The sequence below is a fragment of the Streptomyces sp. NPDC048590 genome (assembly GCF_043199535.1).
Lineage (GTDB): Bacteria > Actinomycetota > Actinomycetes > Streptomycetales > Streptomycetaceae > Streptomyces.
Genome location: NZ_JBICWC010000001.1, coordinates 910,765 through 968,435 on the forward strand (window position 1 = coordinate 910,765; position 57,671 = coordinate 968,435).

Consider the following 57,671-nt stretch of genomic DNA (forward strand, 5'->3'; position numbering starts at 1 on the left):
GCCGCGCGGGGCAGCCGTCCCCCGGCCCGGGTCGCGCGTGCGTCAGGTCGACTCGCGCCACTGGTTGGTGATCGGCAGCCTGCGGTCCTTGCCGAAGCCCTTCGGTGAGATCTTGGTGCCCGGCGGGTACTGGCGCCGCTTGTACTCGGCCGTGTCCACCATCCGCAGCGTCCTGGTGACCAGGGCGTCGTCGAACCCGGCCGCCACGATCGCGTCCCTGCCCTGGTCCCGGTCGACGTACAGCTCCAGGATGCGGTCCAGGACGTCGTAGTCCGGCAGCGAGTCCGTGTCCACCTGGCCCGGGCGCAGCTCGGCGCTCGGGGGCTTGGTGATCGACGCCTCCGGGATCGGAGGCGTCTGCCCGCGCTCCTCGGCGGCGCGGTTGCGCCACTTCGCCAGGCGGAAGACGGACGTCTTGTAGACGTCCTTGATCGGACCGTACGCGCCGACGGAGTCGCCGTAGAGCGTGGAGTACCCCACCGCCAGCTCCGACTTGTTGCCCGGCGCCAGCACGATGTGCCCCTCCTGGTTGGACAGTGCCATCAGCATCGTGCCGCGCAGCCGTGACTGGAGGTTCTCCTCCGCGAGCCCGGTGAGCGCCAGCGACCCCATGTACGCGTCGAACATCGGCTCGATCGGTACGGTGCGGAAGTTCAGCCCCGTACGCCGGGCCAGCTCGGCGGCGTCCCCCTTGGAGTGCTCCGAGGAGTACTTCGAGGGCATCGAGACGCCGTGGACGTTCGCCGCCCCCACCGCGTCGCAGGCGATCGCGGCGACCAGGGCGGAGTCGATGCCGCCCGAGAGCCCGATCAGCACGCTGCGGAAACCGTTCTTCGCGGCATAGGCGCGCAGGCCCACGACCAGGGCCGAGTACAGCTCCTCGTCATCGTCCAGCCGCTCGGCGTAGCCGCCCGCCAGTTCGGGCTCGTAGGGCGGCAGCGGGTCCGCGCTCAGGACGACGTGGTCGATCCGCAGTCCGTCGTTGACGACCCCGGACGGTGCCTCGGCCGGGGCGGCCGGCAGTTCCAGGTCGAGGATCACGCTGCCCTCGGTGAACTGAGGCGCACGGGCGATGACTTCGCCGTGCCGGTCGACGACGATCGAGTCCCCGTCGAAGACCAGCTCGTCCTGGCCGCCGGTCATCGCCAGGTAGGCCGTCGTGCAGCCGGCCTCCTGGGCCCGCTTGCGGACCAGCTCCAGCCGGGTGTCGTCCTTGTCGCGTTCGTAGGGGGACGCGTTCACCGAGAGCAGCAGCCCCGCACCCGCGGCGCGGGCGGCCGGGACGCGCCCGCCGTCCTGCCAGAGGTCCTCGCAGATCGCCAGCGCCACGTCGACTCCGTGCACCCGCACGACGGGCATCGAGTCGCCGGGGACGAAGTACCGGAACTCGTCGAAGACGCCGTAGTTGGGCAGATGGTGCTTGGCGAAGTTCAGCGCCACCCGGCCGCGGTGGAGCACCGCGGCGGCGTTGCGCGGGGAGCCCGCGGGCTGCCCGTACCGTGCCGCCGCGTGCTCCGAGCGGTCGAGATAGCCGACGACGACCGGCAGTTCGCCGAACCCCTCGTCGGCGAGACGCACGGCGAGCTCGCGCAGTGTCTTCCGGGAGGCCTCGACGAAGGACGACCGCAGGGCGAGGTCCTCGACGGGGTATCCGGTCAGCACCATCTCGGGGAACGCCACCAGGTGGGCGCCCTGCCCGGCGGCGTGCCGGGTCCAGTGGAGGACCGACTCGGAGTTGCCCGCGAGGTCCCCGACGGTCGAGTCGATCTGATTCAGTGCGAGACGTAGTTGAGGCACGGAACCAGTGTAATCGTCTGACTGACGCGATGTCCTGGAGTGGCGCCCTTCCGGGCGGAGTTCACCGTAGGCCCTGTCCGGCGGACCCTGTCGCGGGCGGGGTCCGCGGCACAGAAGCGCGCGGGCCACCCCACTGCGACCTGATCCACCGGACAGGCCCTCACCCAGGAGGGCTCAGCGGAGGTAGCCGAGCACCGTCATCATGCCCGCCTCCGCGTGGTAGACGTTGTGGCAGTGCAGCATCCACAGCCCGGGGTTGTCCGCGTCCAGGTCGACCGTGAGCGTGCGCCCGGGGAGCACCGCCGCGGTGTCCTTGCGTGCCCCGAGTGCCGTGCCGGCCAGCGCGAACGTGTGGCCGTGCAGATGGATCGGGTGCCACATCGACGTGCGGTTGGTGAACGCCAGCCGCACCCGCTCTCCGGCCCGTACGGGCTGCCGTACCGCGGGGTCGTAGGGCTTGCCGTCGAAGGTCCAGTCGTAGGCGTCCATCGACCCGCTGAGCGTCATCCGTACGGTCCGGTCCGGCTCCCGCACGGTCAGGGCCACACTCTCCTCCGGAGCGAGGCGGTCGGCGGTGACCAGCTCACCGTCCAGCTCGGCCGGCCTCGCGGTGGCGGGCGGCAGCTCCCCGGACGCCGTCCGCAGGACGGCCATGGCCGACGCGTCCTTGCCCTCGGCGAGCGCGGTCAGGGGGAACACCCCGTCCCCGGCGGTCACCAGTACGTCGTACCGCTCGCCCATCGCCAGCAGCAGGGTGTCGGTCTCGGTGTGCCGCACCGGGAAGCCGTCCGTGTGCGTCACCGTCATCCGGTGCCCGCCGAGCGCCAGCCGGAAGGCGGTGTCCCCGCCCGCGTTGATCACGCGCAGCCTGATGCGGTCGCCGGGCTTCGCCTCGAAGACCGAAGGGTCGCTCGCCCTGCGGCCGTTGACCAGGTAGTGAGGGTAGGCGACATCGCCCGCGTGCCCGCCCAGCAGATCGCTGCTCGCGCCCACCAGGAGGCGCGAGGGCGCGTCGCCGTCCGCGCGGGCCGATCCGCGGCGGGCCTTCTTGTGCGCCGTGGCGTCATGGCTGCTGCCCCGGCCCTTGGTCAGCTCGTCGAGTACCGCGTCGGGGGTGGACCCCGCCACCCCGTCGAGCCAGTCGTCGAGGACGACCACCCACTCCTTGTCGTAGGAGAGCGGCTCCTTCGGGTCGTCGACGATCAGCGGCGCGTACATCCCGCGGTCCAGCTGGACGCCCGAGTGCGGGTGGATCCAGTACGTGCCCGGGTGCGAGACCGCGAAGCGGTAGGTGAAGGACTCGCCGGGCTCGATCGCCTTCTGGGTCAGCCCCGGCACTCCGTCCATGTCGTTGCGGAGCGCCAGGCCGTGCCAGTGCAGCGAGGTCGACTGCGTGAGGCTGTTGGTGAGGGCGAGTTCCAGGGTGTCGCCGGCGGTGACCCTGAGAGCCTCGCCGGGAAGCCGGCCGCCGTACGCCCAGGTTCCGACGGTGAGTCCGTCGCCCAGCTCCATGTTCGACGCGCCGGCGGAGAGCGCGACCTTGCGCAGAGGGCCGGCGCCCCGCCTGGCCTCGGCCTCCACGACCTCCGGGCCGTCGGGGGCGACATAGGTGTCGGCCGCCCGCGCGGGGGCGGTGGTCCGCCGGGGGGAGGCGGTGCGGGACGGGGCGGCGTCGGCGCGGGAGGCCAGAGCGGCGGTCCCCGCCAGGGCGAGTCCGGTGGAGAGTACGGCGCGGCGAGTGGGCATTTCAGACATATTGCGCACCGTACCCCTGTCGGGTATACGTGCCGAGGCCCGACACCCGCCCCGGGCCGGACACGAGGAGCGCGCCTGCCGGAGCGGGCGGTCGTGGCCGCGATCATCCACGGCGCCGAAGTCCGCTACAGCGGCACCGGCCACCCCCTCGCTCCTCGGGCTGGGGCCAGTACCCCCGTCACCTCGCATCCCGGAGTACCGGGTCCGCCGGGACCGAGATGACGCCGAGTGCCAGCATCGCGGTGGCGGCGATCGCCGCCGGCAGGTGGTCCGGGGGCATGAGGACGATGGTCCATGGCTGGGTCCGGCCGTTACCGCCCGCATTACCGACGAGCAGCATCGTGATCACCCATGCGACGGGGGCGATCACGGCCGGCTGGTAACCCGCCAGCCGGCGGGCGCACAACATCAGACCGATCAGGAACGCGGTGTTGCGACCGGCGGTATTCGCGACCTGGGCGTTGAGCAGCACGCTGACGATCTGCGCGACGACGATCGCCGTCACAACGGTGACCAGGACCAGAGCCTGGTCGAGACGCGGAACGGGACGGCTCCCGGAGGACTCGGCGGCCGGGAGCCGGCTGCTGAGGGCATGGCCGAGTCCCATACAGATCAGGAGCGGGGCGAACAGCACCAGCGGCCTGGCGGTCTCGCTGCCCAGTGACGGGAGGGAGACGAGTGTGTCACCGGCTGCCGCGGCCAGCGCGGCATAGGCGGTGAGGGCGGCGACAAGAATCGGGACCTGTCGCGTTCTCAGCCACCAGACCATCGGATCACCCTTCCGTCGTGGTGGCGGCGGGCAGGGTTTCCGGAGCAGGCTTGCACTGCTGGAGTAACCGGGTGTTGCGCGTGAACCAGGACAGCTGCTCGTCGGACGACAGCTTCGTCACCTTGCGCACCACGGGCATGATGCGTGGATCGGCGGCCCTCTTCTCGCCGTACTGGCTCAGGATCTCGCTCTCGTCCATACCGGCCTTGAGCATGAGCCAGGCGACGAGTGTGCCCACGTTGCCGACCTGGACGTCCGACGCGGTTTGGCAGGGCGGGATGGCGGGCAGGGCCGAAGCCGCGATACCGGCCTCCAGATCTACCTCACTCATCTCCCGGGAGAGGAACAGCCGCCACGTCCGCTCGTCGACTTCGGCAGCCTCGGACACGAACGCGATCTCCTTCGGCTGCTTCAGCCCCGCGTCGACAAGACGGGGAACGACCGTCTTCGAGGCCTCGGTCAGCGCCCCCAGCCTGTCCGCCACCTCCACGGGAACGCAGATCCGCGGGTCGCCGTCCGCACACACGGGCGGATCGGTGCGGGCGTAAACCGGCGGGTTTCCGTCCCAGTCACGCACGGGCGCGATGGCCGCAGCGCTGAACACACCCAGGCAGACCGCGGACGCGGCAGCCGCCGCGCCGACGCGCAGGAAGCGACCCCGACGCCACCGGGCGATCTCCGCGCTGACCAGGACAGCTGTCAGGAAACCTGTGGCGATCACCGTCGGAACCACCAGGGCGACCGGGTTCATGGTGATCGTGACGTCCCCGTAGGGAGCGTCGAGCCAGCCGGTGAGTTCCCTCACCCACATCGGTGTGATCGTGACGGGCATGACCAGACACAGGTAGTCGACCACCAGAATCACCGGTGTGGCGAGAACACGCGGCAGCAACATCCCGAGCCCGTAGCCGACGGCCGTGTGGACGACGACGAGGTACCCGGCCATGGCCAACACGCCCAGGTGCGGCCAGTCATGGGCCGCGCCCGTCTCCACGCGCACGGTCAGCAGGCACACGACGACCGCCGCCACTCCGACGAGCGCCACCGGCCACAAGCCGCTGAACGCGATGGCGTACCTGCCTCGCACGGGCCCGAGCCGGTGGACCCCCGCCCGTCGCAACCGCCCTGCCTCCCATGCCGCGAAGGCGGCGCAGGCAGGGGCGTAGAAGGGAAGTGTGTGCCCGACCAGAGCGGTGTTCCCGGCCCAGTAGGCCGGTTCGTTCCCTGCCTCGTGGCTGGTGACCAACCACACCCACCCGAGGGCCAGAGGAGCGATCCAGGCGACGCCCGTGGTGCGCAGTGCCGTGGCTATACGCATGCCGGACCCCGTTCCTGGATCGTCACGTAGTACGCGGCTTCCGCGACGCGGCCCGGAGCCGTGCCGTGCGGGGCCAGGGCGAGGAACTCGTGCACCGAACCGGCGAATCGGATGGTTCCGCCGTCGAGTACGACGACATGGTCGTAGGTCTCCTCCAGATCGGCGACATCATGGGTGGAGAGCACCACATGCTGGTCCAGCCCGCTCAGGATCTCGTGGAAGACCCGGCGCTGGCGCGGGTCCATACCGGCTGTCGGCTCGTCGAGCAGGAGGACCTCGGCCTGATGCACCAGTGACTGCGCGACGCCGACCCGGCGTTGCTGTCCACCCGAAAGCCGGCGGACCTTCCGGTCGGCCAGGTCGGCGAGCTCCACCCGTTCGAGAGCGTGAAGGGCACGGTCCCAGGCATCGCGGCGGCTCATGCCCTTCAGCCACCCGACGTAAGCCACCTGCTCCCGGGCGGTCAGACGTGGCACCGACTCGATCTGCTGGGGAAGCCAGGCGACGCATCGCCGGAACGCAGCGAGGTCGCCGCGCCGTGCGGTCGTCCGCCCGTCGTACGCGACGGTGCCCGCATCCGGTCGCAACACGGAAGCCGCCAGCGACAGGACTGTTGACTTCCCGGCACCGTTGGGGCCGAGGAACACCGTCCGTCCGGGTGGGAAGTCGATGGTGAAACTCTGGACGACAGGCACTCTGCGGCGATAGCCGAAGTCGACCGAGCGGAAGCCGATGGGCATGGTGCGCACTCTCTCGGGGTGGGGAAGCCCGCACCTGACCGGTGCGGGCCGTGGCATGCCTGCAATCACCACATGTGAACGCGTGAGACAGACATCGTCGGCCCCACGATGCTGCTCCCGTTCACCTGCTTGATCTGGAAGTACAGGTCGTCGCCCTTGCGCCCGGTCCACTCCCCGTGGGACTGGCCGCCGCCGAAGCAGGCGGTGAAGGTCTTCTTCTCCCAGTTCTCGTTCGGAGAGGTGTAGTTGTAGTTGATGAGCTGAACCTGGGTCGACTCCGTCACATACCCGTGGTCCGAGGTTGTGCAGTTGTAGAAGTCGATGATCGTCGGGGCTGTGCCGATGTCGGTCTTGTTGGACTTGAACCCGGCCACCACGCCTTTCATGTAACTGTCGATGGCCTGCAGCGATATGCCCCCTTGCTTCCCCCCGACCGCATCTTCGGCGGATGCGGCGGGTGCGGCGGCGAGAGGGAGCAGAGCCGCGCAGGCCACGACCGCGGCAGTCCTGCAGAAGTTTCGAGAAGTACGCATGAATCACTCCTGGCACGGTGACGTTCACGAAGCACGGACGGCCTCGTGGCCCTCCCCCAAGGGCTTGGCTCCGGAAAGAGCCCCCAGATCTTTGCCGAGCAGACGGGAAACCGTCGGCGAATGATCACGAATGTGAAGATGGCGTGCTCAACTTCGGCTCAATAGAGCACAGTTGGCCAGAAGTTAACTCCGTGTTCAGGCAGTTCGACCGCGACCCCATGCCCCCGACGGACGCCGACGAGTCATACCCGCAAAGCATGGGGACCGGCGGTCGGCGATCCGCGTGTATCCGTGCGGCACGCTGCTGTCGGGCCGTTCCCACTCCCGCGCGCCCGGGTAGGCGCCGGTGTACGGCTCCGAGCCCTTCCCCCGCGGGGCTCTGTCCGGCGTAACCGAGGGCTGTCACCCGTACGGCCGTACACCGGGCAGGTTCCCGGTCCCGCTCAGCGCCGTCCCGCTCAGCTTCGGGGCGCGGAACCCCGTGCGGTGAGCATGTCCGCCATCAGGTCCAGCTCGGACCGCTGGGCCGCGACCATGCCCTCGGCCAGGCGCTTCTCCGCGGGTACGGCGCACCGCTCGGCGCAGCCGCGGGCCATCGCGACGCCGCCCTTGTGGTGGTCGGTCATCAGCTGCAGGAAGAGGATCTCCGCCTTTTCACCGCGGGCCTCGCGGAGAGCATCCAGCTCGGTCCGCGTAGCCATGCCGGGCATGAGGGCGCCGTCGTGATCCATCCCCTCCGTGCCGGACATCCCGTCCATACCTGCCATGTCATGGCCGGCGTGGGCGTCCGGCATCCAGGACATCGGACCCTGCCCGTCGGGAGCCGTCTTCGGCAGCTCCCACAGGTCGAGCCAGCCGAGCAGCATGCCGCGCTGGTTGGCCTGGGTGTTGGCGATGTCGTACGCGAGGCGCCGAACCTCCTCGTCCCGCGTCACGTCCCGCACGATGAAGGACATCTCCACCGCCTGCTGGTGGTGGACGGCCATGTCGCGCGCGAAGCCCGCGTCCGCCGACCCGGAGGTGGGGGTGCGGGGCTGTGCGGGAGCGGCGTCACCCCGGGCGGAGGCGACCGTCGCCGCCCCCGCGAACAGCAGGGCGAGGGTCACGGCCGAGCCGGCCACCCACCGGGTACGCCGGGTGCGTACGGAGGCGCTCACCCGTCGACCCCGCCGGTGCACGGGGCCCCCGGCTCCGGTGTCTGGGCGCCCTGCACGTACTTGGCGAAGAACCTGGCCACCCGCGGATCGTCCGCGCCGTCCACGGTGACCTGCTTGCCCCAGGCGCTCAGCATGACCGCACCCGCCTGTCCCTCGTACGGGGACATCAGCGAGTAGGGGGTGTCCTTGACGCGGGAGGCGAGTGCCTTGACGTCGGCGTCCTGTGCCTCGGGGCTGTACGTCACCCAGACCGCGCCGTGCTCCAGGGCGTGGACCGCGTTGACGTTCGGCACTGCCTTTTCGTATACAACGCCGTCGCAGTTCAGCCAGGCCGGGTTGTGGTCCCCGCCCACGGGCGGCTCCATCGGGTACGCCACCTCGGTCGTGACGTGGTTGCGGGTCAGCTTCTCCGCGTCCCAGGACTTCTCGCCGCTGATGGGTTGGGCGGCGAGCTTCGCCCTGTCGTCCTCGGTCTGCTTGGCGTCCTGGGCGGCGTTCTCCTCGCTCCGTACCTTCGCCTCGGACTTCTCCAGCAGCATGTAGGAGCCGAATCCCAGCAGGCCGGCGACCACGGCGGCGCTCACGCCTATCGCGAGCGCCCGGTTGCGGCGGTCGCGCGCGCGGTCGGCGTCGCGCATCTGCTCTATACGGGTCCTGCGGTCGAAGCTCATGTCGTCGGGTCCTTCTGCCAAGGGGTAGGGAGGGACGGGAGCGGAGCGGGTGGAACGGGTGCGCGGGAGGCCGTACCGGCACCCCGGTGGGCCCCGCACACCACGGCCGCCGATCGTAGTGGGTGGCCGCGTGCTCTCTCTCACACCGTGTGCGTAATCTGGGTGAAATCCGGGGTCGTGATACTGAGGTGTCCCCCTACCCCGGGCGGTGGTGCACGGACCGTCTGAACTGCAAGGATGTGGCTATGGACAAGCAGCAGGAATTCGTCCTCAGGACGCTTGAGGAGCGTGACATCCGCTTCGTACGGCTGTGGTTCACCGATGTTCTCGGTTACCTCAAGTCCGTCGCCGTGGCCCCGGCCGAGCTCGAACAGGCCTTTGACGAGGGCATCGGCTTCGACGGGTCGGCCATCGAGGGCTTCGCCCGTGTATACGAATCGGACATGATCGCCAAGCCGGACCCCGGCACGTTCCAGATCCTCCCCTGGCGTGCGGAGGCTCCCGGCACGGCCCGGATGTTCTGCGACATCCTGATGCCGGACGGCTCGCCCTCCTTCGCGGACCCGCGCTTCGTCCTCAAGCGCATCCTCGCGAAGACCTCCGACCTGGGCTTCACCTTCTACACCCACCCGGAGATCGAGTTCTTCCTGCTGAAGAACAAGCCGGTCGACGGCAGCCGACCCACCCCGGCCGACAGCTCCGGCTACTTCGACCACACCCCGCAGAACGTCGGCATGGACTTCCGCCGCCAGGCGATCACCATGCTCGAATCGATGGGCATCTCGGTCGAGTTCAGCCACCACGAGGGTGCTCCCGGGCAGCAGGAGATCGACCTCCGGTACGCCGACGCTCTCTCGACCGCCGACAACATCATGACCTTCCGCCTGGTCATGAAGCAGGTCGCGCTGGAGCAGGGCGTGCAGGCCACCTTCATGCCGAAGCCGTTCTCGGAGTACCCGGGCTCCGGCATGCACACCCACCTGTCCCTCTTCGAGGGCGACCGCAACGCCTTCTACGAGTCGGGGGCCGAGTACCAGCTCTCGAAGGTCGGCCGGTCCTTCATCGCGGGCCTGCTCAAGCACGCCGCCGAGATCTCCGCCGTGACGAACCAGTGGGTCAACTCCTACAAGCGCATCTGGGGCGGCTCCACCCGCTCCGCCGGCGCCGGCGGCGAGGCGCCCTCCTACATCTGCTGGGGCCACAACAACCGCTCCGCGCTGATCCGCGTCCCGATGTACAAGCCCGGCAAGACCGGCTCGGCCCGTGTCGAGGTCCGTTCCATCGACTCCGGCGCCAACCCCTACCTGACGTACGCGGTGCTGCTGGCCGCAGGGCTCAAGGGCATCGAGGAGGGCTACGAGCTCCCGGCCGGCGCCGACGACGACGTGTGGGCGCTGTCGGACTCCGAGCGCCGCGCGATGGGCATCGAGCCGCTCCCGCAGAACCTGGGCGAGGCCATCTCCCTCATGGAGAAGAGCGAACTGGTCGCCGAGACCCTGGGCGAGCACGTCTTCGACTTCTTCCTGCGCAACAAGAAGCAGGAGTGGGAGGAGTACCGCAGCGAGGTCACGGCCTTCGAGCTGAAGAACCTGCTGCCGGTGCTGTAACGGCAGGTCGGAGCAGTTTCCCGCTGATTCGGCGGATGGGGCCGCCGGTCACGGACCGGTGGCCCCATGGTGTCTCACGCGCCCTGGATCGTTCGGCGCCGGATCGGTGCCCTCCTGCAAGCCGTCCGTGGCCTTCCGGTGCGTCGCTGCTCGAATCCCGCCTGTCCTGGGAGTGGGAAACTCAGCTCCGGGTTCCGCAGTCGGCGCCCAGATCGATCCCGGACAGCCCTCCAGCGGGTACAACTCGTCTGTTGGTGAAGCGCTCCAGCCCGACTCCCGGCGAACCACGTCGGGGTCACGGTTCGCGCTTGAGGCCCGTCAGGCGGGGCCGGGCGGAGCTGTCGGCCGTGACTCAGACCTTCTCGACGGCTACGCGGGGGTGGTCTGCGGTGAGCATGGCGACGTCCTCGACGTCCGAGGTCAGGATCGTGATGCGCCCGGGGTGGGCCAGGGCTGTGGCACAGAGCATGGCGTCGATGGCGTATTTGTGGCCATGTAGTCCGGCCGCGCGCAGTAGCGCCGCCGCTGACCGGGCGGTGGCCTGAGTGACGGGCTCGACCCGGAGCCGGGACAGCGTCCATTGCAGTGCGGCGTCGTTGATCTTTGGGTGAATCACCTCGACGAGGACCGCGGCGGAGGTGACGACGGGCAGGTCGGCGTCGCGGGCGGCGGTGAGCCACTCCTGGACTTCACGGTCACGCTGGACGGCCTTGGCCAGGCCGTCGCTGTCCAGGATCAGAGCGTTGCTCACGCGGCCGCACCGGCACCGGAGGCGGGAGTGCCGGTGAGCTTGGCCCGCTTGGCGGCAACGGATTCCGGATCGGCAGGGCCGTTGACACTCTCGAAATCGGCAATCAGCTCGTCCAGGCTGTCGCGCTCGATCTGCCGCTGCGCAGCCTTCTCGAGGTAGGCGGACACGCCTCGCTTGCCGACCCGCTCTCGGATCGCCTGCAGAGTGCCGGCGGCGAGGGAGACCGAGATGCCGCTGCTGGGTCCGTCGCCGGGCAGGAAGTCGGTGTCGTCGTCAGCCATGAGCCGAGAATAGCAATTCAAATGCCATAAGACGGCGCGCGGCGCCGGGCGGGATGTCACCGAGTTCCGCTGGGTCAGTGTGTCTGCCGATCTGGAGGACGACGTGCCGGTCGGGCTGGACGTGGCCGGCGACGGGCACGCCGACCATGGCGATTGGGCGGCGCGACAGGGTAAGGCTGATCACCCGTTTCGGTGCGGGGCCGGACGGAGGGGCGGGGCGCGGCAGGTCAGCCCGGGGGGATGAGGGCGGCGGCCGCCTCCAGCTCGGCGATCGAACCGGACATGATGGTCCGTACGTGTGCGCTGATGTGCCCCACGGGCCAGTCCCACCAGGCGACGGCGAGGAGGCGTGCCACGTCCCCTTCCTCGTAGCGGGTGCGCAGCAGGCGGGCCGGGTTGCCGCCGACGATGCCGTAGTCGGGTACGTCGGAGGTGACGACGGCGCCGGAGGCGATGATCGCTCCGTGGCCGATGCGTACGCCCGGCATGACCGTGGTTCCGTGGCCGAACCAGACGTCGTTGCCCACGACGGTGTCGCCCCGGCCGGGCAGGTCGGTGATGAGGTCGAAGTGCTCGGCCCAGGAGCCGCCCATGGTCGGGAAGGGGAAGGTGGACGGGCCGTCCATGCGGTGGTTCGCGCCGTTCATGATGAACCGGGTTCCGGTGCCCAGCGCGCAGTACTTGCCGATGACGAGCTTCTCCGGGCCGTAGTGGTACAGCACGTTGCGCGTCTCGAACGCGGTCGGGTCGTCGGGGTCGTCGTAGTACGAGAAGTCGCCCACCTCGACGAGCGGCGACTTCACCAGAGGCTTGAGCAGCACGACGCGCGGGTGCTCGGGCATGGGGTGGAGCACGGTGGGATCTGCGGGAACGGGCGGCATCGGTGGGGCGGTTCCTCTCGGCGGGCCACTAGTGCGACAGGTGTTGCTTTAATATGCTGACACGGCCTTCTCGTGTACATCAACCGGATTCTGGATTCCCGATGACAGTCCCGCCCGGAACCACAGGCGGCGCGGATGCTGACCGCGCCGGCTCAGGCAGCACCGCCTCTACGGGCGGCGGGTCCGGCGGCCGCCGCCGCCCCGGTGGTCGTACCGCGCGCATCCGTGCCCAGGTCCTCGACGCGGTCCGCGCCGAGCTCGGAGAGCACGGCTACGAAGGACTCACGATGGAGGGCGTCGCGAACCGCGCCGGCGTCCACCGCGCCACGGTCTACCGGCGCTGGCAGGACGTGGGCGGTCTGCTGGTCGACGTCATCGACGCGGCCGGCGAGATCGACTGGGAGCCGGCTGACACCGGGTCCCTCGCGGGTGATCTGGCCGCCCTCAACGAGGAGATCCAGGAGTCCCTCCGCGTACGGCCGTCCTTCGCGGCAGCGCTGATGGCGGCCTCGTTCCACTCCGAACAGGCGGCGCGGGCCCAGACGAGGCTGTGGGCGGACCGTTACGCCCAGTGCGAGATCCTGGTCGAGCGCGCGGAGGCGCGCGGCGAACTCCCGCAGGGGCGCACGGATGCCCGGAGCCTGCTGATCGCCGCGACGGCGCCCGTCTACCACGAGCTGGTGCTCCTGCGGGCCGACCCGGACCCGGCGCTGCCGGGGCGCGCGGCGGGGGCGGCGGTGCTCGCGGCCGCGGCGGGAGCATTCTCGGTCGAGCCGGCGGAGGGGTAGCGCGAGGGGCCGGGCGGGGCCGCCTTCGGGCGTCCTGCCGGGGCGGCGGGACGATATCCGTCGGATCCCCGCCCGCCCATGAACTGAGTCCCAGAAGCACTTCACCGAGGGAGAGTTATGACCAGCAGATTCACCGAGCTGACCGTCGACTGCCGCGATCCGGAGAGGCTCGCCGCCTTCTGGTGCGAGGTGCTGGGCTTCGAGGTGATCGAGCGGAGCGACGGCAAGGTCGAAATCGGGTCCTGGGTGCCGACCGTGGAGGAGGTCAGGGCCCGTCAGATGCCGCCCACCCTGGTGTTCATCCGGGTACCGGAGGGCAAGGCGGTGAAGAACCGGCTCCACCTCGACGTCAGCCCGATCGACGCCGGCACCGAGGAGGAGGTGGCGCGGCTCGTGGGCCTCGGCGCCACTCGGGCGGATGTGGGTCAGGGGCCGGACCGGAGCTGGGTGGTCATGGCCGACCCCGAGGGCAACGAGTTCGACGTGCTGCGCACTCTGGCCCCGTAGAACGTGATACTTGCCCGGCGTCGCAGACCGGCCTGCTCGGCAGACAGGGCATGCTCACCACCGAGTTGGGAGTGCACTTTGCTTTTCGACGTCACCCGCGGCGAACTCGCCGGCCTCTTCGGCGAGCACCGGCTCGCGACCCTGCCGGACACCGCCTTTCCACCGTACGCGGCGCAGACCGAGGGGGCTCGCCTGCTACGGGAGGTGGGCGTCCCCACCGGGACGCTCGGCCTGCGTGAGCCAGGCGGAGCGCTGCCCCTCGTCCGGGACGTGGTCCGGGTGGTGGAGTTCGGGCATGTCGGCGAGGAAGCGGGCCTATGGCCGGTCATCGGCTGGCTGCTCAACGCCCACCTCGCCCTCGACCCCGCTTCCGGCGCGGTGCACGTCTTCGACACCGACGCGGTGTCCGCATGTGCGCTCCACACGGACGTCTCCTCCCTCGTCGAGGTCGCCTTCCGGTTCCAGCGTCTGCTCGACGAGTTCACCTTCGGCATCGACGATGCCGACGAGGAGGCCGGCTTCGAGCGCCTGGAGGAGGAGGTCGGGCGTATCCGCAGGGAGACGAGCGCCATCGACCCGCTGCCCTTCCGGGACGACGACACCGTCTGGGCGGTGGTCGGCGACGAGATCGCGGAGGGGCGGCGTTTCCTGGCCGACAGCCCGGGAGGCCGCTCGCTGTACGGGTGACCGGCGCCGTCCCCGGCCTGTGGGCCGCCCTGTGTGACGCACGGGCCGACGTACGGGCGGACAGCCTGTTCCAGTGTGTGCGCTCACCTCGCCGGGGGCCGCTCCGGCCGGCGCCTCCCCGGCCGCTGTCCGCTTACCGGGGAGGCGGCGGACCTCAGGAGGCGGTGCAGGTCAGGCCGCTGGGCGCGCTGCCCGGGGCGCCGGTGGCCGTGAACCCGAACGTCGACGTGGCACCCGGTGCCACGGCCCCCGCCCACGCGGCGTTCCGCACGGCGACCGTGCCGCTGGTGCCGGTGTGCACGCCGTTCCAGAGGCTTCCGAGTGTCTGCCCCGGAGGCAAGGGCATGGCGACGGTCCAGCCGTTCAGGGGGGAGGCGCCGTCGTTCCTCACCGACACCTCGCCCTGGTAGCCGCCGGACCAGCTGTTCACGGTGCGGTAGGCGGCGGAGCAGGCGGGGGTGCCGCCACCCTCGTCCGGACCACCGTCGTCGCCGTCACCGTCGCCGGGGCCGCCTCCGGTGGAGGTGAGGACCGGGGTCTGCCAGGTTCTCCAGGCCGAGAGGTCACCGGACTTGAGCGGGGAGACCCTGAACACCCCTGGTGCGCTGCCCGTGTTCAGCAGGTACTTACGTACGCTCTGCTGCAGCGGGGCCTTCCACTCCGCCCTGGCCGCGCAGTGCGTGCCGTCCTGCACGTCCGACCAGTAGCTGATGTCGGCCCCGGCGCCGAGCGCCTTGTAGACCTCCGCGCCGCCGAGGGCGGCGACACTGCCCGACCTGGCGGCCAGCCAGTCCACGTGCGGGTTCTCCATGAGGAACAGGCCGCGTGGAGCGACCATCCCGATGATCTCGTGGGTGTCCACCGGCAGGGCGGCAGGGTTTCCGGTGAACGAGCCGAAGGCGTCGCCGAGCCACGGCTGCTCCGAATAGGCGCTGCTCAGCGGCTGTGCGCCGCCCTCCCCGGGGATGCCGCGGAAGGCGGGGGCGCCACCCGAACCGGACTCGATCGGCATCGTCAGATCGATCCGCTGGTCGAACGCGCCGGCCACGAGGGCGCCCTTGCCGAAGCGCGAACAACCCGTCACGCCGGTCGCGTCCGCCGTGAGCAGGCTCCCGCCCGACTGCTCGATGACGTCGATGATGCGGCTGACGCCCCAGGACCAGGCCATCAGCAGCCCGGTGCTGCTGCCCGACCCGTAGACGCTGTAGAAGGCGCCCTGTTTGGCATTTCGTGCCGTGCCCTCCTTGCCCACGGTGTACGGGTCGAAGTTGATGACCGCCGCACCCGAGGCCTTGAGGGTGGCCGTGTCCGCGCCGAGTCCTCCCAGGACGACCACGGCGGGGAAAGGGCCCTGGCCGGAGGGGAGTTCGACCTTGGCGGAGAAGCTGGAGCTCTTGCCCTGATCCGTCACGTTCACCGTGATGCCCGTCGAGGAGACGGTTCCGGTGACGGAGGCGGGCCTGGCCGGCTTCTGGCCGTAGACCGACCTCTCCGCCTGCTCCCTGATCTCGGCGCGGCGGCAACGCCAGTCGGAGACCGTCGAGACGCGGGTGCCGTCCATCCGCCTGAAGGGGTCGGGCAGCTTCGTCTCGGTCGGCGAGGTGCCGGGGCCGGGTACCGCGCAGTCGGCGCCCTCGTCCTCGACCCCGGGGCCGGCCAGGATCGCCGCGGCAGGTCTGTCCGCGGCGTTCGCCTGCGGGGTGAGGGAAGCGGTGGTCAGGGTGCCGAACGTCAGCAGGGCGGCCGCCGTGGCCAGGGCCCTTGTTCTCGGTCTGTGAAGGCGTAAGGCGAATGAGCGCATGGGGGACCTCCGGAAGGCGCGCAGGGGAAGGTGCTCGGATCGGTCGCATTTCGGACCGGTGGTGGGAGCGCTCCCGAGCGTAGGGAGAGGGGGCAGGGGTGGCAACGGCCCGGTCGTCACCAGCTCAGGTTGGCCCTTCTTGACCTCTCCGGAAGGCGCGGCACGGTGCGCCAATGGGGTCGGAAGGGCGGAAATCGGCCAGTTGACGGCGCGCGGGCAAGGCTGCGCAACAGGCGCTTTTGGTCAGTTTCGATTCAATCTTCGAAACATTCGAAGGGGATTGGGGGCTGGTCGGGTGTGCCGAGTGAACCGAACGCCCCTGGGAGCCGCCCCTGGTCTCCGTCGTGCACGGATGCCGCCCGCCCGTGCTCGTCGGGTATGGTGATGCGTCCCGAGACCGGGATCGACCAAGGAGGTGAGACCCATTACCGCTTCAGCAGGCTGGGCGCTCACCCCTCGCCGTCGCGTGGCCGTAGGGGCCTGAGCGATCGCGGAGCGCTCATCGGTTTCCCGAAAGGCTCCGTGCGTGTCACTCTCCGAATCCTCCCTCAGTCCGTCCACGATCGTCGCCGAACTACGCGCCGCAGGCTGCGTCTTCGCCGAGGACGAGGCCCAACTCCTGCTCTCCACCGCGAGCGGCCCCGCAGCACTCGCCGCCATGGTCGAACGCCGGGTGGCCGGGCTTCCCCTCGAACACGTCCTGGGATGGGCCGAGTTCTGCGGACTGCGTATCGCGGTCGACCCGGGGGTCTTCGTGCCCCGCCGCCGTACCGAGTTCCTGGTCCGCCAGGCCCTGGCGCTGGCACCCGCCCGCGCGGTGGTGGTCGACCTCTGCTGCGGCAGCGGCGCGCTCGGCATGGCACTGGTCTCCTCACTGGAGGAGGCCGAACTCCACGCGTCCGACGTGGAGCCGGCCGCCGTACGCTGCGCCCGCCGCAACGTGGGCCCGCGCGGAACGGTCTACGAGGGCGACCTCTACGCACCCCTTCCGCCCACCCTGCGCGGCAGGGTCGACGTCCTCCTCGCCAACGTCCCGTACGTGCCGACGGGTGACGTCGAGCTCCTGCCCGCCGAGGCGCGGGTGCACGAGCCGCGCGTGGCCCTCGACGGCGGCGGGGACGGGCTCGACGTGCTGCGCCGGGTCCTCGCGGAGGCCCCCGGCTGGCTGGCCCCCGGCGGCAGCCTGCTGGTCGAGACGAGCGAGCGGCAGGCGGAGCGCGCCGAGGAGACGGTGGGGAGCGGAGGGCTCGCCGCGCGCGTCGTCGCCTCGGAGGAGCTGTACGCCACCGTCGTCATCGGGACCATGCCGCGGTAGCTGAGGGCTGTCCCGCCTCACCGGGGCCGGCGGCCGGGTGGGGAACGGCCGGAAGCGGGGCGCACGACACGGTCCGGCACAGGCACCCCCGCCCGCCGCTCCGGATTCACCGGTACGGGCTAGGCTCGAAGAGCGGGTATGTGTGATCGGCGGGCAGGAGACACGGGATGACGACGGTGCCGGGACGCAGAAGCAGTACGTTCACACGCCTGCTGCGGCACGGTTTCACCGACCCCTCGGCCGCCGAGCGGCTGCTGGATCTCCCGGAGCTCGCCTCCGTACGCTCCGATCCCGTCCTCTTCGACGCCCTCGGGGCGACCGCGGACCCGGATCTGGCCCTGCACAGCCTCGTACGGCTCGTGGAGGCCGAGGAGGCGGCCGAGCGGCAGATCCTGCTGGACACGCTCGTCACGGCCAAGCCCCTCCGCGACCGGCTCCTCGGGGCCCTCGGCGCCTCCGAGGCGCTCGGGGACCATCTGGCGCGGCACCCGCGTGACTGGCAGGTGCTGGTCACCTACGAGGCCACCGACCTGCACCCCGGCGTCCCCGAGTTCGAGCACATGCTCTCCGACGCGGTGGATCCCGACTCCCTGCGGGCCGCCTACCGGAGGTCACTGCTGTCGATAGCGGCACGCGACGTGTGCGGGACGACGGACGTCGCCCAGGTCGCCGCCGAGCTGGCCGACCTGGCGACGGCGACCCTCCGGGCAGCGCTCGCCATAGCGCGGGCCGACGCACCCGCCGACGCCGCGCGGTGCCGGCTCGCCGTCATCGCGATGGGCAAGTGCGGCGGGCACGAGCTGAACTACGTCTCGGACGTCGACGTCATCTTCGTCGGCGAACCCCTCGACGGCGCGGAGGAGAGCGCCGCGCTGCAGGCCGCGACCCGGCTCGCCGCGCACATGATGCGGATCTGCTCCGACACCACCGTCGAGGGCACCATCTGGCCCGTCGACGCCAACCTCCGCCCCGAGGGCCGCAACGGCCCCCTGGTGCGGACGCTGAGTTCCCACCTCGCCTACTACCAGCGCTGGGCCAAGACCTGGGAGTTCCAGGCCCTGCTCAAGGCGCGGCCGGTCGCCGGTGACCCCGAGCTCGGAGCGGCGTACGTCGAGGCGCTCTCCCCGCTGGTGTGGCAGGCCGCAGAGCGGGAGAACTTCGTCGCCGACGTGCAGAAGATGCGCCGCAGGGTCGTCGACAACATCCCCGCCGACCGCGTCGACCGCGAGCTCAAACTCGGCCCCGGTGGGCTCCGGGACGTCGAGTTCGCCGTCCAGCTGCTCCAGCTCGTCCACGGCCGCAGCGACAGTACCCTGCACTCCGGGTCCACGCTGGAAGCCCTGAAGGCCCTCGCCGACGGCGGATACGTCGGGCGCGCGGACGCGGCGCAGCTGGACGAGGCGTATCGCTTCCTGCGCTCCATGGAGCACCGCATCCAGCTCTACCGGCTGCGCCGCACTCACCTGGTGCCCGAGGAAGACTCCGACCTGCGCAGGCTCGGGCGTTCCCTCGGCCTGCGCACCGACCCGGTCGCCGAGCTCAACAGGGCCTGGCGGCGCCACGCCTCCGTCGTGCGCAGGCTGCACGAGAAGCTCTTCTACCGGCCGCTCCTGGACGCGGTCGCCCAGCTCGCCCCCGGCGAGAGCAGACTCAGCGCCAGGGCCGCCGTCGTCCGGCTGGAAGCCCTCGGTTACGCCGATCCCGCCGCCGCGCTGCGCCACCTGGAGGCCCTCTCGTCGGGCGTGTCCCGGAAGGCCGCGATCCAGCGCACCCTGCTGCCCGTGCTGCTCGGCTGGTTCGCGGACTCCGCCGATCCGGACGCCGGGCTCCTCGGCTTCCGGCAGGTGTCCGACGCCCTCGGCAAGACCCCGTGGTACCTGCGACTGCTGCGCGACGAGGGGGCCGCGGCCGAGAACCTCGCCCGCGTCCTGTCCGCCGGCCGGCTCGCCCCCGACCTGCTGATGCGGGCCCCCGAGGCGGTCGCCATCCTCGGCGACCCGGAAGGTCTCAAGCCGCGCACCCGGGAGCACCTGGAGCAGGAAGTCCTGGCCGCCGTCGGCCGCGCCCCCGGCGCCGAGGCTGCGGTCGCCGTCGCACGCGGGGTACGGCGCCGTGAGCTGTTCCGGACGACCGCGGCCGACCTCATCGGTTCGTACGGCACCGAGGAGAACCCGGCCGAGCCCGACCCCGGTGCCCTCGTCGACCGGGTCGGTTCCGCGGTCACCGACCTGAACGCCGCCACCCTCTCCGGGGCGTTGCGCGCCGCCGTCCGCGCGCGGTGGGGCGACACACTGCCGACCCGGTTCGCGGTGATCGGCATGGGCCGCTTCGGGGGACACGAACTGGGCTACGGCTCCGACGCGGACCTCCTCTTCGTGCACGAACCGCGCGAGGGGGTCGCCGACGAGGAGGCGACCCGGGCGGCCAACACCGTCATCACGGAGATGCGCAGACTCCTGGAACTGCCGACCGCGGACCCGCCCCTCCTGATAGACGCGGATCTGCGACCCGAGGGGAAGACCGGGCCGATGGTCCGCACCCTGAAGTCGTACGCCGCCTACTACCGGCGCTGGTCACTGGTCTGGGAGAGCCAGGCACTGCTGCGCGCCGAGCCGATGGCCGGGGACGAGCAGCTGGGCCGCGCCTTCGTCGAGCTGATCGACCCGCTGCGGTACCCGGTGGAGGGACTCGGCGACGACGCGGTACGGGAGATCCGGAGGCTCAAGGCGCGGATGGAGTCGGAACGCATGCCGCGCGGCGCCGACCCCACGCTCCACACCAAGCTGGGGCGCGGCGGGCTGAGCGATGTCGAGTGGACGGTACAGCTGATGCAGATGCAGCACGGCTGGGCCGAGCCGGGCCTGCGGACGACGCGGACCAGGCAGGCCCTCGCGGCCGCCTGCGCGGCGGATCTGATCCCGGTGGAGGAGGCCCAGACGCTGGACGAGGCGTGGGTGCTCGCCTCGCGGGTGCGCAACGCGGTGATGCTCGTACGAGGGCGGCCCGGCGACACCTTCCCCTCCAACCCGCGGGAACTCACGGCTGTCGGGCGCTATCTCGGCTACGAGCCGGGGCACGTCGGCGACATGCTGGACGACTACCGGCGGATCACCCGGCGGGCCCGCGCGGTCGTGGAGGAACGCTTCTACGGTGCGGCTTCCTGACGCCCCGGCAGCGGATCGCCCGGCTTCCCGGGCTGGGCCTGCGGCGCGGACGACGGAGCGGAACTCCCCCTACGGGAAGGGGAGTTCCACTGCTGTCGGCCGGTCTCAGCGCACGGTGAGGCGGGTCAGCCGGGCGTCGCCCCTCCGGCCCGCGTCCGTTGACAGCGCCACGTACCGGGCGGTGCCGTCCGTCGTGAGCTGCCGGGTCCTGCCGTGCCCCGTCGGCCGCCCCGCCGGGGTGTAGGTCAGACCGTCGGCGCTGAACTCCGCCTCCAGCGACGGGATCCGGCCGCCGGTCCACTCGGTGCGGATCTCCCGGACCGGGTGCTCGGCGCCGAGGTCGACGACCATCCGGCCGTCCGGGCCGGGCGTCCAGGACGTGTGCGGGTCACCGTCGACCGCCGCGGAGGGGGCCGACATCCCGGGCGGCAGCGGCGCGTTCGGGAAGACCGCGGCGCCCAGGGCGAGATCGTCCAGGGGGTAGGCCTCGGCACCGCGCAGGGTGACGGTGGTGGTGCGCCCCGCACGGACCACCGCGACCTCGCTGTGCCCCTGGCCGGTCACCCGTACCCCGCAGGACGGACCGGTCAGCCGCAGGGTGGCGGCGTCGACGACCTCCGCCCGCAGACCGGCGGGCAGCCGCCCTCCGTACGCGGGCGCCAGCACCATCCGCGGGGCCAGCAGCTCGGCCGTCGAGGCGTCGAGCGAGGCATCGAGGACGCTGCCGTCGGAAGTCAGGGTCTGGCGTCCGCCGAAGAGAACCCTGCGCGAGCCGGACCCCGGAACGGCGATCCGTGTCGTGACCGGCTGGTCGGACAGGTTGAACAGGCTGAGGTGATCCTCCGTCAGAGCCGCTCGTACGCGGTCGTCCTCGGCCTTCGGGGCGTCACTGCGGGCGAGGTCCCGGAGTTCGTCCGCGGACGCGGCGGGGTAGCCCTCAACCAGCAGTGGCGCTGCCGGACCGTCGCCGAGGACGATCGTGTCGCCGTACACCGTGATCGGAAGCTCCGATCCCCGCACCACCAGGCCGGCCCGTCCGTCGATGTCCAGCCACCCGCCGCGGCTGGAGACGTCCGGCTCCGGCCAGGCGGCGAGGTCCGTCCACCGCACGCCGTCCGCCGAGCCCTGCACGGTGTAGGCGCGTCCGGCCGCGGCCTCCCAGCGGAGGGTGACCCGGTCCACCGCACGCGGCGAACCGAGGTCGACGGCGATCCAGCTGTCCGCCCGGGGCCGGTCCGTCTTCGAAACGGCCCACCGTGTGGTGGGCCTGCCGTCGACCGCCAGAGCCGGCTCCTTGCCCGGGTCGTACGAGGACGCCGTCGCCGTACCGCCCGTGGCGAGGTCGGCGCCGTCGGCGCCGTCGCGGGCCTCGAAGGCGTAGAGGGAGTAGCCGTACGCGGGGTCCGGCAGCGCACCGGTCATACGCAGATGCCTGACCTCCGTCCTCGCGAAGGTGACGTCGTCCACGCGCGGAGCGGCGGCGGCCTGGCCGGAGTCCCGCGCGGCCACGGTGGCACCGCCCTCCGCGAAGCGGTAGACGCGGGAGCCCGTCAGGCCGGCCATCCCCGGCATGGTGAGGTTGTGGATCTCCAGGTGTCCCTCGCCGGCCGCGACACCGGTGGTCGCGTAGACGACGGCCCCCGAGGGCAGGGTGGTCAGGCCCGCCTGCCCCGTGTTCAGACGGACGACGGTGGCGCTGCCGTCGAAGCCGTCGCGAAGCCTGCTGTACGTGCGCACCCGCCGGCCGGTCACCTGCGCCGCGGTGCTCGGCAGGAACATGGGGCTCGCCCCGCTGAGCCGGAAGAGCCAGTCGTCATGAGCCGGCTGCCAGGCGAACTTCACGAACCCGGCCTTGGTGACCGCCCCCGCCCACGCCCCCGCCGACTGGTGGGACACCAGCCCGGGACCGCTGCCGAAGTCGGTGACACCCGAGGCGTGTTCGAACAGCTCCCGCGAGGACATCGGCCGCACCGCACGGCCCCGCTCCGCCGCCCAGAGATGCAGCAGATAGCTGATGGCCAGCTCCGCACGCGCCTCCGGTTCGTACTTCGGCTCGCCGGAGAACTTCGCCAGACGGTACTCCGGCGGGTACTTCTGGTACGCCTCCAGCCGCTCGGCGAGGGCCACCTCCGCCCGGGCCGCCGCACGGTCACCGGTCACCTGCGCGAGGAAGGCGAGCGGGATGACGTCGCGGCCGTAGAGGTGCTCCCGGTCGGCGACCATCGGCATCAGCGGCTCGCCGGCGTCACTCATCACCCCGAGCAGGGTGCGCCACAGCGGCCCGGCGTTCGGCTGGTCCGTGAGGACCTGGGGCATCGGACGTCCGGCGGCCATGAAGTGCGCGGCGTTGCGCCCGGACGTGCGCCACAGCTCCTCCTGGTAGTGCGGCCCGAAGGAACCGTGGTTCTCGACGATGAAGGTGTCGTACAGATTGCGGGCGGTGTTCCCGGAGACGGGCAGGCCGTCGACGAGCGCCGGGTTCACGAGGTCGGCCTGGGGCAGACCCGCCTCGTTGCGCGACCAGGTGCCGAACGCCTTCTCCCAGTCGGCGTGCCGCGGGTCGTCGGCGCCCCAGGCCAGCCCGGGGGCCAGGGACTGCGCGTAGACGCCCATCTCCTCCAGCTTGGTGTCGCCGACATGGCCGCCGAGCAGACCGTCCGGGCTCCAGTCGCCGGAGTCCGGGTCGTCCGCCGCGCCCAGGCCCGTCGTGTGGGCGGCCTGCTCGCGCGCGATCGTGTCCACATGGGCCCGGGTGGTCTCGTCGAGCTCGTCCCAGAGCAGCCGGGCGGCCAGGACGAAGTAGAGCTGGAAGGTGGTGTCGAAGAAGAGCTTGCGGCCCCACTGGGTGCCGCCGGTGAGCCGGTTGGACGCGGCGAAGTGCTGGATCGTGGCTATGGTCCGCGAGCGCAGCGTCGCCTCGTCGACCCCGGCGCGCTCACCGTCGTAGCTGCCACGTGTGAGCAGGACCGCGTTGCCGAGCACCACGGCGAAGCCGAAGTCCTTGTCCGTGTAGTAGCCGCGGGTCGCGTCCCACTGCGTCTCGGACCAGTGGGTGTGGTTCAGCAGGACGCGGTAGTACGTCTCCGCGATGCTGTCGGGCGCCGCACCCGGGCGCTCCTGGGCGCTCGCGGTCCCGTCGCCGAGAGTGACGGGGACGGTCGCCGCGAGGGCGGCTGCGCCGAGGATCTGGACGAACCGGCGGCGGTCCACGGAGAAGGGTGCATCGGGCACGCTGGGCGCCTTTCAGTAAGACAACGTTGTCAAACGGATGACCGAGATTCTTCGTCCGGAATGGTCCTTGCGTCAAGAGGCAGGCCGGGGGAGGGCGGCCGGAGCCGGCCTGCCGCCGGAGCCGAGGGATCCGGCAGGGGCGCTCTACGGGCGCGGGGCCGGTGCGGACGCCGCGGTCCCCTCCGTCGCCGCACCGCCCTCGGTGGCCCGGCCCGAGGCCGGGCGGGGGCGCAGTGGCCGCGAGGCGCGCAGCGCGGTCAGCCGGCCTCGTGCCGCGGTGATCCGCCGGGGGAGCCGGTGGGGCATGGAGCCGTACCAGGCGAACGAGACGGCCGCGCCGAACGCCAGGCACGCCACGCCGCCGACGGCGTCCAGCCAGAAGTGGTTGGCCGTCGCCACGATCACCACCAGTGTGGCCATGGGGTACAGGGCGCCGAGGATGCGCGCCCAGGGCGCGGTGGCCAGGGCGCAGATGGTCAGACCGCACCACATGGACCAGCCGATGTGCATGGACGGCATCGCCGCGTACTGGTTCGACATGTGCTTGAAGTTGCCCGAGGCCATCGAGCCCCACGTCTGGTGCAGCATCACCGTGTCGATGAAGGCGCCGCCGTTCATCAGCCGGGGCGGTGCCAGCGGGAACAGGTAGTAGCCGAGCAGGGCCACCGCCGTGGTGGCGAAAAGAATCAGACGGGTGGCGGCGTAACGACCCGGATGGCGCCTGAAGAGCCAGATCAGCACGCCGATGGTCACCACGAAGTGGAGTGTCGCGTAGTAGTAGTTCATCGACACGATCAGCCATGTGACCGAGTTGACGGCCCGGTTGACCGTTTCCTCGAAGGCCAGACCCACGGCGTGTTCGAGGGACCAGATCAGGTCGGCGTTGCGCAGGGCCGCGGTCTTCTGCTCGGGCACGGCGTTGCGCACCAGCGAGTAGAGCCAGTAACTGACCGCGATCAGCAGGATTTCGAACCAGAGACGCGGCCGGCGCGGCGAGCGCAGGGAGCTGAGGGAGGGGAGTCGCGGGCGCATGCGTGACAGGGAGATCGCTTTCGTGGAACGGGACACCGTCGAGCCGTCCGCGACGGGTGACGGGGTGGCCGCCGTGCGGTCTTCCTCTGTGGTCACGTGCGATTCACCCATAGGCGCAGAGTCTGCCAGATACGTCCCCCTCCGCCCGATGATCCTCCGGTAGGTCTCGGGTCGCACATCATGTACGTCACCGACGGGTGCCGGGCCCGGAGCCGGAGGCGGTTGAACCCCGTACGACGAGCTCGGGCATGAACACGAACTCGCTGTGCGGAGCGGGCGTGCCGCCGATCTCCTCCAGCAGGGTGCGTACGGCGGCCTGTCCCATCGCTGTCACCGGCTGCCGGATCGTGGTCAGCGGCGGGTCGGTGAACGCTATGAGCGGGGAGTCGTCGTACCCGACCACCGAGAGGTCGCGCGGCACCTCCATCCCGAGCCTCCGGGCGGCCCGGATCGCTCCGAGGGCCATCATGTCGCTCGCGCAGACCACGGCGGTGCAGCCCCGCTCCATGAGCGCCGACGCCGCCGCCTGACCGCCCTCCAGCGTGTACAGGGAGTGCTGGACCAGCTCCTCCACCTCGTCCGAGGTGAGGCCGAGCTGCTCCCGCATCGAGCCGTGGAAGCCCTCTATCTTGCGGAGCACCGGCACGAAGCGCTTCGGCCCGACCGCCAGGCCGATGCGCTGGTGGCCCAGAGCCACCAGGTGGGTCACCGCCAGCCGCATCGCAGCCCGGTCGTCGGGCGAGATGAATGGGGCCTGCACCTTGGGGGAGAAGCCGTTGACCAGGACGAACGGCACGCCCTGGGCGCGCAGCTGCTCGTAGCGCTGCATGTCGGCGGAGGTGTCGGCGTGCAGTCCGGAGACGAAGATGATGCCGGAGACCCCGCGGTCGACGAGCATCTCGGTGAGCTCGTCCTCGGTGGACCCGCCGGGCGTCTGGGTCGCCAGCACCGGCGTGTAGCCCTGCCTGGTGAGTGCCTGACCGATCACCTGCGCCAGCGCCGGGAAGATCGGGTTCTCCAGCTCGGGAGTGATCAGGCCGACGAGGCCGGCGCTTCGCCGGCGCAAGCGCACGGGGCGTTCGTAACCGAGGACGTCGAGCGCCGCGAGGACGGATTCGCGGGTGGCCGCTGCGACACCGGGCTTGCCGTTCAGTACGCGGCTGACCGTCGCTTCGCTGACCCCCGCCTGAGTTGCGATATCGGCAAGCCGTGCGGTCATGGCACTGGACTGTACCGGGCGCGTGTCGGATTGCCCACCATGCACGGGATTCAGGCAGTCCGCCCCCCGCCCCTCCTGCGGACAGCGAGGTGACGGCAACATCTTGCAAGAGCTTGCGGGCGGGTTTTCGGATGCCCTGATCTGATCGTCGTACCGCCCGTACATGGGTCCTGGCCTGGAGCGGGACGGTGGATCGGTCCGTCGTCAAGTGGCTTGACGGCAACCTTGAGGACACGCCAATGTAACGATCGCCGGAGCTTGCAGAAATCTTCCGCAAGGTCTTTCGGTCGTCTTTCATCCTTGTTACGTTCACGTCGACCCGGCGCCGCGACGGAGCGGTACGGCAGTTGAAGGAGTTCAGATGCGACGTGGCATAACGGCCACCGCCCTGGTCGCGACCCTGGCGCTCGCGGCGACCGCTTGCGGAAGCGACGAGGAGACCGGCGAGGGCAAGAGCTCGGGCGAGCTCTCCGGCACGGTCACCTGGTGGGACACCTCGACCGTGGGCAGCGAGGACAAGGTCTTCAAGAAGATCGCCGAGGGCTTCGAGAAGGAACACCCGAAGGTCGACGTCAAGTACGTCAACGTGCCCTTCGGCGAGGCGCAGAACAAGTTCAAGAACGCCGCCCAGTCCGGGTCGGGCGCCCCTGACGTGATCCGCTCGGAGGTCGCCTGGACCCCCGAGTTCGCCGACCTCGGCTACCTCGCGCCGCTGGACGGCACCGCGGCGCTGAAGGACCAGGACGACTTCCTGGAGCAGGCCGCCGCCTCCACGAAGTACAAGGACAAGACCTACGCGGTGCCCCAGGTCATCGACTCCATGGGCATCTTCTACAACAAGAAGATCTTCGCCGACGCCGGTGTCGAGGTCCCCAAGACCATCGCCGAGCTGAAGACCGTCTCCGAGAAGATCAAGAAGAAGACCGGCAAGACCGGCCTCTACCTGCGCGGTGACGACGCCTACTGGTTCCTGTCCTTCCTCTACGGCGAGGGCGGCGACCTCGTCGACGCCAAGTCCAAGACCGTCACGGTGGACAAGCCCGAGGGCGTCAAGGCATTCGAGACCGTCAAGGACCTCGTCGACAGCGGCGCGGCCAAGACCGACGCCACCGACGGCTGGGAGAACATGCAGTCGTCGTTCAAGGACGGCAAGGTCGCGATGATGATCAACGGCCCCTGGGCCGTCGCCGACACCCTGACCGGCAAGGAGTTCACCGACAAGGCGAACCTGGGCATCGCCCCGGTGCCGGCCGGCTCGGCCGCACAGGGCGCCCCGCAGGGCGGCCACAACCTCGCGGTGTACGCGGGCTCCAAGAACCTCGACGCCTCCTACGCCTTCGTCGACTACATGACCTCGGTGCAGTCCCAGGCGCAGACCGCCGGTGAGCTGAACCTGCTCCCGACCCGCACCTCGGCGTACGCCAAGCAGGAGGCCGTGGACAGCGAGATCGTCCAGTTCTTCAAGCCCGTCGTCGAGACCGCCGTCGAGCGCCCCTGGATCCCGGAGACCGGCAGCCTCTTCGCGCCGCTCGTCACCGAGTACACCAAGGTCCTCACCGGCCAGACCACGCCGGAGAAGGCCGCCTCGGCGACCGGCGACTCCTACCGCAAGCTCCTCAAGGGCTGGAAGTAACCCAGGAAGGCAGGCCGGCTGATGGCTGTCCACACCAGCCAGTCGGTGGCGAAGGCCGCGGGCGACGACGTCGCCCGCGGCCGGAGCCGCGGTACTGGTCAATCCGCACCACCGAGCAAGCTCCGGCGGGCCCTCTCGGTCCACTGGTACGCCTGGGCCATGGTCGCCCCGGTCGTGATCGTGATCGGCGTGATCATCGGCTATCCGCTGGTCCGCGGCATCTACCTGTCGCTGACCGACGCCAATGAGCGCAACGTCGCACGGTCCATCGGTGTCAACGAACTCCCCGCGACCTACGAGTTCGTGGGAGTCGACAACTACGTCGACGCGCTGACGGGCAGCCAGTTCCTCGGCACGCTCGGCTGGACGCTGGTGTGGACGGTCTCCTGCGTGGGCATCACCTTCTGCCTGGGCATGGCGCTCGCCAACATCCTCAACCGCCGCATCGCGGGGCGCTCCGCGTACCGCATGGCCCTCATCCTTCCGTGGGCCATCCCCGGCTTCGTCTCCGTCTTCGCCTGGCGCTTCCTCTACAACGAGGACCGCGGGCTGCTCAACAAGGTCCTCGGCGGCGCCGGCATCGACGGCATACCCTGGCTGAACGACCCCACCTGGGCGAAGTTCTCCGTCATCGCCGTCAATGTCTGGCTCGGCGTCCCCTTCATGATGGTCGCCCTGCTCGGCGGACTCCAGTCGATCCCGTCGGAGCAGTACGAGGCCGCGGAGATGGACGGCGCCACCGCCTGGCAGCGCTTCCGCCACATCACGCTCCCCGGACTGCGCCCGGTCTCCACCACGGTCATCCTGCTGTCGACCATCTGGACCTTCAACATGTTCCCGGTGATCTTCCTGCTGACCCGCGGCGGACCCGGCGAGGCCACCCAGATCCTGGTCACCCAGGCGTACAAATTCTCCTTCGAGATCAGCCCGCGCGACTTCGCGCAGTCCTCCACCTGGGGCGTGCTGATCCTCGTACTCCTGATGCTCTTCGCCGTGGTGTACCGGCGAGTGCTCCGCACCCAGGGAGACAACTGGTGACCACCGTCACGGCCCCCACCGCCCGGCACTCCGCCCGCACGCCCCGGCGTCGCGGCGAGCGCTCGCCCCTCGCCTCCGTGGCCCTGCACCTCACCCTGATCATCGCCTCGGTGATCGCGGTCTTCCCGGTGCTCTGGGTCCTGCTGACCTCGCTGAAGCCCGCCAAGTTCGCCACGACGACGGACTTCTTCAAAGAGACGACGTTCGAGAACTACACGAACCTGATCAAGGACACCGAGTTCCTGACCTGGTTCGGGAACTCCGTGATCATCGCGGGGCTCTCCACCGTCATCGGGGTGTTCGTCTCCGCCACCACCGGATACGCCGTCAGCCGCTTCCGCTTCCCCGGCAAGCGCGGGCTGATGTGGACGCTGCTGATCACCCAGATGTTCCCGGTCGCCGTCCTCATCGTGCCGATCTACAACATCATGTCGAGCATCGGCCTGCTCAACCAGCCGGCCGGCCTCGTCATCACCTACCTCACCATCTCGGTGCCGTTCTGCGCCTGGATGATGAAGGGCTTCTTCGACACGATCCCCCACGAGATCGACGAGTCGGGACAGGTCGACGGGCTCACCCCGTTCGGCACGTTCTGGCGGCTCATCCTGCCGCTCGCCAAGCCCGGACTCGCCGTCACCGCCTTCTACTCCTTCATCACCGCCTGGGGCGAGGTGGCCTACGCCTCCGCCTTCATGGTCGGGGACGAGAACCTCACCCTGGCCGGCGGGCTGCAGAAGTTCGTCAACCAGTACGGCGCCCAGTGGGGCCCGATGACCGCGGCGTCCGTGCTCATCGCGATCCCCGCCGCACTCGTCTTCCTCTTCGCGCAGAAGCACCTGGTCACCGGCATGTCCGCCGGAGCCGTCAAGGGCTGACACCCCTCACCCGTACGCCCGCACGCACCATCACGGCAGCCTGCCGGAACCCTGACCCGGTCCCGGCGGGCCGCTCCCTCCCAGACACCCCACAGGGACGACATGACCCAGCACCTCGCTGCCCCCTCCACCGGCACGTCCGACGACGCCCCGGGCCACCGCACCGGCTGGTGGCAGGACGCGGTGATCTACCAGGTCTATCCGCGGAGCTTCGCCGACGGCAACGGCGACGGCATGGGCGACCTCGCGGGCGTCACCGCCCGGCTCCCGTACCTCAGGGACCTCGGTGTCGACGCCGTCTGGCTCAGCCCCTTCTACGCCTCCCCGCAGGCCGACGCCGGCTACGACGTCGCCGACTACCGGGCCATCGACCCGATGTTCGGCACGCTCCTCGACGCCGACGAGCTGATCCGCGAGGCCCACCTGCTCGGGCTGCGCATCATCGTCGACCTGGTGCCCAACCACTCCTCAGACCAGCACGAGTGGTTCAAGCGCGCGCTCGCCGAGGGCCCCGGATCGGCCCTGCGGGAGCGCTACCACTTCCGCCCCGGCAAGGGTGCCGACGGCGAACTCCCGCCCAACGACTGGGAGTCCATCTTCGGCGGCCCCGCCTGGACCCGTACCACCGACTCGGACGGCACGCCCGGCGAGTGGTACCTGCACCTCTTCGCCCCGGAGCAGCCCGACTTCAACTGGGAACACCCCGCCGTCGCCGACGAGTTCCGCTCCATCCTGCGCTTCTGGCTCGACATGGGCGTCGACGGCTTCCGTGTCGACGTCGCCCACGGCCTCGTCAAGGCGGAGGGCCTGCCCGACCTCGGGGCGCACGACCAGCTGAAGCTGCTGGGCAACGACGTCATGCCGTTCTTCGACCAGGACGGCGTGCACGAGATCTACCGCAGCTGGCGCACCATCCTCGACGAGTACCCCGATACCACGGGGCCCGAAGGGCCTTCGTCGGAAGGGCGGCGGCGGGTGACGGGCGGGCGTATTCTGGTCGCCGAGGCGTGGACGCCGACCGTCGAGCGCACCGCCAACTACGTGCGCCCCGACGAGATGCACCAGGCCTTCAACTTCCAGTACCTGTCGACCGCCTGGGACGCCGGCGAGCTGCGTACGGTCATCGACTCCTCGCTCGACGCCATGCGTCCGGTGGGCGCGCCCACCACCTGGGTGCTCTCCAACCACGACGTCACCCGCCACACCACCCGCTTCGCCAACCCGCCGGGCCTCGGCACCCAGCTCCGCACCCCCGGCGACCCGGTCCTCGGACTGCGCAGGGCGCGCGCGGCGACCCTGCTGATGCTGGCCCTGCCCGGTTCGGCGTACGTCTACCAGGGCGAGGAGCTCGGCCTGCCCGACGTCACCGACCTGCCCGACGAGGTGCGCCAGGACCCCTCGTACTTCCGCGCCGAGGGCCAGGACGGCTTCCGCGACGGCTGCCGCGTCCCGATCCCGTGGAGCCGCGAGGGCTCCTCGTACGGCTTCGGCGCCGGCGGCAGCTGGCTCCCGCAGCCCGCCGCCTGGGGGGCGCTCTCCGTCGAGGCGCAGACCGGCGTCGAGGGGTCCACCCTTGAGCTGTACCGGGCCGCGATCGCCGCCCGGCGCGAGCACCCGGGACTCGGCGCCGGCGCCGACGTGGAGTGGCTGGACGCCCCCGAGGGCGTGCTCGCCCTCGGCCGCCCGGGATTCGTCTGCACCGTCAACACCACCTCCGCTCCGGTGCGGATCGCCGTCCCCGGCACGCCGCTGCTCGCCAGCGGGCCCGTGGCCGTCGACGGTGCGACGGTCGAGCTACCCGCCGACACCACGGTGTGGTGGACGGTGTGACCGTCCCCGCACCGAGGACCGGGCCGGCGCTGCGCCTCTCCGACATCGCGGGCCAGGCCGCGGTCAGCGAGGCCACCGTCAGCCGGGTCCTCAACGGGAAGCAGGGCGTCGCGGACACCACGCGTCAGCGGGTGCTCGCGGCGCTCGACATCCTCGGCTACGAACGCCCCGTACGGCTGCGGCAGCGCAGCGCCGGACTGATCGGACTGGTGACACCCGAACTCACCAACCCGATCTTCCCGGCGTTCGCGCAGTCCGTGGAACAGGTGCTCGCCGGGCACGGCTACACACCCGTGCTCTGCACCCAGTTGCCCGGCGGCGCAACCGAGGACGAGCTCGTCGAGCAGCTCGTCGAGCGGGGTGTGGGCGGCATCGTCTTCCTGTCCGGACTCCACGCCGACACGGCCGCCGACCCGTCGCGCTACGCGGCCCTCGCCGAACGCGGCGTTCCGTTCGTCCTGATCAACGGCTACAACGAGCGCATCAGCGCGCCGTTCGTCTCGCCCGACGACCAGGCGGCCGTACGGATGGCCGTCAGCCACCTCGCGGAGCTGGGCCACCGGAGGATCGGCCTGGCGATCGGGCCGCAGCGCTACGTGCCCTCCCGGCGCAAGCGTGAGGGCTTCGTCGACGCCGCCGTGTCCGTCCTGGGCATGGGCCGCGAGGAGGCCGAACTCCTGGTGTGCTCCACACTGTTCAGTGTCGAGGGCGGCCAGGTGGCGGCGGGGGCGCTGCTCGACCAGGGCTGCACCGGCATCGTCTGCGGCAGTGACCTGATGGCGCTCGGCGTCGTCAGGGCGGCCCGGGGGAGGGGCCTCGACGTACCGCGTGACGTCTCCGTGGTCGGATTCGACGATTCGCAGCTGATCGCCTTCACCGACCCGCCGCTGACCACGGTCCGCCAGCCCGTGCAGGCCATGGCCTCGGCGGCGGTGGGCGCACTGCTGGAGGAGATCGCGGGCAGCCCGGTGCAGCGCACGGAGTACGTCTTCCAGCCGGAGCTGGTCGTACGGGGCTCGACCGCCGCGGTGCGGGGAGCGTGAGCCGACAGGCTGCGCGCTGAAGCCGACGGCCCCCCGGGCAGCTGCCCGGGGGGTCGTCGGCTTGCGCACTGTCCGGCTCGGGGCCGACCGGAGCGTCAGCTCAGGCTGAACACCGTCAGCTGACGGACCGCGGTGTAGGGCATGGAGTAGCCGCCCTCTTCGAGTTCTGCCATGCGGTCGATGCCGACACCGTCGAAGTTGAGCGAGACGATCTCGTCCGTGCCGTCGTTGTCGAGGTCGCCGGCGACGTACTCGCGGCCGCCGTAGACGTTCCCGTACGCGATCCGGGACGCGAATCCGGTTTTGACCTGGGCCGGGTCCATCAGGTCGAAGCCGGTGGAGCCCGCCCCGATCAGGTAGCGCACGCCGCCGGGACCTGTGAGGAGGCCGCCGGTCTGGATGCTGCCGCTGGCACCCGAGCGGTAGTCCTGGCCGTCGGAGCCGAAGAGAGTGATCTGGTTGGTGCCCACCAGGTAGAGGCCGTCAGGGCCGGTGAACCAGTTGCCCAGGGTCCAGGCCGCGCCGGAGGCGGCGGAGTGCAGCACCTCGCCGGTGCGGCCGTCGCGGATCTCGATGACCGCACTCATGTTGCCTGAGCCGTTCCGGATCAGCCAGGTCTCCGCCACCGCGTGGCCGTCCGCGTAAGGGATCTCCTCGGAGGCGAAGGCGGCTCCCCGCATCGCGGTGCCGTAGAGGGTCTTGGCCCCCTCGGGCTCGGGGGCCGCGTCCTCCCAGACCGTCTTGCCCTTGCTGCCGTTCACGGCGACGGCTCCGGTGGGCCGGCCGCCGGGAGCCGGACTCACGCCGTCACCATGGAACGCGTCCCGGCTGCCGTACTGGCCGTACACCTGGCCGTCGACGATGCTGACGTCACCGAAGACGACGTTCTCCGCCGGTGCGGTGTACGCCCACTTCTGGTGTCCCTTGCCGTCATAGGCGCGGATCTTGTCGGTGGGGACGACGATCTCGTCCTTGCCGTCGTGGTCGAGGTCACCGGCGCTCAGAGACCAGACGTACTGGCCCTTGGCGTCGATGGTCGAGCGGACCTTGCCGGTGGTGGAGTCGACGACGGCCGTCGCGCTGTCGGCCGCGACGACGAGCTCGTCGGCGCCCTTGCCGTCGACATCGGCCCTGACGATCCTGTGGATCTGGCCGGGGACGGTGGTCTGCCAGAGGAGCTTCGGCTTGCCGGCTGCCATCGACGGGCCGTCGAAGGCGAACAGGCCCTGGGACTGTCCTCCGGCCACGATGTCCTGCTTGCCGTCGCCGTTGACGTCCATCAGGACGGCCGACCAGAGCTGGGACTGGATGGGTGTGAGCGAGTCCTGCTTGCCGCTGCCGAGCTTGTAGACGTGGATGTTCTGGTCGGTGTCCACCGTGCGCAGGAGCTGGGTGCTGCCCCGGGTGAACGGCTGGGCCCAGGCCTGCGAGGCGACCATGCCCCGCTTTTCCCACTTCACAGTGCCGTCGGTGCCCTTGAACACGGAGATCCGGGCGTACCGGGTGGCGTGGTCGTTCACCGCGTGGTCGTAGTCCTGGTCGTCCTTGTAGTTGGCGACGAGAGTGCCGTCGACCGCCGCCAGGTTCCAGGCGGTGGCCCCGTCCTGGCTGTTGCTTGCATCGCGCTTGACGGTGCGCTGCCACAGTACGGAGGCATCGGCGCCGTCCAGCGCCCGGACGGTGTTGGCGTTCACCCACATGTCCTCGTCCAGCGTGTCCTCGCTGACCGAGTACTCCGCCTTCGCGTCGCCCTGGATGTCACCGACCTCCAGGTCCATGGCGAAGGCGTTGACCCGCCGGTCCAGGGTGGTGCGCGCGCCGTCGGCGATACGGTAGGAGACGATCTCGTACTGCACGGCCTCGTTGACGTCGGACATCTCCAGCGCGACGAGCCGCTTGCGGGATGCGTCCAGGTGCAGCTGGCGCGAGTAGAGCCGGTTCGTGGACTGCCACGCGACGCTGCCGTCGGCCGTGTCGAGGACCAGGGTGTGGCCGGCGGGCTCGTCGGTGGCAGAGGCCTTGCGCTTGTTCCAGGAGGCTGCGACCAGGCCGTTGCCCAGGGGCTCGATGCTCGACCAGGCAGCGCCCGAGAACAGGCCGGTGTCGTACGTCCACGAGCTCGCCTCGGTGAGCTTGCCGTCGGCGTGGTCGAAGCGGATGCCGGTCAGCGTGGAGGTCGAGCTGGGGGACGCGGAGGTGTTGTAGTACGGCGTGTTCGCGACCAGCAGCGTCTTGCCGGCCAGCTTGATCTGGTACGCGCCTTCGTACAGCTTCGTCCACAGCGTGTTGCCCGACTTGCCGTCGAGGACGGTCACGAACGTGCCCGTGTGCAGGCTGCTGTCGCCGTGCTGGAACGGCCGGTAGGGGTAGGTGCCCACGTCGGCGGTGAACACGAGGTCCGCCACACCGTCGCCGGTCAGGTCACCGGTGGTGTAGCCCTCGTCGGACGTCGCCGAGAAGGGGGTGACGGCGTTGAAGCCCATCACGACGCGGGCCGGGTACGGCTCCTTGAGGTAGCGCGGGGACAGGACGGGGACGTCCCACTCCTTGTACAAGGAGTTGTTGTCCCGGGTCCATGTCTCCTTGCCGCCCGCCGAGCGCCGGGAGATGTTCCCGCCCGCGTGCACGGTGAAGTAGTCGCCCTTGGTGCCCGTGACGGGGACGGTGTCGGCCATGCCGGTCGCGCCCTCGGAGTAGCCCTTGGCGGTGACCGTCGGGGCGGGGAGCGCGTCGGTGCCCGCGGCCGTCGTGCCCGCGGCCGCAGGACCGGCCCCCGTGGTGTCCGATCCCGCCGCGTCCGGGACCGGGCCGGTGACGGTGCCCGCTTCCGTACCGGACGCGGCCGGGGCTTGCGTTCCGGCGCCGTCGCCGTACACGTCGGGCTGGAGCCGCTCGCTGAGCTTCTTGGCCTGTGCGTCCGTGAGGGAGAGCACGCCGTTGCCGGCGTCGGCCACGGCGACAGCGGGGGCCGCGCTCAGCGCGAGACCCGCCACCGCCACGGCGGATGCGAGGCGCAGGCCTCGTCGGGAAGTCCGGTTCATGACGTGGCTCCCTGGGTGAAGGTGACGGCGGTGCCGTCGGCGATCACGGGCTGGTTGTACGCGTACTGGAGGGCGTCGGTGCCGGCCTGGTCGGCGATGCCGACGGTGGCACCCGCACCCTGGTCGGCGACGGTCCTGTACTGGAAGGTGACCGCTGCGGTGGCCTCGTCGAAGACGGCCTCGAAGGTGGCGCGGCCCGAAGTGCCGTCGGCGTAGGCGGCGTTGTTCCAGACGATCGCGAACTTGCGCTTGCCCTTGGTGCCGGTGGTGGCGGTCTGCACGGAGGACTTCTTGTCGAGGGTCAGGTCGTCCCAGAGCGGGGCGAGGACACCCTTGACACCGTTGACGCCGGTGGTGGGCAGGGCGGTGTTGTTGTAGTCACCGACCCGGGAGGAGAGGAAGTTGACCAGGCCGTCGGTGGTGACCGACGCGGTGGAGTAGGACACCCCGTAGTGCTTGACCGGGAAGGGCAGCGAGACGGTGGCGGAGTCCTCGTCACCGGACAGGGCGACCTTCTTGGAGCCGGCGATCCAGGAGTAGGCGGCCGGGGCGCAGACGTTGCCGGACTTGTCGGTGCGGTTGGGGACCTGCACGTTCTCGGTCAGGTCGGCGGCGCCTACGACCGCGTCGCCGGTGTAGACACCGTTGCACAGCACGGGGGCGGTGGGCTTCACGGCGAGGCCGTAGGTGCCTTCGGCGACCTTCGCGAAGGTGTACTTGCCCTTGGCGTTGGTCGTGAGGGCGGCCAGCGGGGTGCCGTTCAGCTCGACGGTCGCGCCCGCCAGGGGCTTGCCGGTGACGTCGAGGACGGTGCCGGTGACCTTGTGGGAGGGCACCGGGGCCAGGGCGATGTCCTGGGTGTGGGACTGCTGCTCGGCCAGGGTGACACCCTCGGCCGAGCCGGCCGCGTACCCGTAGCCGGTGAAGTCGAAGGTGTACGTGCCGGCGGCCAGCGGGAGGCGGTAGGTGCCGTCCGCGCCGGTGGTGACCGTACGGACCGCGCCGGCCGCGTCGGTGGCCTTGACGGTGATGTTGGGCAGGGCGGCGCCGGTCGCCTTGTCGGTGGCCTTGCCGGTGACGGTGGCCGCGGTGTGCGGGGCCTTGTCGACGGAGGCGAGGATGTCGAGCTTGCCGTTGCCCCACACGTAGTTCATGCCGGCGTCGCCACCGCAGTGGGTGTCGTCGACGTCACGCGCGCCCTCGTTGAGGAGCTTGCGGGTCTCCTCGATGTTGCCGATCAGCGAGGGGGCAGCCGACCAGAGGAGCGCGACCGCGCCCGCGACGTGCGGGGTGGCCATCGACGTGCCGTTGATGGTGTTGTACGAGTTGCCCGGCCAGGTGGAGGGAATCTGCACACCGGGGGCCGATATGTTCGGCTTGGCGCTGCCGTCGGTCGGCGAGGGGCCGAAGCCGGAGAAGCTGGCGATCTTGCCGTTCACGTCGTAGGCGCCGACACCGTAGGAATCGGCCTGCGCGCCCGGCGGGTGGGTCGTCGAGCAGGTGACGCCGTCGCCGTCGTTGCCGGCCGCGAACGCCTCGAAGATGCCCGCCGCGTCCCAGGCCGCGAGGATGTCCTGGTAGAACGGGGTGCTGGTGTCCTTGTTGCCCCAGGAGTTGTTGACGATGTTCGGAGCGAGGTCCGGGCGCGGGTTCTGACCGTTGTGGTCGGTCGGGGCGAGGATCCACTGACCGGCTTCGAGCAGCTCGTCGTCGTAGCAGACGTCGGAGGCGCAGCCCTTGGCGGCGATCCACTTGGCGTTCGGTGCGACACCGAGGCCGTTCTTGGCGACCATGGTGCCCATCGTGTGGGTGCCGTGGCCGTTGTTGTCGCACGGCGCGGTCGTGGGGCACTGCCCGCTCGCGTCGTAGAAGTTGTAGTCGTGCGAGAAGGTGCCGTCACCGTTGTTGCCACGGTAGTTCGCGACGAGGTCCGGGTGGTCGTACTGCACACCGGAGTCGACGTTGGCGATGACGATGCCCTCGCCGCGGTCCTCGTACTGGTCCCAGACCTGATCGGCCTTGATGTCGGAGACACCCCACGCCGGGGCGTCGGTGCCGTCCGCGGACGAGTCGGTCCCCAGCGCGGTGGCCCGCGACTTGGTGACCTTCGCCTCGGACGTCTCGATGTCGTCGAGCTTGAAGGACCGCTCCTTGACGATCGAGGCCACGTCCGAGCGCTTGGCCAGCTCCTCGACCAGTGCTTGGTCACCGGTGACCTTGACCGTGTTCGCGATCCAGTAGTCCTGGTGACCGACCTTCTTCTTGTCCAGGAAGGTCTTCAGGGACGCCTGGCTCTTGTCGGCCTTGGCGCGCAGTTCCTTGTAGGCGGCCTTGGCCTTCTTGGCGTGGGTCTTCTGCTTCTTGGCGTCGGACAGGTTCGCCTGGTCCTTCAGGACGATGAAGAAGGACGCCTCGCCGCCCTTGTCCACGGCGTTCAGCAGGGTGGAATCGATCTTCGGTGACGGGGCGCTGTCAGCGGCGGCCACGGCGGGCATGGCGCCGGTCAGCAGAACGGCCGAGGTGAGGGCGGCCGTCGCCCACGCCGCAGATCTGCGCCGGGGGGATCGGGGCAGGTGCATCAGGGTGCTCCTCCAGGAACGGAACGGGGTGCGCGCAGGTTAGGAGGCGGCCGTTACTGACCCATTACTGCGAGCGGCCAGTTCCCTTGTCAGCCCTGCCAGTTGGGCCATCACCTGCCCGCCTGCCCGCCTGCCACCGCTCGTGCCCTGAGGCGGGAGCCGTCACCCGGGTTCGGGCCAGCCCGCCACGAGAGCGTCCCGGTCCGGGAACCAGGGGTCCGGCACCGTCCCGCGGATCGCCTCGTCGGCCATCCAGCACACCTGCGCCGGGCTGCCGTCGCCGGTGTCGAACAGGCAGCACACACCGCCGGATGCCGCCGCGACGCCGGTGAAGGTCCTCCTGATGCTGGGCGAGCGCGCGAAGAGCCGGCTCATCCCCGACGTCGCGGCCCAGCAGTCCACCTCCGCGTAACCGGGGTGCAGGTCGGAGGAGAACCGCACCGTCGCGTAGACGTACCCGATCTGGACACGGCCATCGGGAGCGGGTGCCGGGCCGTAGTCCCTGGCGTACTCGGCCAGTGCGTCGTCCGGTTCGAACATGAGGGAGGTGTCGAGCTCGAAGGTACTGCCGTCGGAGGCGTCGACCGAGTCGCCCGTGCGCTGGGATCCGAACGGTACGGTGAGCCGCTGCCCGCCCGGGAGTACGAGGTCGGTCGGCTGAGCTCCGTACTCCGGTGGCGCCAGGCGGGCCAGTTGCTCGAGCAGCCTGACGACGCGCCGAGGGTGCAGGTGTACGGCGTAGCTGTAGACGAGTCCCATGTCTCCCCCTGGGTCGGCCCGCCCGCATGCTCGCACGCCCGGCGCTCGTGGTGCACGTGGATTCCGGGCCCTGCGGGAGCCTGCCGCCGAGGTACCGGCGGGTCGGAACAGGCACCGGCGGCCGGGCGGGGACTCAGGACGGAACGCCGGTGGCCCGGCGGCGGCGCAGCCCCAGCATCAGCCCCGCCGCGACCGCCAGACCCACGACGGCCAGGGTGGCGCCCTTCGCCACGGGCGCCCGCCAGCCGTAGTCGGCCGTGTACGCGGCCTCGCCGCCCTCCGCGAGCCGGACGCCTCCGATCGCGCCCGGAACGGGATCGGCGTGGCGGACCTCGACCGCGTCCCTCAGCGTGACGTCCCGCGCGGTGACCGTGCCGTCCGCGCTGGTGAACGTGCCGATCCAGCTGCAGGACTCCTTGCCGCACTGCCGGTCGGTGGGGGCCAGGGTCCCTGCGAGGCCGTTCCGAAGGGCGTCGCGGCCCTTGAATCCCTCCCCTGCCAGGCCCGCCCCACCGCCCAGCGCGACCAGCAGGACGAAGACGATGGCTATCCAGGATATGACGCGCTCACGCGCGCGAAGGGGCCGTCCGGAGCTCATGGGACGAGGAGCCTACCGGGCAACGCGCGGGAGAGGCCCCGGAGTCGGCCCAGGATTGGGCCGGCGGGGAAGCGACTCCGGGGCCTCTCCACGTCGTGACCGGACCGGCCGGCCGGGCGCGTGGGGCCCGGCGTGCCGGCCCCCCGGCCGGCCGGTCCGGAGTCGGGACGAACTTAACAGGCTCGCAATATCTTGCGTAAGACCTTGCAGTCAGGAATCTCCAGGATTTCGGCGATGTGAGCGGGACGTAATCGCATTGTGTCCAGGGGCTTGACCGAGGCGGAGTGGGCTCGTACGGTCTGCTGCGCACAGGGTTTGCATCCTTGCTGCAAGAACCTTCAAAGAGCCTTGAGGGCACGGCGCGTTGCCATGTGAGGCTGCTCCGCCATCCCCGTGTTTCCCCCACCGCAGGAGGAAAGTCATGGCACGCAGTCCCTTGTCCGGCGCGCTCGCGCTCGCCCTGGGAGCCGCCGTCCTCGCCGTCCCCACCGGCCTCGGCGCCGCCACCACCGCCCAGGCGGCCCCGCCCGGCACCAAGGACGTCACCGCCGTCATGTTCGAGTGGAAGTTCAGCTCGGTCGCGAAGGCCTGTACGGACAGCCTCGGCCCTGCCGGATACGGCTACGTCCAGGTCTCGCCGCCCCAGGAGCACATCCAGGGCGCCCAGTGGTGGACCTCGTACCAGCCCGTCAGTTACAAGATCGCGGGCCGCCTCGGAGACCGTACGGCGTTCGCGAACATGGTGAGCACCTGCCATGCGGCCGGGGTGAAGGTCGTCGCCGACTCGGTCATCAACCACATGTCGGCAGGATCGGGCACCGGCACCGGCGGGTCCTCGTACGGCAAGTACGACTACCCGGGCCTCTACTCCGTCAACGACATGAACGACTGCCAGTCGCAGATCACCAACTACGGCGACCGGGGCAACGTCCAGAACTGCGAACTCGTCGGCCTGGCCGACCTCGACACCGGCGAGGACTACGTACGCGGCAAGATAGCCGGGTACCTCAACGACCTGCTCTCGCTCGGTGTGGACGGCTTCCGCATCGACGCGGCCAAGCACATGCCCGCCGCCGACCTGGCCAACATCAAGTCGCGGCTGAGCAACCCCGGCGTGTACTGGAAGCAGGAGGCGATCTACGGGGGCGGTGAGGCCGTCTCGCCCTCCGAGTACCTCGGCAACGGGGACGTGCAGGAGTTCCGGTACGCGCGCAGCCTCAAGCAGGTCTTCAACAACGAGAACCTCGCCAACCTGAAGAACTTCGGCGAGGGCTGGGGCTTCATGGAGTCCGGGAAGTCCGCGGTCTTCGTCGACAACCACGACACCGAGCGCGGCGGGGACACCCTCACCTACAAGGACGGCGCCAACTACACCCTGGCGAGCGTCTTCATGCTGGCGTACCCCTACGGCTCCCCGGACGTCCACTCCGGCTACGAGTGGTCCGACAAGGACGCCGGCCCGCCCAACGGCGGACAGGTGAACGCCTGTTACAGCGACGGCTGGAAGTGCCAGCACGCCTGGCGCGAGATCTCCTCCATGGTCGGCTTCCGCAACACCGCCCGGGGGCAGGGCGTCACCGACTGGTGGGACAACGGCGGCGACCAGATCGCCTTCGGGCGCGGCTCCAAGGCGTACGTGGCGATCAACCACGAGGGTTCCCCGCTGACCCGCACCTTCCAGACCTCGCTGCCCGCCGGTGACTACTGCGACGTGCAGTCCGGCAAGGGCGTCACCGTCAACGGCTCCGGACAGTTCACCGCCACCCTCGGCTCGAACACCGCCGTCGCCCTGCACGTGAACGCCCGCACCTGCACCGGCGGCGGGACCACCCCCGACCCCGACCCGGGTACGGGCCAGGCCGGCGCCTCCTTCGGGGTGAACGCCACCACCCAGCTCGGCCAGAACATCTACGTCACCGGCAACCAGGCCGCGCTCGGCAACTGGGCCCCGGCCTCCGCGCTCAAGCTCGACCCGGCGACGTACCCCGTCTGGAAGCTCGACGTGGCGCTGCCCGCCGGCACCACGTTCGAGTACAAGTACCTCCGCAAGGACGCGAACGGCAACGTCACCTGGGAGAGCGGCGCCAACCGCACCGCCACCGTCCCGTCCTCCGGAAAGGTCACGCTGACCGCCGACGTCTGGCGCGGCTGATCCGCTCTCGCGGGCCGGGACGCCACGGCCGGCGCCCGGCCCGCACCGCTCCACCCGCCCGATCCCCGAACGCCTAGGAGTACCCGCCCGTGTCCCGAACCACTCTGCGGCGGGGAGCCGTCGCCGCCCTGTGCGCGGCGCTGCTGCCCGTCGTGCCGGCGGCCTCCGCGTCCGCCGCGCCCAGACCGCCCGCACCGCCTTCGGACGCGAAGCTCGCGAAGGAGCCGGCCAGGCACGACCTGACCCGGGAGCAGTTCTACTTCGTGCTGCCGGACCGTTTCGCCAACGGCGACACCTCCAACGACCGGGGCGGGCTGACCGGTTCGCGGCTGGAGACCGGGTATGACCCCACCGACAAGGGCTTCTACCAGGGCGGCGACCTCAAGGGCCTCACCCAGCGGCTCGACTACATCAAGGGGCTCGGCACCACCGCGATCTGGCTCGCGCCGATCTTCAAGAACCGGCCCGTGCAGGGGACCGGGGATCAGGCGTCCGCCGGATACCACGGTTACTGGATCACCGACTTCACCCAGGTCGACCCGCACTTCGGCACCAACGCCGACCTCGAGAAGCTGATCGACAAGGCCCACGGCAAGGGCATGAAGGTCTTCTTCGACGTCATCACCAACCACACCGCCGACACCGTCGACTACGCCGAGAAGAAGTACGGCTACAAGCCCAAGGGCGCCTTCCCCTACCTCGACGAGGACGGACGGCCCTTCGACGACACCCGGGAAATGGAGGAGGTGGACGCCGACTCCTTCCCGTACACCCCGGTGAACACCGGGAAGAAGGTCCCCGCCTGGCTGAACGACCCCACGATGTACCACAACCGCGGTGACTCCACCTATGCCGGCGAGTCCACCGAGTACGGCGACTTCTCCGGCCTCGACGACCTGTGGACCGAGCGTCCCGAGGTCGTCTCCGGCATGGAGAAGATCTACGAGAAGTGGGTCCGCGACTTCGACATCGACGGCTTCCGCATCGACACCGTCAAGCACGTCGACCTCGACTTCTGGACCCAGTGGGCGACCGCGCTCGACGGGTACGCCGCGAAGCACGGCCGCGACGACTTCTTCATGTTCGGAGAGGTCTACTCCGCGGACACCGCGATCACCTCCCCCTACGTCACGCGGGGCCGTCTCGACGCCACCCTCGACTTCCCCTTCCAGGAAGCCGCCCGGCAGTACGCCTCCCAGGGCGCCCCGGCCTCGAAGCTCGCCTCGCTCTACGCGGACGACTACCGCTACACCACCGACAAGGCCAACGCCTACGAGCAGGTCACCTTCCTCGGCAACCACGACATGGGCCGCATCGGGACCTTCCTGAAGCAGGACAACCCCAAGGCCTCCGACGCCGAACTCCTCCACCGGGCACGCCTCGCGAACGAGCTGATGTTCCTCGGCCGGGGCAATCCGGTGGTCTACTACGGCGACGAACAGGGCTACACCGGCGCGGGCGGCGACAAGGACGCCCGCCAGACGCTCTTCGCGTCGAAGACCGCCGACTACCTCGACGACGACCAGATCGGGACCGACCGCACCCACGCCTCCGACGCCTACGACACCACCCACCCGCTCTACCGGTCCATAGCTGCCCTCTCGAAGTTGACCAGGGAGCACCCCGCGCTGCGCGACGGCACCCAGACCGAGCGCCTCTCCCAGGACTCCGTGTACGCCTACTCGCGCACGGACGCCAGGAAGCCCTACGAGTACGTCGTCGCCACGAACAGCTCCACCGAGGCGCGGACCGTCGAGATCCCCACCGCATCCGCGGGGATGAACTTCCGTACCCTGTACGGCGGTTCCGGTGCGGTCCGCAGTGCGTCCGACCGCACGGTGAAAATCGCGGTGCCCGCGCTCTCCAGCGTCGTGCTCCGCGCCGACAAGCCGCTCGGAGCCCCCTCCAAGGCCTCGCTCACCCTGAAGGCACCGGCCGCCGGAGCCACCGGCACCGTCGAGATCACCGCAGATGTCGACGGCGGAGACCTGAACCGCGTGGTGTTCGCCGCCCAGACGGGCAATGGCACGTGGACCACCCTCGGCACCGCCGACCACGCCCCGTACAAGGTCACCCAGCACGTCGACGCCTCCGTGAAGGCCGGGACCCCGCTGCGCTACAAGGCCGTCGTCGTCGACCGCGCCGGACGCACCGCGAGCGCCCTCGCCTCCACCACCGCGGGCCAGGCCCCGCCCGCGCAGAAGCCCGTCGCCGTCGACCGCGATCAGGCCGTCGTCCACTACAAGCGCGCGAACGGCGACTACGAGGGCTGGCAGCTGAAGTCCGGTGGGAAGAGCGCCGACTTCATCGGCCGTGACGCCTACGGCGCCTTCGCCTGGATCGACCTCGACGAGGGCGCATCCTCTGTGCCGTACACCATCGAGAAGGACGGCACCGCCGACGGCCCCGAACGCACCGTCGACCTCGCGAGGACCGGGCAGGTCTGGGTCGAGCAGGGCAAGGACGGACAGTCCACCGAGGCACCCGCGACCGAGCCGCAGGACACCACCAAGGCCGTCCTGCACTACCACCGCGCCGACGGCGACTACACCGGCTGGGGACTGCACACCTGGACCGGCGCGGCCTCGCCCACGGACTGGGCCAAGCCGCTGCAGCCCGTGAGGACCGACGCCTACGGGGCGACCTTCGAGGTTCCGCTCACCGACGGCGCCACCTCGCTCAGCTACATCCTTCACAAGGGTGACGAGAAGGACCTCCCCAGCGACCAGTCCTTGGACCTGGCCACCTACGGCCACGAGGTCTGGATGCTCGGCGGGAAGCCCGGCTACCTGCTGCCCCAGGCCGGCGGCGTGCCCACGCCCGACCTCACCAAGGCCGAGGCCCAGTGGATCGACGCCGACACCGTCGTCTGGAAGGTGAAGGCCACCGACGCCACCAGCCAGCAGCTGGTCTACGCGAAGAACGGCGGCATCTCCGTCGTCGACGGCGCCCTGACCGACGAGGGGCAGTGGCTCCGGCTCGGCGCCACCCAACTCACCGACGCGCAGAAGGCGAAGTACCCGCACCTCAAGGACTACCCGGCGTTCACCGTCGACCCGCGCGACCGGGACAGGGTCCGGGAATCCCTGCGCGGCCAGCTGATCGCCACCCAGCGTGCCGCCAACGGCGCCCTGCTCGCCGCCACCGGCGTACAGACCGCCGGCGTGCTGGACGCGCTCTACGGCAAGGCCGCGAGCGGAGCCGCCCTCGGCCCCGTCTTCCGCTCGGGCAGCCCGACGCTCTCCGTCTGGGCGCCCACCGCGCGCACCGTCGCACTCGAACTCGACGGCCGCACCGTGAAGATGCGCCGCGACGACCGCACCGGCGTCTGGTCGGTCACCGGACCGAAGAGCTGGACCGGCAAGCCCTACCGCTACGCCGTGGACGTCTGGGCACCCACCGTCCAGAAGCTGGTCACCAACAAGGTCACCGACCCCTACTCCACCGCGCTGAGCGCCGACTCGGCCCGCAGCCTCGTCGTCGACCTGGAGGACCCCAAGCTCGCGCCGAGCGGTTGGTCCTCGCTGAAGAAGCCCGCGGCCGTCCCGCTGCGGGACGCCCAGATCCAGGAGCTGCACATCCGCGACTTCTCGATCGCCGACAGCACCTCCCAGCACCCCGGTGAGTACCTCGCCTTCACCGACACCCGCTCCGACGGGATGAAGCACCTCAAGGAGCTCGCGGACGCCGGGACCGGCTACGTGCACCTGCTGCCCGCCTTCGACATCGGGACGATCCCCGAGAAGAGGAAGGACCAGCAGAAGCCCGCCTGCGACCTGTCGGTCTACGCCCCCGACTCCGAGGAGCAGCAGGCCTGCGTGACGAAGGCAGCCGCCAAGGACGCCTTCAACTGGGGCTACGACCCGCTCCACTACACCGTCCCCGAGGGCTCCTACGCCTCCGACCCCGACGGCACGAAGCGCACCACCGAGTTCCGCCGGATGGTCCAGGGCCTCAACGGCGCCGGACTTCGGACCGTCATGGACGTCGTCTACAACCACACCGTCGCCTCCGGCCAGGACGGCAAGTCCGTCCTCGACAGGATCGTCCCCGGCTACTACCAGCGGCTCCTGGAGGACGGCACCGTCGCCACCTCCACCTGCTGCGCCAACACCGCGACCGAGAACACCATGATGGGCAAGCTCGTCGTCGACTCGATCGTCACCTGGGCCAAGGAGTACAAGGTCGACGGCTTCCGCTTCGACCTGATGGGCCACCACCCCAAGGCCAACATCCTGGCCGTCCGCAAGGCACTCGACGCCCTGACCGTCGCCAAGGACGGCGTCGACGGGAAGAAGATCATCCTGTACGGCGAGGGCTGGAACTTCGGTGAGGTCGCCGACGACGCCCGCTTCGTCCAGGCCACCCAGAAGAACATGGCCGGCACCGGCATCGCCACCTTCTCCGACCGGGCCCGCGACGCCGTCCGGGGCGGCGGCCCCTTCGACGAGGACCCCCGAGTCCAGGGCTTCGCCTCCGGCCTCTACACCGACCCCAACACCTCGGCCGCCAACGGCACCCAGGCCGAACAGAAGGCCCGGCTGCTCCACTACCAGGACCTGATCAAGGTCGGCCTCACCGGCAACCTCGCCGACTACACCTTCACCGACACCCAGGGCCGTACGGTCAAGGGCTCCGGCGTCGACTACAACGGGGCCCCCGCCGGATACGCGGCCGCCCCCGGTGACGCCCTCGCCTACGCCGACGCCCACGACAACGAAACCCTCTACGACGCCCTCGCCTTCAAGCTCCCCGCCGGCACATCGGCCGCCGACCGGGCCCGCATGCAGGTGCTGGCGATGGCGACCGCCGTACTCTCCCAGGGGCCCGCGCTCTCCCAGGCCGGCACCGACCTGCTGCGCTCCAAGTCGCTCGACCGCAACTCCTACGACAGCGGCGACTGGTTCAACACGCTGAACTGGGACTGCCGCAAGGGCAACGGCTTCGGCCGCGGGCTCCCGCTGTCCGCCGACAACCAGGACAAGTGGTCGTACGCGAAGCCCCTGCTGACCTCCGCCGCGCTCACCCCCGGGTGCACGGAGATCAACGGTGCCTCCGCCGCGTACCGGGACCTGCTCACCATCCGGGCGGGTGAGAAGGACTTCGGTCTGGCGACCACCGCCGAGGTCCAGGACACCCTGTCCTTCCCGCTCTCCGGCAAGGACGAGACTCCGGGGGTGATCACGATGCGGCTCGGCGGACTGGTCGTGGTCATGAACGCCACCCCCTCCGCGCAGGTCCAGAAGATCCCGGCGCTCTCCGGGAAGACGTACGGTCTGCACCCCGTCCAGGCCGCGGGTGCTGACACAGTCGTCAGGAAGTCCTCGTACGACAGGACCTCGGGCGCCTTCACGGTGCCGGGGCGCACGGTCGCCGTGTTCTCCGGACGCTGACGCCCGACACCACCGGCCGGTCTCCGGCTCCGGTCCCGCCCAGGGACCGCGAGCCGGAGACCGGCCGTCCCGTGTCCGGCACGCGGGACTGCCTTGTGCGGGCGGCGCGATCCGGCGAAGCTGGCGGAGTACACAACCATGGACGTCGTCCATGTACGCAATCGACTCGTCAACAGGAGCCCCGATGCCGCAGATCACCGTCGACTACTCCGCGGAGCTCGACGACAACTTCGACCGCCGCGGATTCGCGCTGGCCCTGCACCCGCTGGTCGCCGAGACCGTGTCCACCAAGGTGCCCGCCTGCAAGACCCGTTTCCGCAGGGCGGAGGAGTCGGTCGTCGGTGACGCCCCGGCGGGCGACGCGATCGTCAACGTCTCGATCGCGATGCTGCCCGGCCGCACACCCGAGATCAAGGCGCGGCTCACCGAAGCCGTCCTGGAGCTGCTGGCGGGACACCTGAAGCCCGTCGACGGCCTCACCGTCCACGGTTCGGCGGAGGTCAGGGACCTGGACGCCTCCTACCGCAAGGGCTGAGGAAGTCTCTGCGGCGGAACGGCCGGTGCGGCGGGAGCCAGGGCCGACAGCCTGGCCAGCAACTCGCCGAACGGGCCGTCCGTCGGCTCCTGCGCGAACACCCGCAGCATGATGCCGGCCACCTCCTGGTCGTACGCGGCGCTCACCGACGCGAGCGCCGCGAAGTCGTGCACCAGCTGCAACTCCAGCTCGGCACGGGGCACACGCTTCCCGTCCAGCCACAGCAGCGCCGTCGACTCCGCCAGCGACACCCACGACCGCACGACCAACTCGAGCCGGGCCGGCGGGGACACCACACCCAGGTGCCCGAGGATCTGCTCGTACGCCGCCTGACGCACCCCGTCGACCAGGGCGTCGGCCGTCGACGAACCACCCCAGGCGCCGCCCCTCATCAGGGCCGAGAAGCCGGGACCGTGCTCTTCGACGAAGTCGAAGAACCGGTGCATCACCCGGAGCAGCCGGGCCCCCATCGGGCCCTCGCGGGGCTCCACGAAGCGGCCCGCCAGCTCGTCGGCGGCCCGCCGCAGCGCCGCTTCGTAGAGACTGCGCTTGCCCGGGAAGTAGTGGTAGACGAGCGGCCGCGAGATACCGGCCGCCGCCGCGATCTCGTCGATCGACACGTCGTCGGGGGAGCGGCGGCTGAACAACTCCAGCGCCACACCGATCAACTGGGCTCTGCGCTCGTCGACGCCCATCCTGCGCCGCACCCCGGTCGTCATGCCGAACAGCCTAACGGGGCGGTGGCGGAGGCCGATCCCCGCACTCCGTCCCCGCCGGCCGCCCCCTCAGCGCAGCGGCCCCACCCGGCTGCCGTCCGTGAGGACCCCGTCGAGGCGGGGCCTGTCACCCTCCCGCGTCGGCAGTGCCAGCAGCCGCCCCTCGGCCCGGCCACGTGCCCCGCCCCTGGCCGCCAGCGACGCGAACTGCCTTGAGCCCGCGGCCAGTACGTACCACCGGCCGCCGTCCGACCTCCAGAGCACCCCCGCCAGCACCCGCGGTCTGCGTGTCGAGCAGTCCGGGGTGTCCTGCGCGCGGGCCGCTACCGCACCCGGGGCGGCCGGTCCGCCGGAGACCCCGGCCGGCGCCTGGAACTGCGCCAGGACCCTGTTGCCCGTACCCCGCCAGGTGTCCGCCCTGGTGCAGAGCCAGAGCGCCTCACCCGCGCCCTCAGGCAGCCGCTGCCTCGCGTACGGCCAGGAGTTCACCGACCGCACCCCTTGGGACCGCACCGCCGGCAGGAGGCAGGCCGTGCGCGCCCACCCCGCACGCTCGGCCGGGCCCGACACGTCGTGCGGAGCGGAAGGGGCCCCGGACGTCAGGCGCACGGGCGTGAGCTCACCGAGATCCGTCATGAGTCGCGCCGCCGAACCGTCCCGTACCTCCAGGGCGTGCCAGGAACGGCACGCGTCCCCGTCCGGCGCGGGGCCCGGCAGCGGATCCGTCACCCCGTGCGCGTCCAGGGAGAGCGGCCGGGCCGCCCCGTACGGCGCGAGCAGGTCCCGTACACCGACCTCCCGCACCCACGGCGCGGTCAGATAGCGGAGGAAGCCCGGCCGGCGCTGCACCACCAGCGCGCTCGCCGCGACCGCGTCCGCTCCGTCCACCCGCGCGAAGTCCAGCGCGGCGCCACCGGACGGATCGGCGTTGCGCGGTTCCGCGTAACGCACCACCCGCAGACCGTCGTGGAACAGCACCACCGCCGCCGCCCCGACCTCGCCCGCGTACAGCAGCTGCGGCGGCCCCATGGGCGGGCCGTCCGGCGTGCCGGGCGTCGCCGACACGGCCACCGCCTCACCCGGCCGCGCCCACACCGCGAGCGCCCGGCCCAGCAGCCCCGTGTCACCGGTCCGGTCTCCGCGCGCGGGCCAGACGGAGAAGTCCCTGCGGGCGGAGCTCCTCCAGAGACCGGCGGGCACCCGGCGCAACTCGCCCGGATCCAGGGCCTGCTGTGCGGTGGGGTTGCGGGCGTAGAGCGGCGCCGAGGCGGCGTGCGGGCCACCGAGCCCGTCCCCCGGCATCACCATCAGCGTCCCGCACACCAGCAGGGCACCCACACCCGCCAGCAGGGCCCGACCGCGCCTCCCGCGCCGGGCCGCGTCGGCAGGCCGCACCTGGAGGGAGCACGGGTCGAACTCCGGTGAGGCCAGCAGCGCGTGGGGCGCGGTGAGCGCGTCCGCCTCCAGCAGCGCCGCCCTCGGGTCGGTCACCCCCGCCTCGTCGAGGACCCGGCAGACCTCCGCGTCGTCCAGCTCTTCCAGCCCCCGCAGGACATGGGCGGCCCGGCAGGGCGCCGACACCGACGCCAGGGCCTGCTCCAGGGCGAGCTCGTCGGCGCCGCAGGAGTGCGGGAACAGCCGCAGCCCCCACACCTGCGGCACCAGCGAGGGGAACTGGGCGCGCCGGGGCCGGGCGAAACGGAACAGCGGCAGCCCCGCCTCCAGCGCGGAGCGCACCACCCGCAGACGTACGCGCGCGTACGCCTGCCCCGGATCCGGGGCAGGCTCCCCGGCCAGCGCCCGCTGGGTCAGCCAGTGCGCCGACAGCACACGGCGGTTCCGCCCGAGCGACGGGGCCAGCACGAGGTAGGCGATACGCGTGAGCCGCGCGTAGTGCTCGGCGGGTGCGGCGTCCTGCCACTCCCCGCCCTGCCGGTCCGCGTACGAGCGGCCGGGGGACGGCGGTACTGGGCGCAATGGGGGCATGTTCAGCTGAACGAGCGAATGGTGCGATGGTCACTCCGGCGTGCGCTCCGGGGCGGGATGCGCGGTTTCCCGACGCGGCACCCGGAACACGGGCACGATGGCCGCATGGTGCGACGGTGCGAGCGGCGACGGCGACTGACCCACCGGTTCCCGGTGGCCGTACTGGCGGCATCCGCCCTGCTCGGCGCGTGCACCGGGGGAGCGGGCGGCGGACCGGACGCCCGAGGGGCGACCGCCGTACCCGAGCCCGCGAGCGGCACCCTGGAGCAACTCGCGGCCGAGGCGAACTGTGAGCCGGACCTGCAGACCGACGCGGAGGAGCTCCGGCAGGCCACCTGCGTGACCGAGGACGGCCGTTGGGTGCTCGCCACCTTCGCCACCGACCGCGGACAGCGCGAGTGGATCAACGAGGCCAACGACTACGGCGGTTCGTATCTGGTAGGCAGGAAGTGGGTCGCCGTGGGGGACGCCGACGTGGTCGCGGCGCTGCGCGGCCGGCTCGGCGGGACCGTGGAGACCGCCTCCTCGCACCACTCGGGGACGAGCGGTGGTGGGGGGAGCGAGGCAGGGCACTCCGGCCACGGTGGGAGCTGACCGCGCAGGCCGCCGCCGTGACCGGTGGACACCCGTCGGCGGGCGTCCGGGATCACGGCGGTCCTGGTGCGGGACGCCGCCGCGTCAGCGGCAGGAGCGCCCGCCGTTGATGCAGCTCACCATCCGCCGCATGAGCGCGTCGTCGAAGACGTTGATGAAGTCTCCGTGGTCGGTGACCGGCTTGTGCAGCTGCTCGGGGAAGGAGTCGACCGCGAAGCCGGGACCGGGCGGGACGTCGTACACGATGCGCTGGACCAGCTGCGGAATGGCCCGGAAGCCGTCCGGGCACCGCCCGTCGTCCTCGGCGAACGCCACATGGGTCCGGTGGTTGGCGCTGTCGGTGTTCCGCCCGTCCCAGCAGCTCTGGAACGCGAACGACCTCACCACCTGGCTGCCCTCGGGGCAGATCGGGTACTTGTCCTTCAGCTGCCGGTCCTCGAACCCGGTGCAGCTCCACGACGCGTTGGCGTTGGCGTCGCCGTTGGTGAACGCCTTCGCGTCCCCCGTGATGATCCGCAGGAAGCGCGGCATCGCGGTGACCTTGCCGGCCGGGGAACCGGTGAACCTCAGCGTGACCCGTGAAGGGGTCTGGATCTCCCCGGTGTTCTGGTCCCTGCCCCCGCCGTCCGCGTCCGCGTCGTCCTCGTCCTCGCCGTTCTGGAGACGGAGCACCGGCCAGTAGTACGTGGACCTGTCACCCCGGTTGCGGCAGGTGGACCGCCCCGCCGCCAGTTCGTCGTCCCCGGCGAACGCGTCGGTCGCCTGGTTGCCCACGTAGTCGTGCATGTGGTGGGCGCCGTTGCTCACCCCGGGGGCCGCGATGACGTTGTCGGAGTTGAACTTGCCGTTCTCGTTGCGGCCGCAGTCCGTGGAGAACGTGCCCCGGGACGCCCCCCGGCGGTTGCGCGGGCGGTCGGTGTCCGGCGCGACCGACTCGATCTCGACGAAGTCGGCGGCCTCGGGGCCGTTGCCCGCCCGGCCGCCGCTCCCGTCGCCCGGGGGCTCCTGGCCGTCGGCGCGCAGGCCGCACCCCGCCAGCCCCTCCAGACCCTGCGGCCGGGCGCCCGCGGCCCGCTCCACGGCGACGCCGATCCGGTCCAGGCTGGCCGCCCTCCGGCTCCTGAGCGGGCCGAGCACCGCGTTCTCGGCGAGCGCGGGGTCCTGGGCGATCCGCTCCCGCCGGTCGGCGAACCTGCGGTAGGCCTCGGTGATCTGCGTGTCCATCGCGGCCAGTTCACGGTCCACCTCCGGCCTCGCCCCGTCCGGTACGTCGGGCAGCGCGATCCCCGCGTCGGGACAGTCGATGGTGGACACCTGCCGTGCCTGCGTCCGGGACTGCCCGGGAGACCCGCCGGAGCGGCCCTCCCCGGCACTCGCGTGGACGCCGACGGCGACCAGCCCGCCTCCCCCCAGAACCAGCGCGACCGCGGCGGCCGTGAGCCGGGCGGCCGGTGTCGAACGTTTCCTGCGCGATGTGCGTCCCATGGAACTCCTCCACTGCGAGTCCGCCCCGAAGTGCTCCGAGCCGGAAGCGTGACGTCCCATACGGACCGCGAGCTCCTCCCGTTCAGTTCACGGCCGATTCGATGCCCGGGTACGGCCGTCACACGGCCACGGTGCCGACCGGCGCTCCCGTCATGCGGTTGGCGAGCGTCGAGATGGTGTAGGTGCCGATACCGAGCACCACTTCCAGGGCGTTGCGCCGGGTGTGACCCAGGGACATGAATCGCTCGAGGGTGTCCTCCGTGACCGCGCCGGAGGTCTGGAGGACCTCCAGCGTGAATAGACGCACGCCTTCCAGTCGTTCGTCCGGAAGGGGCCTGCCCGCCGGGGATCGCAGAGCCTCGACGAGCTCCGGAGACGCGCCGAGCGCGGCCAGCTTCGCGGTGTGCAGCTCCACGCATATGTGGCAGGCGTTGCGGGTGGCCATGGTCATGATGACGACCTCGCGCGCCAGGGGGTCCAGGGTGGTCGATTCGAAGGCGGCGCTCGCCCGGAGGAAGCCGTCGAGCGTCTCCGGCGACGAGGCCAGCCGAGCCACCCCGGACGGCACGCGCCCGTCCTGCTTCCGAGCCATGGCTTCCATGGTGCGGCGGGCGGCGGGCGGCGCCGATTCAAGGGTGTGATCGGGAAAGTTCGAAGCGGGCATGGCTGGCTCCTCGCGGTAAACTCGACAACGTGATTGTCGAAAAGGTAAACAAGGTTGTCGAGTTTTGCAATGGCTGAGGGCGGGAGCACGGAGGGAGGGGCGGGGTTCGAGCTGCCGCTGCTGCTGTTCGCGGGCTTCCGCTCGATCATCGACGAGTTGCACCGTGACCTGGCAGCGCAAGGGGACGGGGAGTTCCGACCGGCTCACGGCTTCGCGCTCCAGGCAGTCGGGACACAAGGCGCGAGCGCCAGCGAGGTCGGTAGGCGGCTGGGCGTCTCCAAGCAGGCGGCAGGGAAGACCGTCGACAAGCTGGAGCGCCTCGGATACGTGGAACGGGTCGACGACCCCGACGACGGCCGCCGCAAACTGGTCCGGCTCACCACTCGGGGCATCGACGTCCTGGCCAGATCCGCTCAGGGCTTCGACCGCATCCGGGCCGAGTGGGTGGCGGTGCTCGGAGCGGAGCGAGTGCGTGCCCTGGAGGCCGACCTCCGCACGATCACGCCCCCGAGCGCGTACCGTCTGGACGCGGAGGGCTGGTTCGCCGGTTGAGGCCGGCCCGTGCCCGGCCGCTCACCCCCGGTCGAGGTAAGCGAGCACCGCGAGCACGCGCCGGTTGTCGTCGTCCGACACCGGCAGGCCGAGCTTGGCGAAGATGTTCGAGGTGTGCTTGGCCACCGCCCGCTCCGTGATCACCATCTGCGCGGCGATCGCCCCGTTGGAACGCCCCTGCGCCATCAACTCCATGACCTCGCGCTCCCGGGGCGTGAGCCCGCCCATCGGCGGGTCCACCGAGCGCCGGGACAGCAGCTGCGAGATCACCTGCGGGTCCATCGCCGTACCGCCCGCGGCGACCCGGCGTACCGCGTCGACGAACTGCTCGGCGTCGAACACCCGGTCCTTCAGCAGGTATCCGATGCCGCCGGCGCCGTCGGCCAGCAGCTCGCGGGCGTACAGCTGCTCCACGTGCTGCGACAGCACGAGCACCGGGAGCCCAGGTCTGCGGCGGCGGGCCTCCAGGGCGCACTGCAGGCCCTCGTCGGTGTGGGACGGCGGGAGCCGGACGTCCACGACGGCGATGTCCGGCTCCGACTCGGCCAGGGCCCTGGTGAGTTCGGGGCCGGACTCGACCGCGGCCGCGATCTCGAAGTCGTAGGCCTCCAGAAGGCGGACCAGCCCGTCGCGGAGCAGGAAGAGATCTTCGGCTAGGACAACGCGCAAGGGATCTCCATCGTCACCATGGTGGGGCCGCCCACGGGGCTGCTGACGGCCAGGACGCCGTCGAATGTACCCAGCCGGCGTTCGATTCCGCTCAGCCCCGACCCGGTTCCCGCGGAGGCGCCGCCCCGGCCGTTGTCGGTCACCGAGATCCGCAGCATGCCGTCCGCGTGGTGCACGTCCACCCAGACGCGGTCGGCGCCCGAGTGCTTCACGGCGTTCGTCAGGGTCTCGCTCACCGCGAAGTACGCCGCGGACTCCACCGGGGCGTCGGCGCGGCCGGGAAGCTCCACCGCCACCTCGGACGCGACCGGCATCCGCAGGGCGAGGGCCCGCACCGCGTCCCCGAGGCCGCGTTCGGCGAGCACCGGCGGATGGATGCCCCGGACCAGGTCGCGCAGTTCGGTCAACGCCTCCGCGGAGGACGTACGAGCCATCGCCAGCATCTTCTTCGCCTGTGCGGGGTCCTTCTCGACGAGCGCCTCGATGGCCCCGAGGTTCATCCCCATCGCGACCAGCCGGGCCTGGGCCCCGTCGTGCAGATCCCGCTCGATACGCCGCAGTTCGGACGCCGCCGTGTCCACCGCCTCGTGCCTCGTCTCGGTGAGGTGGTCGATCCGCCGGGAGAGTTCCTGCGGGGCGGGGGCCAGCGACGACCGGGCGAGTACGAAGTGCAGCCTCAGCAGCGGCCTGCTCGCCCGCAGCCCGAGGTGGAGGAGCGCGACCCCGAGCGCGGCCGCCATCAGCCCGGTCGCCTGGCTGTTCACCGGCACGAACGCGTACCAGTAGGTGTCGTCCTCGAAGACCCGCCACAGCCCCGCCGCCAGGACCAGCCCCTCCACCGGGTAGAGGAGCAGACCGAAGGCGAGGACGAGAAGGACGTAGCCCGCCGTCATGTCGAGGAGCAGCCACCGCAGGTCCCGCCAGGTGGCCGGGTCCTTCAGGATGTGCGCCGTCCGTTCCGCCTGCCCGACGAACCCCGTACGGGAGTCCCGGGGAAACGGCCGGTAGGGGACGGGTATGCGGATGGCGGACCAGGCGTCCGCCAGGCGGCGACGCCGGTCCGCGTGCCGGCGCACCAGCCCGGTGACCCACGGAGTGGTGACCAGCCCGACGCCCAGCGGGACGAAGGAGAGGGAGAGCACCCACAGGACGAACAGGGCGGTCGAGCCGGCGATGCTCTCGAAGGAGAGCGCGAACGCCCGTCCCCCGGCCAGGAGTTTGCTCCGCACCCGGCTCCGCGCAGATCCCATGATGGTGTCTCCCCTCGTCCGGGCCCACGCCGGATCCCGTTCGGAACCCAGTCTCGCCCGTACGAGACCCCCGCCGTCAGCCGTTCCGCCACCCGGCCGGGGTACACCTGACACCACCCCCGGACATGAGGGAGGCCCCCGAACCGCCCGGTCCCGGGGCCTCCCGCACAGCACGGAGCGCGGTCAGGGCATGTACTTGTAGCCCACCCGCCGCACGGTCTGGATCGAACGGCGGTGCTCGGGGCCCAGCTTGCGGCGCAGCCGGGCCACATGGACATCGACGGTCCGGCCATCGCCCACATGCCCGTAACCCCAGACGGTCGTCACCAACTGGTCCCGGGTGTGCACCCGGTGGGGGTGCGCCACCAGGTGCGCCAGCAACTCGAACTCCAGATAGGTGAGGTCGAGGGTGACGCCGTCCACCGCGGCGGTGCGCCGGGTGGAGTCGATGCGCACGGGCCCGGCGAGAGGGGTCGCGCCCGTCGGCTCCGGCTCAGCCCCGGGCTGCTGCGCCGAGGCCACGGCTCCGGCGAACCCCGGCTGCTGGTCGGCGGGGACGAGCAGCAGGTAGCCCACCATCGGAGGCCTGCCCGGCAGGGCGGGCAGGGTGTGCGCGGGAGCGGGCAGCCAGGTCGCCCCCGGCGGCAGGAAGCCTGCCACGTCCGGGAGTTCGACGACCTCGTCGCGGTCGACGGCACGCAGCCGGTGCCGGTTGGGGGACAGAGGGCGGGCGGTGGGTGCGGCAGCGGCGGTCGCCGTGGACGCCGCGGCGGAGAAGGTACGGGTGTTCGCCATGAGGGTCAGCTCTTTCGCGCGAGGAGTCGTCGAGGGACGGACTTGCGTCGTGCGCGCGGACCGAAGACCGGGGTGAGCGGCTTTAGAGGGCCTGCGCGTTCCACGCGCGGCAACACACCCGGTCGAAGTCGTGATGCTGACGGGAAGGCCAGAACGGCTCGAGGTCGCTGCGACCCGATGAGGTGTACTGGAAGCCGGCCATGGTGCCATTAGACCAGAGAACGGGGCCCGGCAGCAGGCCTCTTCCACCTGTTGGTACGGACGTCCGGCGCGATCCACCCGGGGCCGTGGTCGTACGGCACCCCGTCAGGTCCTGACCGGCCGGAACGCCCCGCACACGCCGAAGGGGCACCCGCCGGGTTCGGCGGGTGCCCCTTCGAAGCGTGCGGTGGCGGATCAGACCTGGTCGGCCTTCTCCAGCGCGGTGCAGCAGGTGTCGACGATCAGCCGCGTGACGACGTACGGGTCGACGTTGGCGTTCGGACGGCGGTCCTCGATGTAACCCTTCTGGTCCTGCTCGACCTGCCACGGGATGCGGACCGAGGCGCCGCGGTTGGAGACGCCGTAGCTGTACTCGTTCCACGGGGCGGTCTCGTGCAGACCGGTCAGACGGTCGTCGATGCCCGCGCCGTAGTTCTTCACGTGGTCCAGCGGCTTCGAACCCTCACCGAGCGACTCGCACGCGGTGATGATCGCGTCGTAGCCCTCACGCATCGCCTTGGTGGAGAAGTTGGTGTGCGCGCCGGCGCCGTTCCAGTCGCCCTTGACCGGCTTCGGGTCGAGCGTCGCGGAGACGTTGAAGTCCTCGGCGGTGCGGTAGAGCAGCCAGCGGGCGATCCACAGCTGGTCGGAGACCTCCAGCGGGGACAGCGGGCCGACCTGGAACTCCCACTGGCCGGGCATGACCTCGGCGTTGATGCCGGAGATGCCGAGACCGGCCTTCAGGCAGTTGTCGAGGTGCTTCTCGACGATCTCACGGCCGAAGATCTCGTCGGAGCCGACGCCGCAGTAGTAGCCGCCCTGCGCGGCCGGGAAGCCGCCCTCGGGGAAGCCGAGCGGACGGTGTCCGTCGAAGAAGGTGTACTCCTGCTCGATGCCGAAGATCGGCTCCTGGCCCGCGAACTGCTCGGCGACGGGGCGCAGCGAGGCGCGGGTGTTCGACTCGTGCGGGGTCATGTCGATGTTGAAGACCTCGCACATCACGAGGACGTCGTCACCGCCGCGGATCGGGTCCGGGCATACGAACACCGGCTTGAGGACACGGTCGGACGCGTGGCCCTCGGCCTGGTTGGTGCTCGAACCGTCGAAGCCCCAGATGGGCAGATCCGCCACGTCCTGCGAGGGGGTGCCGGCCATGATCTTCGTCTTGGAGCGAAGCTTGGCGGTCGGCTCGGTGCCGTCGATCCAGATGTACTCAGCCTTGAACGTCACGGACGCCATCCTTTGCGGGTGCTGCGGTCTATGGAGCGCAGCTTCGCAA

The 57,671-nt window shown here is 70.8% G+C and carries 43 protein-coding genes; 16 read left to right on the forward strand and 27 right to left on the reverse strand.

Annotation, left to right across the window (positions count from 1 at the left end):
* Nucleotides 1-42 precede the first annotated feature (42 nt).
* The 8 genes from ACGFNN_RS03985 to ACGFNN_RS04020 form a co-directional block, all read right to left on the reverse strand.
* Nucleotides 43-1,797: an NAD+ synthase gene (locus ACGFNN_RS03985; RefSeq protein WP_393552668.1), complete on the reverse strand. Its 1,755-nt coding sequence runs from the start codon at nt 1,795-1,797 to the stop codon at nt 43-45.
* 174 nt (nt 1,798-1,971) lie between these two features.
* Nucleotides 1,972-3,552 (reverse strand): multicopper oxidase family protein, encoded by a 1,581-nt coding sequence (locus tag ACGFNN_RS03990; RefSeq protein WP_393552671.1) that lies wholly within the window; start codon nt 3,550-3,552, stop codon nt 1,972-1,974.
* A 178-nt stretch (nt 3,553-3,730) separates the two neighbouring features.
* A complete protein-coding gene (locus tag ACGFNN_RS03995; protein WP_393552674.1) occupies nt 3,731-4,321 on the reverse strand; it encodes a hypothetical protein in 591 nt (196 codons plus the stop codon).
* 4 nt (nt 4,322-4,325) lie between these two features.
* Nucleotides 4,326-5,639 (reverse strand): hypothetical protein, encoded by a 1,314-nt coding sequence (locus tag ACGFNN_RS04000; protein WP_393552677.1) that lies wholly within the window; start codon nt 5,637-5,639, stop codon nt 4,326-4,328.
* Complete coding sequence (locus ACGFNN_RS04005) at nt 5,630-6,379, reverse strand: ABC transporter ATP-binding protein (RefSeq protein WP_393552678.1); 750 nt, start codon at nt 6,377-6,379, stop codon at nt 5,630-5,632. The genes ACGFNN_RS04000 and ACGFNN_RS04005 overlap by 10 nt, the downstream gene beginning before the upstream one ends.
* A gap of 65 nt (nt 6,380-6,444) precedes the next feature.
* On the reverse strand, nt 6,445-6,912 hold the full coding sequence (locus ACGFNN_RS04010; protein ID WP_393552680.1) for a hypothetical protein: 468 nt from the start codon (nt 6,910-6,912) through the stop codon (nt 6,445-6,447).
* A 458-nt stretch (nt 6,913-7,370) separates the two neighbouring features.
* Nucleotides 7,371-8,069, reverse strand: a complete 699-nt coding sequence (locus ACGFNN_RS04015; protein WP_393552683.1) for a DUF305 domain-containing protein — start codon at nt 8,067-8,069, stop codon at nt 7,371-7,373.
* A complete protein-coding gene (locus ACGFNN_RS04020; protein WP_393552686.1) occupies nt 8,066-8,740 on the reverse strand; it encodes a DUF3105 domain-containing protein in 675 nt (224 codons plus the stop codon). Before ACGFNN_RS04020 ends, ACGFNN_RS04015 begins: the two co-directional genes overlap by 4 nt.
* A 245-nt stretch (nt 8,741-8,985) precedes the next feature.
* Here ACGFNN_RS04020 and glnA point away from each other — a divergent pair, with 245 nt between their 5' ends.
* Nucleotides 8,986-10,347, forward strand: coding sequence for a type I glutamate--ammonia ligase (gene glnA, locus ACGFNN_RS04025; protein WP_362552528.1), 1,362 nt, complete (start codon nt 8,986-8,988; stop codon nt 10,345-10,347).
* 352 nt (nt 10,348-10,699) lie between these two features.
* On the opposite strand, the gene ACGFNN_RS04030 is transcribed toward glnA, so the two are convergent.
* The 3 genes from ACGFNN_RS04030 to ACGFNN_RS04040 form a co-directional block, all read right to left on the reverse strand.
* Nucleotides 10,700-11,098, reverse strand: coding sequence for a PIN domain-containing protein (locus ACGFNN_RS04030; RefSeq protein WP_393552689.1), 399 nt, complete (start codon nt 11,096-11,098; stop codon nt 10,700-10,702).
* Nucleotides 11,095-11,379 carry a hypothetical protein gene (locus ACGFNN_RS04035; protein ID WP_393552692.1) on the reverse strand — a complete coding sequence of 95 codons (285 nt, stop codon included), beginning with the start codon at nt 11,377-11,379 and terminating at the stop codon, nt 11,095-11,097. The genes ACGFNN_RS04030 and ACGFNN_RS04035 overlap by 4 nt, the downstream gene beginning before the upstream one ends.
* Nucleotides 11,380-11,606: 227 nt before the next feature.
* Nucleotides 11,607-12,260 (reverse strand): CatB-related O-acetyltransferase, encoded by a 654-nt coding sequence (locus tag ACGFNN_RS04040; RefSeq protein ID WP_393552695.1) that lies wholly within the window; start codon nt 12,258-12,260, stop codon nt 11,607-11,609.
* 101 nt (nt 12,261-12,361) lie between these two features.
* On the opposite strand from ACGFNN_RS04040, the gene ACGFNN_RS04045 reads away from it, so the two are divergent.
* The 3 genes from ACGFNN_RS04045 (at nt 12,362) to ACGFNN_RS04055 (ending at nt 14,242) form a co-directional block, all read left to right on the forward strand.
* Nucleotides 12,362-13,048, forward strand: a complete 687-nt coding sequence (locus ACGFNN_RS04045; RefSeq protein WP_393552698.1) for a TetR/AcrR family transcriptional regulator — start codon at nt 12,362-12,364, stop codon at nt 13,046-13,048.
* Between the two features lie 117 nt (nt 13,049-13,165).
* Entirely contained in the window at nt 13,166-13,555 is a 390-nt protein-coding gene (locus ACGFNN_RS04050) for a VOC family protein (RefSeq protein ID WP_393552701.1), read from the forward strand.
* A gap of 78 nt (nt 13,556-13,633) precedes the next feature.
* Complete coding sequence (locus tag ACGFNN_RS04055) at nt 13,634-14,242, forward strand: SUKH-4 family immunity protein (RefSeq protein ID WP_393552702.1); 609 nt, start codon at nt 13,634-13,636, stop codon at nt 14,240-14,242.
* A 154-nt stretch (nt 14,243-14,396) separates the two neighbouring features.
* On the opposite strand, the gene ACGFNN_RS04060 is transcribed toward ACGFNN_RS04055, so the two are convergent.
* Complete coding sequence (locus ACGFNN_RS04060) at nt 14,397-16,043, reverse strand: cellulose binding domain-containing protein (RefSeq protein ID WP_393552704.1); 1,647 nt, start codon at nt 16,041-16,043, stop codon at nt 14,397-14,399.
* A gap of 526 nt (nt 16,044-16,569) precedes the next feature.
* Between ACGFNN_RS04060 and ACGFNN_RS04065 the strand changes: the two genes are divergently transcribed.
* On the forward strand, nt 16,570-17,358 hold the full coding sequence (locus ACGFNN_RS04065) for a putative protein N(5)-glutamine methyltransferase (protein ID WP_393552707.1): 789 nt from the start codon (nt 16,570-16,572) through the stop codon (nt 17,356-17,358).
* Between the two features lie 167 nt (nt 17,359-17,525).
* Complete coding sequence (locus ACGFNN_RS04070; protein ID WP_393552710.1) at nt 17,526-20,522, forward strand: bifunctional [glutamine synthetase] adenylyltransferase/[glutamine synthetase]-adenylyl-L-tyrosine phosphorylase; 2,997 nt, start codon at nt 17,526-17,528, stop codon at nt 20,520-20,522.
* 105 nt (nt 20,523-20,627) lie between these two features.
* On the opposite strand, the gene ACGFNN_RS04075 is transcribed toward ACGFNN_RS04070, so the two are convergent.
* The 3 genes from ACGFNN_RS04075 to ACGFNN_RS04085 all read right to left on the reverse strand — a co-directional run bounded on the left by ACGFNN_RS04075 (nt 20,628) and on the right by ACGFNN_RS04085 (nt 26,004).
* Nucleotides 20,628-23,753 carry a discoidin domain-containing protein gene (locus ACGFNN_RS04075; RefSeq protein WP_393552712.1) on the reverse strand — a complete coding sequence of 1,042 codons (3,126 nt, stop codon included), beginning with the start codon at nt 23,751-23,753 and terminating at the stop codon, nt 20,628-20,630.
* Nucleotides 23,754-23,897: 144 nt separating this feature from the next.
* Nucleotides 23,898-24,785 carry a phosphatase PAP2 family protein gene (locus tag ACGFNN_RS04080; RefSeq protein ID WP_393552923.1) on the reverse strand — a complete coding sequence of 296 codons (888 nt, stop codon included), beginning with the start codon at nt 24,783-24,785 and terminating at the stop codon, nt 23,898-23,900.
* A 187-nt stretch (nt 24,786-24,972) separates the two neighbouring features.
* Nucleotides 24,973-26,004, reverse strand: a complete 1,032-nt coding sequence (locus ACGFNN_RS04085; RefSeq protein WP_393552714.1) for a LacI family DNA-binding transcriptional regulator — start codon at nt 26,002-26,004, stop codon at nt 24,973-24,975.
* Between the two features lie 361 nt (nt 26,005-26,365).
* Between ACGFNN_RS04085 and ACGFNN_RS04090 the strand changes: the two genes are divergently transcribed.
* From ACGFNN_RS04090 to ACGFNN_RS04110, 5 genes are all read left to right on the forward strand, one after another.
* Nucleotides 26,366-27,637 carry an extracellular solute-binding protein gene (locus ACGFNN_RS04090; RefSeq protein ID WP_393552716.1) on the forward strand — a complete coding sequence of 424 codons (1,272 nt, stop codon included), beginning with the start codon at nt 26,366-26,368 and terminating at the stop codon, nt 27,635-27,637.
* Nucleotides 27,638-27,658: 21 nt separating this feature from the next.
* Nucleotides 27,659-28,675: a sugar ABC transporter permease gene (locus tag ACGFNN_RS04095; protein WP_362552564.1), complete on the forward strand. Its 1,017-nt coding sequence runs from the start codon at nt 27,659-27,661 to the stop codon at nt 28,673-28,675.
* On the forward strand, nt 28,672-29,550 hold the full coding sequence (locus tag ACGFNN_RS04100; protein WP_362670296.1) for a carbohydrate ABC transporter permease: 879 nt from the start codon (nt 28,672-28,674) through the stop codon (nt 29,548-29,550). Before ACGFNN_RS04095 ends, ACGFNN_RS04100 begins: the two co-directional genes overlap by 4 nt.
* A gap of 102 nt (nt 29,551-29,652) precedes the next feature.
* Entirely contained in the window at nt 29,653-31,380 is a 1,728-nt protein-coding gene (locus ACGFNN_RS04105) for a glycoside hydrolase family 13 protein (RefSeq protein WP_393552719.1), read from the forward strand.
* The gene (locus ACGFNN_RS04110) at nt 31,365-32,423 is read left to right on the forward strand and encodes a LacI family DNA-binding transcriptional regulator (RefSeq protein ID WP_393552721.1); all 1,059 of its coding nucleotides are present in this window, start codon (nt 31,365-31,367) and stop codon (nt 32,421-32,423) included. The genes ACGFNN_RS04105 and ACGFNN_RS04110 overlap by 16 nt, the downstream gene beginning before the upstream one ends.
* A 95-nt stretch (nt 32,424-32,518) precedes the next feature.
* On the opposite strand, the gene ACGFNN_RS04115 is transcribed toward ACGFNN_RS04110, so the two are convergent.
* The 4 genes from ACGFNN_RS04115 to ACGFNN_RS04130 all read right to left on the reverse strand — a co-directional run bounded on the left by ACGFNN_RS04115 (nt 32,519) and on the right by ACGFNN_RS04130 (nt 39,400).
* Nucleotides 32,519-35,464, reverse strand: coding sequence for an FG-GAP repeat domain-containing protein (locus tag ACGFNN_RS04115; RefSeq protein ID WP_393552724.1), 2,946 nt, complete (start codon nt 35,462-35,464; stop codon nt 32,519-32,521).
* A complete protein-coding gene (locus tag ACGFNN_RS04120) occupies nt 35,461-38,043 on the reverse strand; it encodes a S8 family serine peptidase (RefSeq protein WP_393552727.1) in 2,583 nt (860 codons plus the stop codon). The genes ACGFNN_RS04115 and ACGFNN_RS04120 overlap by 4 nt, the downstream gene beginning before the upstream one ends.
* 162 nt (nt 38,044-38,205) lie before the next feature.
* Complete coding sequence (locus tag ACGFNN_RS04125) at nt 38,206-38,802, reverse strand: hypothetical protein (RefSeq protein WP_393552729.1); 597 nt, start codon at nt 38,800-38,802, stop codon at nt 38,206-38,208.
* A gap of 133 nt (nt 38,803-38,935) precedes the next feature.
* Nucleotides 38,936-39,400 (reverse strand): hypothetical protein, encoded by a 465-nt coding sequence (locus ACGFNN_RS04130; RefSeq protein WP_393552731.1) that lies wholly within the window; start codon nt 39,398-39,400, stop codon nt 38,936-38,938.
* 421 nt (nt 39,401-39,821) lie between these two features.
* Here ACGFNN_RS04130 and ACGFNN_RS04135 point away from each other — a divergent pair, with 421 nt between their 5' ends.
* From ACGFNN_RS04135 to ACGFNN_RS04145, 3 genes are all read left to right on the forward strand, one after another.
* Complete coding sequence (locus ACGFNN_RS04135; RefSeq protein WP_393552734.1) at nt 39,822-41,552, forward strand: carbohydrate-binding module family 20 domain-containing protein; 1,731 nt, start codon at nt 39,822-39,824, stop codon at nt 41,550-41,552.
* 89 nt (nt 41,553-41,641) lie between these two features.
* Nucleotides 41,642-46,945, forward strand: coding sequence for a pullulanase-type alpha-1,6-glucosidase (pulA, locus tag ACGFNN_RS04140; protein ID WP_393552736.1), 5,304 nt, complete (start codon nt 41,642-41,644; stop codon nt 46,943-46,945).
* 184 nt (nt 46,946-47,129) lie between these two features.
* A complete protein-coding gene (locus ACGFNN_RS04145) occupies nt 47,130-47,480 on the forward strand; it encodes a 5-carboxymethyl-2-hydroxymuconate Delta-isomerase (RefSeq protein WP_393552739.1) in 351 nt (116 codons plus the stop codon).
* On the opposite strand, the gene ACGFNN_RS04150 is transcribed toward ACGFNN_RS04145, so the two are convergent.
* Entirely contained in the window at nt 47,465-48,199 is a 735-nt protein-coding gene (locus ACGFNN_RS04150) for a TetR/AcrR family transcriptional regulator (protein ID WP_393552742.1), read from the reverse strand. The two genes, ACGFNN_RS04145 and ACGFNN_RS04150, sit on opposite strands and share 16 nt — an antisense overlap.
* A 66-nt stretch (nt 48,200-48,265) precedes the next feature.
* Nucleotides 48,266-50,182 carry a hypothetical protein gene (locus tag ACGFNN_RS04155; protein ID WP_393552744.1) on the reverse strand — a complete coding sequence of 639 codons (1,917 nt, stop codon included), beginning with the start codon at nt 50,180-50,182 and terminating at the stop codon, nt 48,266-48,268.
* 105 nt (nt 50,183-50,287) lie between these two features.
* On the opposite strand from ACGFNN_RS04155, the gene ACGFNN_RS04160 reads away from it, so the two are divergent.
* Nucleotides 50,288-50,776, forward strand: coding sequence for a hypothetical protein (locus tag ACGFNN_RS04160; protein ID WP_393552747.1), 489 nt, complete (start codon nt 50,288-50,290; stop codon nt 50,774-50,776).
* 84 nt (nt 50,777-50,860) lie between these two features.
* On the opposite strand, the gene ACGFNN_RS04165 is transcribed toward ACGFNN_RS04160, so the two are convergent.
* Together ACGFNN_RS04165 and ACGFNN_RS04170 are read right to left on the reverse strand one after the other, a co-directional pair.
* Nucleotides 50,861-52,261, reverse strand: a complete 1,401-nt coding sequence (locus ACGFNN_RS04165) for a DUF1996 domain-containing protein (RefSeq protein ID WP_393552749.1) — start codon at nt 52,259-52,261, stop codon at nt 50,861-50,863.
* A gap of 118 nt (nt 52,262-52,379) precedes the next feature.
* The gene (locus ACGFNN_RS04170; RefSeq protein WP_393552752.1) at nt 52,380-52,925 is read right to left on the reverse strand and encodes a carboxymuconolactone decarboxylase family protein; all 546 of its coding nucleotides are present in this window, start codon (nt 52,923-52,925) and stop codon (nt 52,380-52,382) included.
* A gap of 69 nt (nt 52,926-52,994) precedes the next feature.
* Here ACGFNN_RS04170 and ACGFNN_RS04175 point away from each other — a divergent pair, with 69 nt between their 5' ends.
* Complete coding sequence (locus ACGFNN_RS04175) at nt 52,995-53,477, forward strand: MarR family winged helix-turn-helix transcriptional regulator (RefSeq protein WP_393552754.1); 483 nt, start codon at nt 52,995-52,997, stop codon at nt 53,475-53,477.
* Nucleotides 53,478-53,498: 21 nt separating this feature from the next.
* Here ACGFNN_RS04175 and ACGFNN_RS04180 read toward each other — a convergent pair whose 3' ends face one another.
* The 4 genes from ACGFNN_RS04180 to glnII form a co-directional block, all read right to left on the reverse strand.
* Entirely contained in the window at nt 53,499-54,146 is a 648-nt protein-coding gene (locus tag ACGFNN_RS04180) for a LuxR C-terminal-related transcriptional regulator (RefSeq protein WP_393552757.1), read from the reverse strand.
* Nucleotides 54,131-55,396, reverse strand: a complete 1,266-nt coding sequence (locus ACGFNN_RS04185; RefSeq protein WP_393552760.1) for a sensor domain-containing protein — start codon at nt 55,394-55,396, stop codon at nt 54,131-54,133. The genes ACGFNN_RS04180 and ACGFNN_RS04185 overlap by 16 nt, the downstream gene beginning before the upstream one ends.
* 183 nt (nt 55,397-55,579) lie before the next feature.
* On the reverse strand, nt 55,580-56,191 hold the full coding sequence (locus tag ACGFNN_RS04190; RefSeq protein ID WP_393552761.1) for a winged helix-turn-helix domain-containing protein: 612 nt from the start codon (nt 56,189-56,191) through the stop codon (nt 55,580-55,582).
* A 396-nt stretch (nt 56,192-56,587) separates the two neighbouring features.
* A complete protein-coding gene (glnII, locus tag ACGFNN_RS04195; RefSeq protein ID WP_362670341.1) occupies nt 56,588-57,622 on the reverse strand; it encodes a glutamine synthetase in 1,035 nt (344 codons plus the stop codon).
* Nucleotides 57,623-57,671: the final 49 nt, after the last annotated feature.

Coding starts and splice junctions, on each gene's coding strand:
- ACGFNN_RS04120 (WP_393552727.1), bottom strand. CDS start 38,043: ATGCACCTGCCCCGATCCCCCCGGCGCAGATCTGCGGCGTGGGCGACG.
- ACGFNN_RS04155 (WP_393552744.1), bottom strand. CDS start 50,182: ATGCCCCCATTGCGCCCAGTACCGCCGTCCCCCGGCCGCTCGTACGCG.
- ACGFNN_RS04005 (WP_393552678.1), bottom strand. CDS start 6,379: ATGCCCATCGGCTTCCGCTCGGTCGACTTCGGCTATCGCCGCAGAGTG.
- ACGFNN_RS04085 (WP_393552714.1), bottom strand. CDS start 26,004: ATGACCGCACGGCTTGCCGATATCGCAACTCAGGCGGGGGTCAGCGAA.
- ACGFNN_RS04050 (WP_393552701.1), top strand. CDS start 13,166: ATGACCAGCAGATTCACCGAGCTGACCGTCGACTGCCGCGATCCGGAG.
- ACGFNN_RS04105 (WP_393552719.1), top strand. CDS start 29,653: ATGACCCAGCACCTCGCTGCCCCCTCCACCGGCACGTCCGACGACGCC.
- ACGFNN_RS04035 (WP_393552692.1), bottom strand. CDS start 11,379: ATGGCTGACGACGACACCGACTTCCTGCCCGGCGACGGACCCAGCAGC.
- ACGFNN_RS04000 (WP_393552677.1), bottom strand. CDS start 5,639: ATGCGTATAGCCACGGCACTGCGCACCACGGGCGTCGCCTGGATCGCT.
- ACGFNN_RS04125 (WP_393552729.1), bottom strand. CDS start 38,802: ATGGGACTCGTCTACAGCTACGCCGTACACCTGCACCCTCGGCGCGTC.
- ACGFNN_RS04185 (WP_393552760.1), bottom strand. CDS start 55,396: ATGGGATCTGCGCGGAGCCGGGTGCGGAGCAAACTCCTGGCCGGGGGA.
- ACGFNN_RS04010 (WP_393552680.1), bottom strand. CDS start 6,912: ATGCGTACTTCTCGAAACTTCTGCAGGACTGCCGCGGTCGTGGCCTGC.
- ACGFNN_RS04175 (WP_393552754.1), top strand. CDS start 52,995: ATGGCTGAGGGCGGGAGCACGGAGGGAGGGGCGGGGTTCGAGCTGCCG.
- ACGFNN_RS04090 (WP_393552716.1), top strand. CDS start 26,366: ATGCGACGTGGCATAACGGCCACCGCCCTGGTCGCGACCCTGGCGCTC.
- ACGFNN_RS04145 (WP_393552739.1), top strand. CDS start 47,130: ATGCCGCAGATCACCGTCGACTACTCCGCGGAGCTCGACGACAACTTC.
- ACGFNN_RS03995 (WP_393552674.1), bottom strand. CDS start 4,321: ATGGTCTGGTGGCTGAGAACGCGACAGGTCCCGATTCTTGTCGCCGCC.
- ACGFNN_RS04115 (WP_393552724.1), bottom strand. CDS start 35,464: ATGAACCGGACTTCCCGACGAGGCCTGCGCCTCGCATCCGCCGTGGCG.
- ACGFNN_RS04190 (WP_393552761.1), bottom strand. CDS start 56,191: ATGGCGAACACCCGTACCTTCTCCGCCGCGGCGTCCACGGCGACCGCC.
- ACGFNN_RS03990 (WP_393552671.1), bottom strand. CDS start 3,552: ATGTCTGAAATGCCCACTCGCCGCGCCGTACTCTCCACCGGACTCGCC.
- ACGFNN_RS04095 (WP_362552564.1), top strand. CDS start 27,659: ATGGCTGTCCACACCAGCCAGTCGGTGGCGAAGGCCGCGGGCGACGAC.
- ACGFNN_RS04080 (WP_393552923.1), bottom strand. CDS start 24,785: ATGCGCCCGCGACTCCCCTCCCTCAGCTCCCTGCGCTCGCCGCGCCGG.
- ACGFNN_RS04020 (WP_393552686.1), bottom strand. CDS start 8,740: ATGAGCTTCGACCGCAGGACCCGTATAGAGCAGATGCGCGACGCCGAC.
- ACGFNN_RS04070 (WP_393552710.1), top strand. CDS start 17,526: ATGACGACGGTGCCGGGACGCAGAAGCAGTACGTTCACACGCCTGCTG.
- ACGFNN_RS04165 (WP_393552749.1), bottom strand. CDS start 52,261: ATGGGACGCACATCGCGCAGGAAACGTTCGACACCGGCCGCCCGGCTC.
- ACGFNN_RS04130 (WP_393552731.1), bottom strand. CDS start 39,400: ATGAGCTCCGGACGGCCCCTTCGCGCGCGTGAGCGCGTCATATCCTGG.
- ACGFNN_RS04060 (WP_393552704.1), bottom strand. CDS start 16,043: ATGCGCTCATTCGCCTTACGCCTTCACAGACCGAGAACAAGGGCCCTG.
- ACGFNN_RS04150 (WP_393552742.1), bottom strand. CDS start 48,199: ATGACGACCGGGGTGCGGCGCAGGATGGGCGTCGACGAGCGCAGAGCC.
- glnA (WP_362552528.1), top strand. CDS start 8,986: ATGGACAAGCAGCAGGAATTCGTCCTCAGGACGCTTGAGGAGCGTGAC.
- ACGFNN_RS04160 (WP_393552747.1), top strand. CDS start 50,288: ATGGTGCGACGGTGCGAGCGGCGACGGCGACTGACCCACCGGTTCCCG.
- ACGFNN_RS04045 (WP_393552698.1), top strand. CDS start 12,362: ATGACAGTCCCGCCCGGAACCACAGGCGGCGCGGATGCTGACCGCGCC.
- ACGFNN_RS04135 (WP_393552734.1), top strand. CDS start 39,822: ATGGCACGCAGTCCCTTGTCCGGCGCGCTCGCGCTCGCCCTGGGAGCC.
- ACGFNN_RS04170 (WP_393552752.1), bottom strand. CDS start 52,925: ATGCCCGCTTCGAACTTTCCCGATCACACCCTTGAATCGGCGCCGCCC.
- ACGFNN_RS04040 (WP_393552695.1), bottom strand. CDS start 12,260: ATGCCGCCCGTTCCCGCAGATCCCACCGTGCTCCACCCCATGCCCGAG.